This window comes from Caulobacter endophyticus (assembly GCF_003116815.1).
GTDB classification, from domain to species: Bacteria; Pseudomonadota; Alphaproteobacteria; order Caulobacterales; family Caulobacteraceae; genus Caulobacter; species Caulobacter endophyticus.
In genome coordinates, this window is the sequence record NZ_QDKQ01000035.1 from 1 (window position 1) to 57,671 (window position 57,671).

At 69.2% G+C, this 57,671-nt stretch carries 41 protein-coding genes and 2 pseudogenes (1 of these 43 running past the window's edge); 26 read left to right on the plus strand and 17 right to left on the minus strand.

Features of this window, described 5'->3' with window-relative positions:
- Positions 1-264: 264 nt before the first annotated feature.
- Positions 265-2,418 (minus strand): multimodular transpeptidase-transglycosylase PbpC, encoded by a 2,154-nt coding sequence (gene pbpC / locus DDF67_RS10185; RefSeq protein ID WP_233247609.1) that lies wholly within the window; start codon positions 2,416-2,418, stop codon positions 265-267.
- Positions 2,419-2,471: 53 nt separating this feature from the next.
- Between pbpC and DDF67_RS10190 the strand changes: the two genes are divergently transcribed.
- The 3 genes from DDF67_RS10190 (at position 2,472) to DDF67_RS10200 (ending at position 4,471) form a co-directional block, all read left to right on the plus strand.
- On the plus strand, positions 2,472-2,960 hold the full coding sequence (locus DDF67_RS10190) for a YcgN family cysteine cluster protein (RefSeq protein WP_109100791.1): 489 nt from the start codon (positions 2,472-2,474) through the stop codon (positions 2,958-2,960).
- 189 nt (positions 2,961-3,149) lie between these two features.
- Complete coding sequence (locus DDF67_RS10195; protein WP_109100792.1) at positions 3,150-3,551, plus strand: hypothetical protein; 402 nt, start codon at positions 3,150-3,152, stop codon at positions 3,549-3,551.
- Between the two features lie 203 nt (positions 3,552-3,754).
- Positions 3,755-4,471 (plus strand): DUF6250 domain-containing protein, encoded by a 717-nt coding sequence (locus DDF67_RS10200; protein WP_109100793.1) that lies wholly within the window; start codon positions 3,755-3,757, stop codon positions 4,469-4,471.
- Positions 4,472-4,499: 28 nt separating this feature from the next.
- Here the strand turns inward: DDF67_RS10200 and DDF67_RS10205 are convergent, their stop codons facing one another.
- Positions 4,500-4,883, minus strand: coding sequence for a hypothetical protein (locus DDF67_RS10205; protein WP_109100794.1), 384 nt, complete (start codon positions 4,881-4,883; stop codon positions 4,500-4,502).
- A 270-nt stretch (positions 4,884-5,153) separates the two neighbouring features.
- Between DDF67_RS10205 and DDF67_RS10210 the strand changes: the two genes are divergently transcribed.
- Complete coding sequence (locus DDF67_RS10210) at positions 5,154-6,983, plus strand: ABC-F family ATP-binding cassette domain-containing protein (RefSeq protein ID WP_109100795.1); 1,830 nt, start codon at positions 5,154-5,156, stop codon at positions 6,981-6,983.
- Between the two features lie 181 nt (positions 6,984-7,164).
- Positions 7,165-7,815 (plus strand): outer membrane protein, encoded by a 651-nt coding sequence (locus tag DDF67_RS10215; protein WP_109100796.1) that lies wholly within the window; start codon positions 7,165-7,167, stop codon positions 7,813-7,815.
- A gap of 79 nt (positions 7,816-7,894) precedes the next feature.
- Here the strand turns inward: DDF67_RS10215 and DDF67_RS10220 are convergent, their stop codons facing one another.
- Entirely contained in the window at positions 7,895-10,090 is a 2,196-nt protein-coding gene (locus DDF67_RS10220) for a hypothetical protein (RefSeq protein WP_109100797.1), read from the minus strand.
- A gap of 141 nt (positions 10,091-10,231) precedes the next feature.
- Here DDF67_RS10220 and DDF67_RS10225 point away from each other — a divergent pair, with 141 nt between their 5' ends.
- Positions 10,232-11,266, plus strand: a complete 1,035-nt coding sequence (locus DDF67_RS10225) for a patatin-like phospholipase family protein (protein ID WP_109100798.1) — start codon at positions 10,232-10,234, stop codon at positions 11,264-11,266.
- A 5-nt stretch (positions 11,267-11,271) separates the two neighbouring features.
- Here DDF67_RS10225 and DDF67_RS10230 read toward each other — a convergent pair whose 3' ends face one another.
- From DDF67_RS10230 to DDF67_RS10265, 8 genes and pseudogenes are all read right to left on the minus strand, one after another.
- On the minus strand, positions 11,272-11,898 hold the full coding sequence (locus DDF67_RS10230; RefSeq protein WP_109100799.1) for a thermonuclease family protein: 627 nt from the start codon (positions 11,896-11,898) through the stop codon (positions 11,272-11,274).
- Positions 11,898-12,323 (minus strand): DUF5991 domain-containing protein, encoded by a 426-nt coding sequence (locus tag DDF67_RS10235; RefSeq protein ID WP_109100800.1) that lies wholly within the window; start codon positions 12,321-12,323, stop codon positions 11,898-11,900. The genes DDF67_RS10230 and DDF67_RS10235 overlap by 1 nt, the downstream gene beginning before the upstream one ends.
- Positions 12,324-12,425: 102 nt before the next feature.
- A complete protein-coding gene (locus DDF67_RS10240) occupies positions 12,426-13,187 on the minus strand; it encodes a FadR/GntR family transcriptional regulator (RefSeq protein ID WP_109100801.1) in 762 nt (253 codons plus the stop codon).
- 202 nt (positions 13,188-13,389) lie between these two features.
- Positions 13,390-16,245: a TonB-dependent receptor gene (locus tag DDF67_RS10245; RefSeq protein ID WP_109100802.1), complete on the minus strand. Its 2,856-nt coding sequence runs from the start codon at positions 16,243-16,245 to the stop codon at positions 13,390-13,392.
- 397 nt (positions 16,246-16,642) lie between these two features.
- Positions 16,643-17,530 (minus strand): rhamnogalacturonan acetylesterase, encoded by an 888-nt coding sequence (locus tag DDF67_RS10250; protein ID WP_109100803.1) that lies wholly within the window; start codon positions 17,528-17,530, stop codon positions 16,643-16,645.
- Between the two features lie 40 nt (positions 17,531-17,570).
- The gene (locus DDF67_RS10255; protein WP_109100804.1) at positions 17,571-18,320 is read right to left on the minus strand and encodes an SDR family NAD(P)-dependent oxidoreductase; all 750 of its coding nucleotides are present in this window, start codon (positions 18,318-18,320) and stop codon (positions 17,571-17,573) included.
- Positions 18,321-18,333: 13 nt separating this feature from the next.
- On the minus strand, positions 18,334-19,602 hold the full coding sequence (locus DDF67_RS10260; protein WP_109100805.1) for an MFS transporter: 1,269 nt from the start codon (positions 19,600-19,602) through the stop codon (positions 18,334-18,336).
- A 296-nt stretch (positions 19,603-19,898) separates the two neighbouring features.
- Positions 19,899-21,680, minus strand: a pseudogene (locus DDF67_RS10265) (alginate lyase family protein); the annotation flags it as partial.
- Between the two features lie 393 nt (positions 21,681-22,073).
- Here DDF67_RS10265 and DDF67_RS10270 point away from each other — a divergent pair.
- The 4 genes and pseudogenes from DDF67_RS10270 (at position 22,074) to DDF67_RS10285 (ending at position 25,589) form a co-directional block, all read left to right on the plus strand.
- Positions 22,074-23,027 (plus strand): bifunctional helix-turn-helix transcriptional regulator/GNAT family N-acetyltransferase, encoded by a 954-nt coding sequence (locus tag DDF67_RS10270; protein ID WP_109100840.1) that lies wholly within the window; start codon positions 22,074-22,076, stop codon positions 23,025-23,027.
- Positions 23,028-23,409: 382 nt separating this feature from the next.
- Positions 23,410-23,595, plus strand: a pseudogene (locus DDF67_RS10275) (type II toxin-antitoxin system Y4mF family antitoxin); the annotation flags it as partial.
- Positions 23,592-24,926, plus strand: a complete 1,335-nt coding sequence (locus tag DDF67_RS10280; protein WP_109100806.1) for a type II toxin-antitoxin system HipA family toxin — start codon at positions 23,592-23,594, stop codon at positions 24,924-24,926. The pseudogene DDF67_RS10275 and the gene DDF67_RS10280, both read left to right, overlap by 4 nt.
- Positions 24,927-25,022: 96 nt before the next feature.
- Positions 25,023-25,589 carry a DUF2939 domain-containing protein gene (locus tag DDF67_RS10285; RefSeq protein WP_109100807.1) on the plus strand — a complete coding sequence of 189 codons (567 nt, stop codon included), beginning with the start codon at positions 25,023-25,025 and terminating at the stop codon, positions 25,587-25,589.
- A 24-nt stretch (positions 25,590-25,613) separates the two neighbouring features.
- Here DDF67_RS10285 and DDF67_RS10290 read toward each other — a convergent pair whose 3' ends face one another.
- Positions 25,614-28,826 carry a glycoside hydrolase family 2 TIM barrel-domain containing protein gene (locus DDF67_RS10290; RefSeq protein ID WP_109100808.1) on the minus strand — a complete coding sequence of 1,071 codons (3,213 nt, stop codon included), beginning with the start codon at positions 28,824-28,826 and terminating at the stop codon, positions 25,614-25,616.
- Between the two features lie 203 nt (positions 28,827-29,029).
- Here DDF67_RS10290 and DDF67_RS10295 point away from each other — a divergent pair, with 203 nt between their 5' ends.
- Positions 29,030-29,992: a hypothetical protein gene (locus DDF67_RS10295; protein WP_146198004.1), complete on the plus strand. Its 963-nt coding sequence runs from the start codon at positions 29,030-29,032 to the stop codon at positions 29,990-29,992.
- A complete protein-coding gene (locus DDF67_RS10300; RefSeq protein ID WP_109100810.1) occupies positions 29,989-31,776 on the plus strand; it encodes a hypothetical protein in 1,788 nt (595 codons plus the stop codon). The genes DDF67_RS10295 and DDF67_RS10300 overlap by 4 nt, the downstream gene beginning before the upstream one ends.
- On the opposite strand, the gene DDF67_RS10305 is transcribed toward DDF67_RS10300, so the two are convergent.
- Entirely contained in the window at positions 31,773-32,345 is a 573-nt protein-coding gene (locus DDF67_RS10305; RefSeq protein ID WP_109100811.1) for a TetR/AcrR family transcriptional regulator, read from the minus strand. The genes DDF67_RS10300 and DDF67_RS10305 overlap by 4 nt on opposite strands.
- A 105-nt stretch (positions 32,346-32,450) precedes the next feature.
- On the opposite strand from DDF67_RS10305, the gene DDF67_RS10310 reads away from it, so the two are divergent.
- A complete protein-coding gene (locus DDF67_RS10310) occupies positions 32,451-33,188 on the plus strand; it encodes an SDR family NAD(P)-dependent oxidoreductase (RefSeq protein ID WP_109100812.1) in 738 nt (245 codons plus the stop codon).
- Positions 33,189-33,197: 9 nt separating this feature from the next.
- Here the strand turns inward: DDF67_RS10310 and DDF67_RS10315 are convergent.
- Positions 33,198-33,955, minus strand: a protein-coding gene (locus tag DDF67_RS10315) for an IS5 family transposase (protein ID WP_408608603.1) whose coding sequence is annotated in 2 segments (ribosomal slippage) — positions 33,198-33,617 and positions 33,620-33,955 — 756 coding nt in all. Because the reading frame shifts where the segments join, the coding sequence is not laid out codon by codon here.
- Positions 33,956-34,160: 205 nt separating this feature from the next.
- Between DDF67_RS10315 and DDF67_RS10320 the strand changes: the two genes are divergently transcribed.
- From DDF67_RS10320 to DDF67_RS10330, 3 genes are all read left to right on the plus strand, one after another.
- Entirely contained in the window at positions 34,161-38,354 is a 4,194-nt protein-coding gene (locus DDF67_RS10320) for an RHS repeat domain-containing protein (protein WP_109100814.1), read from the plus strand.
- 535 nt (positions 38,355-38,889) lie between these two features.
- A complete protein-coding gene (locus DDF67_RS10325) occupies positions 38,890-39,309 on the plus strand; it encodes a hypothetical protein (RefSeq protein ID WP_109100815.1) in 420 nt (139 codons plus the stop codon).
- Positions 39,310-39,387: 78 nt separating this feature from the next.
- On the plus strand, positions 39,388-39,870 hold the full coding sequence (locus tag DDF67_RS10330) for a hypothetical protein (protein ID WP_146198005.1): 483 nt from the start codon (positions 39,388-39,390) through the stop codon (positions 39,868-39,870).
- Here the strand turns inward: DDF67_RS10330 and DDF67_RS10335 are convergent.
- Positions 39,867-41,195: a sensor histidine kinase gene (locus DDF67_RS10335; RefSeq protein ID WP_109100817.1), complete on the minus strand. Its 1,329-nt coding sequence runs from the start codon at positions 41,193-41,195 to the stop codon at positions 39,867-39,869. The two genes, DDF67_RS10330 and DDF67_RS10335, sit on opposite strands and share 4 nt — an antisense overlap.
- Before the next feature lie 263 nt (positions 41,196-41,458).
- On the opposite strand from DDF67_RS10335, the gene DDF67_RS10340 reads away from it, so the two are divergent.
- Complete coding sequence (locus DDF67_RS10340; protein WP_199229206.1) at positions 41,459-43,054, plus strand: methyl-accepting chemotaxis protein; 1,596 nt, start codon at positions 41,459-41,461, stop codon at positions 43,052-43,054.
- Positions 43,054-43,323 (plus strand): hypothetical protein, encoded by a 270-nt coding sequence (locus DDF67_RS10345; RefSeq protein WP_146198006.1) that lies wholly within the window; start codon positions 43,054-43,056, stop codon positions 43,321-43,323. Before DDF67_RS10340 ends, DDF67_RS10345 begins: the two co-directional genes overlap by 1 nt.
- 85 nt (positions 43,324-43,408) lie before the next feature.
- Here the strand turns inward: DDF67_RS10345 and DDF67_RS10350 are convergent, their stop codons facing one another.
- Positions 43,409-43,669, minus strand: a complete 261-nt coding sequence (locus DDF67_RS10350) for a hypothetical protein (protein WP_109100820.1) — start codon at positions 43,667-43,669, stop codon at positions 43,409-43,411.
- Between the two features lie 144 nt (positions 43,670-43,813).
- On the opposite strand from DDF67_RS10350, the gene DDF67_RS10355 reads away from it, so the two are divergent.
- The 3 genes from DDF67_RS10355 (at position 43,814) to DDF67_RS10365 (ending at position 45,527) form a co-directional block, all read left to right on the plus strand.
- Positions 43,814-44,215 (plus strand): helix-turn-helix domain-containing protein, encoded by a 402-nt coding sequence (locus tag DDF67_RS10355; protein WP_146198007.1) that lies wholly within the window; start codon positions 43,814-43,816, stop codon positions 44,213-44,215.
- A 65-nt stretch (positions 44,216-44,280) separates the two neighbouring features.
- Complete coding sequence (locus tag DDF67_RS10360) at positions 44,281-44,967, plus strand: hypothetical protein (protein ID WP_109100822.1); 687 nt, start codon at positions 44,281-44,283, stop codon at positions 44,965-44,967.
- Between the two features lie 266 nt (positions 44,968-45,233).
- Complete coding sequence (locus DDF67_RS10365) at positions 45,234-45,527, plus strand: hypothetical protein (RefSeq protein WP_109100823.1); 294 nt, start codon at positions 45,234-45,236, stop codon at positions 45,525-45,527.
- Positions 45,528-45,603: 76 nt separating this feature from the next.
- Here DDF67_RS10365 and DDF67_RS10370 read toward each other — a convergent pair whose 3' ends face one another.
- Positions 45,604-47,997 carry a beta-L-arabinofuranosidase domain-containing protein gene (locus tag DDF67_RS10370; RefSeq protein WP_109100824.1) on the minus strand — a complete coding sequence of 798 codons (2,394 nt, stop codon included), beginning with the start codon at positions 47,995-47,997 and terminating at the stop codon, positions 45,604-45,606.
- Between the two features lie 171 nt (positions 47,998-48,168).
- On the opposite strand from DDF67_RS10370, the gene DDF67_RS10375 reads away from it, so the two are divergent.
- The 5 genes from DDF67_RS10375 to DDF67_RS10395 all read left to right on the plus strand — a co-directional run.
- Positions 48,169-49,053: a hypothetical protein gene (locus DDF67_RS10375; protein ID WP_146198008.1), complete on the plus strand. Its 885-nt coding sequence runs from the start codon at positions 48,169-48,171 to the stop codon at positions 49,051-49,053.
- Between the two features lie 90 nt (positions 49,054-49,143).
- Positions 49,144-51,273, plus strand: coding sequence for an ATP-binding protein (locus tag DDF67_RS10380; RefSeq protein ID WP_233247610.1), 2,130 nt, complete (start codon positions 49,144-49,146; stop codon positions 51,271-51,273).
- 67 nt (positions 51,274-51,340) lie between these two features.
- Entirely contained in the window at positions 51,341-53,422 is a 2,082-nt protein-coding gene (locus tag DDF67_RS10385; RefSeq protein ID WP_158278028.1) for an ATP-binding protein, read from the plus strand.
- A gap of 334 nt (positions 53,423-53,756) precedes the next feature.
- A complete protein-coding gene (locus DDF67_RS10390; protein WP_109100827.1) occupies positions 53,757-55,817 on the plus strand; it encodes an ATP-binding protein in 2,061 nt (686 codons plus the stop codon).
- 146 nt (positions 55,818-55,963) lie between these two features.
- On the plus strand, positions 55,964-57,671 hold the beginning of the coding sequence (locus DDF67_RS10395) for an RHS repeat domain-containing protein (RefSeq protein WP_109100828.1). The gene runs 2,498 nt beyond the window's last position; the window shows 1,708 of its 4,206 coding nt (coding positions 1-1,708); it begins with the start codon at positions 55,964-55,966; the stop codon falls past the right edge of the window.

Consider the following 57,671-nt stretch of genomic DNA (forward strand, 5'->3'; position numbering starts at 1 on the left):
TCATCCGCTATGTCGGCCTGACAAAGGCCCGCGCCCAAGTCCTGATGGCCGCCATCGCCTTCAACCTGCGCCGCTGGACCGCACTCACCGCGACCTGAGCGGAGGCTTCCAGGGGCTCACTGCGTCTGCAGTCTGGAAAAAAGCCCCCTCCGCCCGGCCAAAGAGCCTCCAGAGTGGCTCATCAGCCTCTCGGCCGCCCGTCCGCCACCTCAACCTCGACGATCCGCCGTTTTAAGCAACACGCCCGCAAGGGGAGAGGGAAGCCTAATAGGGCAGCTCCTCGGGCGCCGGGACCGGCCCGCGCCCGTCGTCGGCCGGCTCGTCTTGCGCCGCCTCGCTCTCCAGCTCCGAGGCCGTGCGGGCGAACTCCGAGGCCAGGGTCTCGTAGAAGCCGTTCCTCGGATCGGGCGAGGTGCGGGGCGAAGGATCGGCCAGCAGCCACGGGAAGTCGCGGATCGCCAGATTTTGGTGCGCGGCCAGCATGTAGCGCCGCCAGATGCTGGCCGGCATGTCGCCGCCCACGACCTTGTTCATCGGCTTGTCGTTGTCGTTGCCCACCCACACGCCGGTGGCGAAGTCGGGGGTGAAGCCCACGAACCAGGCGTCGCGCCAGTTCTGGCTGGTGCCGGTCTTGCCCGCCGCCGGCCAGCCGAACGACGCCCGCTTGGCCGTGCCCTGGTCCACCACCTTCTTCATCATCTTGACCATCATGCTGGCCTTGGCGATGTCGTAGACTTGAGCGGGAGCGAGCGGGCCGCGGGCATAGATCGGCCGGCCGTCCTGGGCGGTGATGCTCTCGATGACGTAGGGCTCCACCCGCTGGCCGCCCAGCTGGAAGACCTGGAAGCCCGAGGTCATCTGCAGCAGGTTCACCTCATAGGCTCCCAGCGCCACCGACAGGTCGGGCCGGTCGGGCAGGCTGGTGATCCCGAAGCGGCGGGCCAGGTTCCCCACCTGCGCGCCGCCGGCCTCCTGGGCCAGCTTGACGGCGATGGTGTTGGTCGAATTGACCAGGGCCTGCTCGACGGTCATCGGCCCGCGATAGTCGCCGCCGTAGTTCTCCGGCTTCCAGTCGCCGAACTGCACCGGGCCGTCGACCCGGATATCGCTGGGCAGCACGCCCTTCTCCAGGGCCGCGGCATAGACGAACGGCTTGAAGGTCGAGCCCGGCTGTCGCCTGGCCTGAACCGCACGGTTGAAGGGGCTGGCGATGTAGTCCGTGCCGCCCACCATCGCCCGGATCGCCCCGTCGGCCGACAGCGACAGCAGGGCGGCCTGGCTGGCGCCGGCGTGCTGGCCGCCCAGCGCGATGGCCTGGCGCACGATGTCGGCCCCGGCCTTCTGCAGGCGGGTGTCTATGGTCAGGCGCACGACCAGATCCGGCGCGTTCTGGCCGGCGATGCGGATGGCCTCGGTGGTGGCGTAGTCCAGCACCCAGCCGTAGTCGCCCTCGTCGCTGACCGCGTCGGGCGACAGTTTCGGGGTGTCGTCCAGGGCCGCGGCGTGCTCGGCCGCGGTAATCCAGCCCTCTTTCTCCATATTGGCCAGGACCAGGCGCGAGCGGGCCAGCGCCCCTTCCATGTCGCGGGTCAAGGCCAGGCGCGAGGGCGCCTTGGGCAGCGAGGCCAGCAGCGCCGCCTCCGACAGCGTCAGCTGGCTGGCCGGCTTGGCGAAATAGGTCCGCGCCGCGCCATCGACGCCATAGGTGTTGGCCCCGAAGAACACCCGGTTCAGATACAGCTCCAGCACCTCGTCCTTGGTCAGCACCTGCTCCAGGCGCCAGGCCATCAGCATTTCCTGCAGCTTGCGCTCGACCGTGCGGTCCGGCGTCAGGAACAGGCCCTTGGCCAGTTGCTGGGAAAGGGTCGAGGCGCCCTGCACCGTGCGGCCGGCGCGCCAGTTGACCCAAGCCGCCCGGGCGATGCCGTAGAGGTCGATCGGGCCGTGCTTGTAGAAGCGCTTGTCCTCGGCCGCCAGGAAGGCCAGCGGCACATAGCCCGGCACCGTCCTGACCGTCACCCGCTGGCCATAGCGCGGGCCGCGTGTGGCGATCACCTGGCCGCTGCGGTCCTCGAACCGCACGCCCGGCGCGCGGTTGACCGCGAACAGCGCCTCGCGCGAGGGCAGCTCCGGCGTGTCCTTCAGGTACTTGAACCAGACATAGGCCCCCGCCCCGCCGACGGCGAGGAAGCCGACCAGGGCGCTGACCAGCAGGGTGATCCACACCCAGCCCCAGCCGCCCTTCTTGCGCGGCGTCTTCAGGTCGGCGCGAAAAGGCTCTCCAGGCGGACGCTGCGGCGGGCCTTTCGGCGGCTCGGGCGGCGGCGGCGGCGCGGGCGCGAAACCGCCTCCCGCCGGCGGCGTCGGGCGCGCGGGCGGGTCGTCGAACCTGTAGGGCGGCAGCGTCCAGTCGTTCACGTGCGGTGTTGCGTCCAGTTGGTCTTCGTCGCGATTGGGTTTAGGACGCCGCGATGATGGCGCGCAAACCTTTCTGGGAGACGAAATCCCTTCACCAGATGACCGTCCCCGAGTGGGAGAGCCTATGCGACGGCTGCGGCCTTTGCTGCCTGGTTCGCTTCGAAGACGAAGACACCGGCGAGGTGATCCCCACCCGCGTGCACTGTCAGCTGCTCGACGCCCATCTTTGCCGCTGCAGCGACTATCCCAATCGCCGCAAGACCGTGCCCGACTGCATCAAGCTGACGCCGCACAACATCGAGGACCTGGAGTGGATGCCCCCCTCCTGCGCCTACCGCCGCCTGCACGAGGGCAAGACGCTGCCGCAATGGCACCCGCTGATCACCGGCGACCCCGACAGCCCCCACAAGGCCGGCGTCTCGGTCCGCGACCAGACCATCAGCGAAGCCAGCCTCGACGACCCCGAAGACGCCATGGACTTCGTGGCTACCGACCTGATGGTCGACAAGGGCGACTGGCCCTACGAGCCGGAAGACGCCTGAGGGGCGGCAAAGAGATCCTCCCCCTCTGGGGGAGGTGGCCCGGAGGGCCGGAGGGGGGCCGTTCTCAGCTTCCGATACGCTAGCCGACCTAGCCCCCACCGATCGCTCCGCGATCGCCTCCCCCACGGGGCGAGGTCCCTTGATCTCGCCCGACGAACCACCACCTCAAGCTGCGCCTTGAGGAACCCCATGCTCCTGACCGTCCTGCTGATCTGCCTGTTCGCCGCCGCCCGCCACGACGGCCCCGTCCGCCGCTGGCTGGTCGAGCTCCCCGCGCAGCGGCTGGCCGCCATGACCCCGCGCAACGCCGTCGCCCTGGTGCTGCTCTTGGCCATCATGCCCTTCGCCGGCCAGATCCTGCTGCCCGAGATGGCCTGGATCCTGGCTCTCGACCTTGCCGCCTGGGTCGAGGTCGGGCTCGCCGTCACGGTCATGGCGCGCCTCGCCCCCGCCTGGAAGGGCCTGAAAGCCAGCGCCGCCCGCCTGGTCCGCCAGATCCCCCGCTTCGCCAGCCGCGCCCGCCGCGCTCCAACCGCCCGCCGCCGCCCCGCCAAGTCCCCCGCCCCCGAAGACGGATGGGCCTTCGCTTAGCCAAGATCCTCCCCCTGAAGGGGGAGGTGGCCCGGAGGGCCGGAGGGGGAAGTGTCCGATGAGGTCAGTTCACCCACCAGCGCCGCAGTAACTTCCCCCTCAGTCGCTTGGCGACAGCTCCCCCTTCAGGGGGAGCATCTAGAGCGCCTCCCCCACGGGGGGGGAGGTTCCTCCAGAACGGCGCACACGCTAAGGCTTCCCCCATGCTCACCCGCCGGTCCCTCGCCATCTCCGCCCTCGCCCTGCCGCTGGCCGGGGGCGCCCACGCCCAGTCTCCCGAACCCTGGCGCAAGGCAGATCGTCTCTATACGGACGATTTCACTCAAGGCCTGTCCGACTGGGTCATCGAAGCCGAGCAGCCCTCCAAGGCCAGCGCCCTGAACGGCGTGCTGGAGCTAGACGCCCCCGCCGGCCTCACCGCCTGGTTCAAGCCGCGCCTGAGCGGGCCCGTGCTGATCGAATACCAGGCCCTGGCCGTCTACGAAGGCGGCCGCAACGACCGGATCAGCGACCTCAACGCCTTCTGGATGGCGACCGACGTCCGCTCCCCTGACGACCTCTTCGCCAGCCCCCGCACCGGCGCCTTCGCCGGCTACGACCTGCTCAAGACCTACTATGTGGGCCAGGGCGGCAACTACAATTCCAGCACCCGCCTGCGCCGCTATGTCGGCCGTCCCGGCGACCGGCCGATGCTGCCCCAGCACGACCTCAAGGACGCCCGGGCCCTGCTCCAGCCCAACCGCTGGGTCGCCATCCAGCTGGTCGCCTATGACGGCCTCGTCCAGTACTGGGCCGACGGGCGCAAGCTCTTCGAACTGCGCGACCAGGCCCCCTACGCCTCCGGCTGGTTCGGCCTGCGCACCACCTGGAGCCGCCTGCGGTTCAAGGATTTCTCGGTGTGGAAGCTGGCGGCCGCCTGAAGATTCTCCCCCCCCTGAAGGGGAGGTTTTATGGGCGCGGCGCCTTGCGCAGGTAGCCGAAGACCACGCCCCAGACGATCAGGATCGGCCCGAACGCCAGAGCCGCGCTGGTCAGCCACGCGCCGTGCGCCCCGGCCGCACGCAGCACCCAGGTGCTGAAGACCAGCCAGGCGGCCGAGAAAACGGTGAGATAGGCCGCGACGGCGGCCTGCCCCTTCAGTCGCCTGTCGATCAGCGTCAGCAAGCCCAGCGTCAAGAAGCCGGCGACCGTCCACCCGAGCACGCCGGCCAGCAAGCCCGCCTCCTCGCGGCCGCCGCTGGCCACGAACCGCGTGATCCGGTCGCCGAGCGCCCACCACAGGAAGACCAGGCCCAGCAGGCCTTCGGCCGCCCGCCACAGGCGCGTTCGCAACGCAGGTTTTGTCAGCTCACCCATGCCCGCCATGGTAGAGATCGAGCGCAAGGGTGGCAACCGACAAGACCCCCTCCGCCCCTCCGGCCTGCCTCGCCCCGGAGGGGGAGGATCCGAGGCGCCAAGATGCTCCCCTTCCGGGGAGCTGCCGCGGAGCGACCGAGGCGGCTCGTCGCAGACGAGACAACTTTCCGCCTTCCCCCTCCCGCCGCCCTGCTATAGGCCCCATCTCCTCGCATTCTCCGCCCTATCAGACGCAAAGACCGCTTCATGGCCGCCCCCGCCCGCGCCCCCGTGCTCGCCCTCAAGGACGTCCGTCTCGCCGACGGCGCCAAGCCTCTGTTCGACGGCGTGGACCTGGCCCTGGAGCCGCGCGTGCGCGCCTGCCTCGTCGGCCGCAACGGCGCGGGCAAGTCGACCCTGCTCAAGGTGCTGGCCGCCCAGGGCGCCGAGCCCGACAGCGGCGAGCGCGCCGTGCAGCCGGGCGCCAAGGTGGTGTTCGTCAGCCAGGAGCCGGAGATCACCGGCGAGACCCTGCTCGACTACTGCACGGCCGGCGGCGCCCAGGACTACGAGGCCCACGCCACCCTGGCCGACTTCGGCCTGGACTTCGCCCAGGGCACGCAAGGCCTGTCGGGCGGCGAGCGTCGCCGCGCCGCCCTTGCCCGCGCGTTCGCCGAGCAGCCCGACGTGCTGCTGCTGGACGAGCCCACCAACCACCTCGACATCTTCGCCATCCAGACGCTGGAAGAGGAGCTGGCCAATTCCAAGTGCGCGGCCCTGATCGTCAGCCACGACCGCGCCTTCCTCAACCGCGTCACCCAGCGCACCTTCTGGCTGGAGCACCGCAAGGTGCGCCGCCTCGACAAGGGCTTTTCCGAATTCGAGACCTGGAGCGAGCAGGTGCTGGCCGCCGAGGCGGAAGAAGAGCGCCGCCTCAACAAGAAGCTGGAAGTCGAGAACGCCTGGCTGGCCCGCGGCGTCCAGGGCCGCCGGGCCCGCAACGAGGGCCGCCGCCGCGCCCTGCTGGACCTGCGCGCCCAGAAGAAGGACATCCAGTCCGAAAAGCGCGGCTCCATGTCCATGGCCGTCGAAAGCTCGGGCACGTCGGGCAAGCGCGTGGTCGAGGCCAAGGGCCTGACCAAGAAATTCGGCGAGCGCACCATCGTCGAGAACTTCTCGACCCGCATCCTGCGCGGCGACCGCGTGGCGCTGGTGGGTCCCAACGGCGCGGGCAAGACCACCCTGGTGCGGATGCTGCTGGGCGAGATCGAGGCCGACGCCGGGACCGTGCAGCTGGGCACCAATCTCGAGATCGCCTATGTCGACCAGAACCGCCTGGCCCTGTCGGAAAAGATCACCGTCTGGGACTTCCTGACCCCGTCGGGCGGCGACTCCATCCTGGTGCGCGGCGTCTCCAAGCACGTGGCCGGCTACGCCAAGGAGTTCCTGTTCACCGAGGCCCAGCTGCGCCAGCCGGTCACCAGCCTGTCGGGCGGCGAGCGCAACCGCCTGCTGCTGGCCCGGGCGCTGGCCTCGCCGATGAACCTAATGGTGCTCGACGAACCGACCAACGACCTCGACATGGACACGCTCGACCTGCTGGAAGAGCTGCTGGCCGATTTCGAGGGAACCCTCATTCTCGTCAGCCACGACCGCGACTTCATCGACCGCCTGGCCACCTCGACCATCGCCATGAACGGCCATGGCGACGTGCTGGAGACCCCCGGCGGCTGGACCGACCTGATCGACCAGTCCCCGGACTTCTTCAAGGGCGCGCGCGGCGCGGCCGGCGACTTCGCCACCGGGACCGGCTCGCACAAGGCCGTCGTCACCCCTGCGGCCGCCCCGCCCAAGAAAGCCACCAAGCTGTCCTACAAGGACCAGCGTCGCCTGGAGGAGTGCGAGGCCCTGATCGCCGGCTCGCCCAGGATCCTGGCCGACCTGGAGAAGAAGCTGGACGACCCCAACCTCTACGCCCGCGACCCGGCCGGCTTCGACAAGATCATGAAGGCCCTCGACAAGGCCCGCGCCGATCTCGCCCAGGCCGAGGAGGACTGGCTGATGCTGGAAGAAAAGCGCGAGGCCATGGCCGGCTGATCCAGCCGGCCCGCCAGCGGTGGTTGACCGCGTGACCGCCTGGCAACCAGATGTTGCGTCGCTGCAATAGTCGGGAACAAACGGTCAAGCTTTCGACAATGCCAGTTTACGCCTGTCACCAGACCCCCTAATCGCAAGCGCCGCCCAACTCGGGCGTGCACCTTTTGGGGGATTTCTCTTCATGCGTTTGTTCATCGGCGCCGCCGTCGCGGCCCTCGCCTTCGCCGGCGCCGCCTCGGCCCAGGACGCCAAGCCGGCCATCGCCAAGCCCGCCGCCACCCAGTACGTCTCGATCGCCGGCGGCTACATCGGCAAGAGCGACTATGACTACAACTTCGCCGGCGGCAGCGTCGAAGGCGAGGCCGACGCCGGCGTCCAGGTCGCCGTGGCCTGGGGCTCGGCCCTGCAAGGCAACTGGCGCGTCGAACTGGCCGGCGGCTACCGCACCCAGGACGCCGGCTCGACGATCCGCGTCGGCTCCACCACCATGGCCGCCGAGGGCGACAAGGCCCAGATTCTCAGCGCCGACATCAACGCCTATTACGACTTCCCGGTCGCGGGCCCGGTGAAGCCCTATCTGGGCGCCGGCATCGGCGCGGCCTCGGTCAAGCTCGACGACGGCCTCATCGACGACACCGGCTCGGCCCTGACCCTGCAGGCCATCGCCGGCGCCAGCGTCGCGGTCTCGCCGACCGTCTCGCTGTTCGCCGAAGCCCGCTACCAGCGCGTCGGCCCGATCCGCGTCGAGACCACCACCCTCCTTGGCGAGCGCAAGTCGAAGTTCGACCTGTCCAGCGCCGGCGCCCTGGTCGGCGTCCGCTTCGGCTTCTAGGGCCGGGCTGGAACTTGAAGACGGGGCGCGCCGGGCGAGAGCCAGGCGCGCCTTTTCTTTCGACTCAAGGCCGGCGCGCTCAGTCCTTCTTGCCGGCGCCGCTCGCGAGGATCCAGACCGTCTGGGGCTTGTCGACAGCCTTGCCCTTGTCGTTGACGAGGCCCAGCTGAAGCGTGCGGCCAGGCGCCAGATTATGCAGCGAAAGGCTGGCGGAGCCCGCGGCGCTGATCTGCCAGCGCCCGTCCGTCGACGCCAATGGCGCCCCGACCATGTTGCTCACGGCGGCGATATCGCCTCCCGACACCGACAGGAACACCGGCCCGTCCTTGCCGTCCGTCTTGGCGGCTCGGACCACGAGCCGCCCCTGGCCATCCTGAGCCGCCAGCACCATGTCGGTCGACAGGGCCAGGCTGAAAGGCGGCGAGGGATCCTTCTCCGGCGGCGGCGCGGTGAACTTGACCTGCCTGTAGACGACAGGGCAGCCCGGGGTCGAAGCCAGCAGGTTTCTTCCGTTCTCCACCTTCAGGCAATTGGGGTCCGCGCCGGCGCCGGCCACGCCGTTGCGCACGTCGAAGGCGATCCCGTTCTCGAGTGCGAAAAGCCGGACCTCGCCTGGAGACGAGTCCGTGAGCCCGTACTCCGTAAGGGCCGGAAAACTGGCCTCGACAGTCGCGCCGCCCGACGAGGTCGTCACCGATGAAGCCGGGATGACCGTCGCGCCGGACACCAGTTGCGCGCCGAGCTTGCGGTTGGCCAGGCCGCCGCCTTGCTGCAGCCGCGCCGTCGCCCCCGCCTTGCCGACACTCAGCAGGACCGTCTGGTCGGTTGGCGGCAGAACCCCGACCGGAGTCGTCATGTCGAACTTGAGCAAGGTATGGCTGAAACGATTGACGCGCTTCCAGGCGGCGAAGTCGGAATAGAGCCCGACCAGACGCGGTGTGACGTCCAGCTTACTGTTGCTGTAGAACGCCTGGGCGGCGTCGGCGCGGAACGTCTCCCACTTGCCGTCGGTCGCGGCGATGACAAGATGCTCAAGCACGCCTGCGCGCGCGGTCTCCAGTTCACGCGCTTTGGTGAAGGTTCCATTCACGGCGATCTCTTCTTCGCTCAGGCCGTAGTCGCCGAGCACCTGCTTGCGCCACGCCGCGTACTGGACCGCCGGCCGCTGGGGCAGCGGCTTGCCGCTGATGGCGTTGATGTAGTCGGTGCGCGCAACCGCGGTGATCGCGCGCGTATCCTCGCTCTGGCCGCAAGGCATGGCGACGACCACGAGCGAGACGTTCTGGGTGCGCGGCGCCATCGACCACTTCGAGGTGGTGTTGGAGGACGCCCCAAAGCGTACCCGTACGGTGTCGTTCGAGAGCTTGCCGACGGTGAAAAGGCTGTTGAGGTCCTTGCCCAGCCGCTGTTCGAGATCGTCCGCGGTCTTGCGCGCGCCGACCGACAGGCCCGTCGCATTGAGCATGGCCAGGAGCGACAATCCCAGCTGGCGCACGTTCTGGGTGCTGTCGGAACTGAGAATGCCCTCCAGGTTGTCGGTGACCAGCAGCGGCATGACGCCGAGATTGCGACAGCCCGTACCCGTGTCGACGAAGCCGTTCTTGTCGGGCTGCGGCGGGGTGAGGTCACCGTCTAGAAACGAGATATTGGTGTAGACGTCGTAGGGCAGGTTTCGACGCAGGGGCAGGTTGGACACCTGCAGGCGAACCACGAAGGCCCGGCCGCCCTTGGCGATCGCCGCGTCCTCGATGTAGCGGCTGATCAGCGCCGCCTCCTGCTTCAGCGCCGCGGCGGCGAGATAGGTCAGCATGGGGTCTGACCCCGTCGCGACCCAGCCGTCCGGCGCGCCGGCGAGGCCAGAGGCCGTGCCCGCTATGAGGTCGGGCTTTGCGACCTGCGACAGGTCGCCAGACGCGCGCGTGGTGTCGGTCTGGCTGTTGGTGGTCGTGACCCCATCGGTGTCGGTCTTGCTGGTGGCGACGGTCGTCTGGGCCACCGTGGGCGCGGCCGCCTGGAGGGTCAGCGCGACCACGTCCAGCGCGCGCTTCTGGGACAGCGCCGTCGAAGGGATGACCTTTGCCAGCGCCTCGGCTTCAGTGAGCGGGAATTTCGGTTGCAGATCCGCCCTGACGGCCTCCCAGGGCGTTATCGACATGATCGTGACGTGGGTCGATCCGGCTTCGTCGGCATAGCGCACCGACGCTGGCCCCGCCGCGACAGGGCTGGCCGTGGCGGCCACGCCAGCGGCGACGATCGAAGTAAAAACGCGCGCCATGACCCCACCCCAGAAAAGAACGTCGTTCTTTTAGCCAATTAACGCTATAGTTGCGAGCGCTCAAGCTTGTAAAGTTTTTCATCCACCCCAGGTTGATTTCGACATGGGCGCTCAGCGCCCTTTGGCGCGGGAGGCCGGTCGATGGCGGACGCGAACACGAAACTGCGCAAGGCTGGACTTGTCTTCCAGGGCGGCGGCGCCCTGGGCGCCTTCGAACTGGGGGTGGCCCGCGCGATCTATGGACCGCATAGCAGGTTCGAGCCCGACGTCATCTCAGGCGTTTCGATCGGCTCGATCAACGCCGTGCTGCTGGCGCGTCCGGCGCGATCCATGACCGGATTGCAGGCCCTCGAAAGCTTCTGGCGCGACGTGGCGGTCAATCATTGGCTATCGATCTGGCTGGGCGCCTCGGCGTCGTCCTTGGGCGTTCCAGGCTTCTACAGCCCCGACCTGCCCTGGCTTCCGTCGCGCACGAGCCTCTACGACATCAGGCCGCTCATTCGAACCCTGCAAGCGCTGGTGGACTTCGATGGCCTGGCCGACCCCAGCGCCCAACCACAGCTGATGCTCGGGACCATAAACATCGAAACCGGCAAGTCGGTGATCTTCGACAGCCGGGAAAAGGGCCTGGAGCTGAAGCACATCCTGGCCAGCGCCAGCTTGCCGCCGAGCTTTCCTGGCGTATCCATCGACGGCAAGATCCATTGGGACGGCGGCATATTCGACAACACGCCGCTGGGGGCGGTCATCGAGCATCTCGACGCCCCGGACCCCGAAATCCTGGTGGTCAATCTGTTCCCCAACGAGAACCCGCCGCCGACCACCCTGGCGGAGGTGTCCCAGGTCCTGACCAACATCCTCTTCGCCAACAAGACCGATGCGGACCTGCGCTTGATGGAGAAGTTCAATGCGGTCGCCGATCTCTTGGATTTCATCGACCGCACATTTCCCGACTCCGAAATTCACAAGACGCGCGAGTACGCCTTGCTGCGCCGCTATCGCCGTGTCCCAAAGGTGCTGAACGTCAATCGCACCGCCACGAACAAGGCTTCGGAATCGTCGGACTTTTCACGCGACGGCATCCAGGGCCGGGCGCGCGAAGGCGAAAGACTGACCCGCATCGCGCTCAGGGACGCCGGACTGATGGAGGCGTCTTTCGCGAATACCGAAGGCTGACCGCCCTATCGCGCGGCCCGCGCCCGCCACGCCTCCGGTTCGTCGAAGCGACCGGCCCAGAGGCCGGCCCTGTCTTCCTCGGCGTCGGACTCCGGTTCCGAATACTGGCCCTCGCGGTCGAGCGCCCAGCCCTGGCGGACCATGGCCAGGTTCAGGGAACTGAGGTCCGAGGCGCATGGCGCGGCGGCGTCCGCGCAGGGGGCGTCGGCGATGAAGCACAGGCCCTGCCAGCCGTCGCCGTCCGAGGGCGGGCCTTCGGGGCGGCAGGCGACCTTGCGGCCGGCGATCAGCTTTTCCAGGTGCTCGCGCGAGGCCTGGCCGCAGGCGAAGGACGCCCCGTCCCTGTCGAGGCAGGTCTGGTCCAGTTCCGGGGCGTCGATGGTCCACAGCCTGGCCCGCATGCCCTGGATCTCCAGGGTGTCGCCCTCGACGACGCGGGCGGGGCCGAACAGCTCGGCGCGGCCTTCGGCGTCCCTGGCGAACCGCGGCTGGGGGGCGTCAAGGTCGTGCTCGCGGGCGTCGGCGGCCTTGATCGGATGGACCCGAGGACGGGCGGCGTCGTAGGCGTAGACCGCCGCGCCGGCCAGGCCGACCACGACCAGCAGGCCGATCAGGATCCTGGACCGGCGCATCACTTCACCTTCTTCAGATAGGGCGCGGGCGAGCGGGCGACGCCCTCGTCGGGCACGAACCCCGTCCAGCGGGTCAGCACCCGGCCCTCCAGCTTCGACAGGGTGAAGAGGGGCGCGCCGGGCCTGTAGACCTCGACGCCGAAGCGGTTGGCCTTGGCCGGCGGCGGATAGCGCAGGAACCGCACCTCCAGCCCGTCGGGCGTGGCGTGGGTGCTGCACTGGAAGGTCTCCAGCGTCTGGAAGCCCTCGCCGTGGAATTCGCAGGCGCCGTTCTTCAGGGTCAGCCGCCAGGTCACCAGGATCGGCGAGCCGCCGGCCGTGCGGCCGCCGTCGTGGGTGTAGGCGTAAACGCCGTCCCAGCCCTTGGCCGGGCTCGCCGAAAGCAGGGCGAGCGCAAGGGCGCTGGTCAGAAGGGATGACAGCATCGGGCCGGCTCCTCGCAGGGCGGGACGGCCGACCGACCGATGGCGGCGCTTGCCCCGTCGGAGAGAAAAGCCGTCGGGGCGGCGGGGTTCCGCTGCGAGCCCCTACCCCATCCGCGCAGTCATCAGGAAGCGCTGGCGGCTCTCGGCGGCCTTGCGTTCCAGTTCCAGGCGTTCCTGCTGCTCGGTGGCGTCGAGCATGGATTCCAGCAGGCGCGAGAAGTGCAGGCGCATGGCCTGGCGGGCGGCCTTGGGATCGCGGCGGCGCAGGGCTTCGACCACGGCCACGTGCTCGGCCTGGCGGGCGTCGCCGTCGTGGTGGCATATCGACTGGTGGGTGCGGCGGACCTCCGGATCCTCCATGCGGAACTTCCAGAGGGTCTTGATCGTGTGGATGATCACCCGGTTTCCCGAGGCGGCCGCGATGGTCATGTGGAACTCGCGGTCGACGGCCGTGGAGCGGGCGTCGTCCTCGCCGGCCGCGACCATCTGGGCCAGCAGGTCGTCGAGCTTGGCGAGATCCGCGTCGGAGATGATCGGGGCGGCCAGGGCGGCGGCCTCGCTCTCGAACAGCGAGCGGGCCTCGGTCAGTTCGAAGGCGCTGACCGTGGGCAGCCCCCCCTCGGCGCCGCCAGCGCTGTCGGCGCCGGCCGGTCCGCAGACATAGACCCCCGAGCCGGCGCGGATGCGCAGGGTTCCACGGGCCTGGAGAGCGATCTCGGCCTCGCGGACGGTGACGCGGCTGACACCCAGCCGCTCGGACATTTCGCGCTCTCCGGGCAGCCGCGAGCCTGGCGGGAACTCGCCCGCGCGAACCATGTCCGCGATCTTGTCGGCGATTTCCTCGAACAGGCGGCGGTCGGCCATGGCGCCCCTCTACTGTGGTGTTGCCCTTCAAGCCATGCCCGAACCGGCCTGGAATTGGAATAGCAAACTGGTAGGCGCCGGGGTGGCGGTCATCATCAGCAGCCTGGCCAGTCGATTTCGAACCTCTTCAACCACTTAAACCCCTCGTCATCCCGGCCGCAGCGAAGCGGAGAGCCGGGATGACGAAGGAAGGGAGCCCTCCCTACAGCCGCGCCCGGATCGAGATGAAGAACTGCTGGCCGAAATATTGATAGTTGCGGGTGCTGCCCGGGACCGGCATCGAGTCGATCTTGACCTCGTTGAAGAGGTTCAGGCCCTGCAGGCGGATATCGACCTTCTTGTTCAGCTTGTACTGGACGTTGAAGTCGAAGACGTCGCCGCCGTCGATGTAGCGCAGCTGGGCGTTGCCGCCGACGAAGTCCTGGTAGTAGCGCGAGCGATAGCGATAGATGCCCTGCACGCTGAGCGGGCCGTGCTCGTAATAGAGCTGGGCCGACAGCACGTGCTTGGAATAGCCGTTCAGGCCCGCGGCCGGGATCATGCCGCCGGTCACCGCGCCGGTGTCGGCGTCGATGACGTCGCCCAGCCGGATGTCGTGGTTCCTGAAGTTGGTGATGGCGTAGTTGTAGCTCAGCTTGCCGCCGAACCCGTCCAGGGGCTTGGGCAGCCAGCTGAACTTGTTGGAAAGCGTGAACTCCGCGCCGTAGACGTGGCTCTTGTCGTCGCTATTCTGGGTCTGGGTGACCGGCACGGTGACGTTCTGGCCGTCGATGACGAACGCCTCGTCGATGGTCACCGGGATGAAGCCGCCGGTGAACTGCTTGTAGTAGAGGGTGGTGGCCAGGATGGTGTCGCGGTTGGCGTAGTATTCCAGCGCCACGTCGGCGTTCCACGACATGATCGGCTTCAGCCGCGGGCTGCCGCTGGCGACGATCTCGCCGATGGCGTCCTGGATCGAGGTGAAGTCGGTCCCGTCCTGCAGGGTGATGGTGCGGCCGGCGGCCAGGCTGCTGGGAGCCGGGCGCGACATGGCGCGATAGAGGGCGATGCGGCCCACGGTCTTGGGCGTCAGGTCGAAATTGGCGTTGACGCTGGGCAGCACGCGGAAGCTGGAGGCCTTGATCCGGGTGTCGTCGAAGGCGCCGGTCTCCACCAGCCGGATCGAGCCGTCGCTGTTGTTGACCACGTCCAGCTCGGCCCGCAGCCCCTTGGAGACGACGCTGGTGTCGACCACCCGCACCCCGAAATTGCCGCGCACCGGCATGCCGGCCGCCTCGCCCTTGTAGGAGGCCATGACGTAGCCCGACCAGACCGTCTCGGTAACGTCGGCATTGGCCACCGAGCGGGTGTCGCCGCTGCCGCCGGGATCTTCCGAGCCCAGATAGTTGCGGAACTGGCAGAGGGTGTCGAAGGTCGCCCAGCTGCGCACCGAGTGGGTGGGCGCGTCGGAGAGATAGTCCGACTGCGGGAAATTGGTGCGGCAGGCGAGGTTGACGGCCCGGTCGACCGCCAGGCTGGCCTGGTCGATGGTGACCAGGTCGTCATAGGTGGTGTAGCGGCGGCGCGAATAGCGGGCGCCGGCGTCGATGCGGCTGATGAAGCCGTCCAGGTCGTAGGCGGCATCGAAGCGGGCCGCGAAGATGCGGTCCTTCTTCTCCTCCTCCTCGCGGGTCAGGCGGGCGTCGTCGCTGTAGAGCGACCAGTCGTCGAGGTTGAAGCGCGGATCGACCGTCAGGGTCGGCGCAAAGCCGCCCCGGGCGTCGTAGGTGAAGGGGATGCGCTGGTTGTTGATGGCCGTGCGCACGCCGTAGATGTCCAGCGGATCGGTGCGCAGGCGGGTCGAGCGGGTCAGGTCGGTGCGGGTCGTCTGGCTGTAGGAGATGTCGGCGCTGAGGGTCAGGCGATCGGTGGCCCGGAACTCGAAGTCGCCGCCGCCGCCGACATATTCCTCTTCCCGCTGGAACAGGGTCGAGACCGACTGCAGGGTGCTGTTCCCGGTCGCGTACAGCAGGCGGTGCTCGTCGTCGTACTGCACGTTGCGCAGGGCGTAGCGGGTCTCGGCGAAGCCCAGGTCGTGGCGGTCTTCCTGGTAGTTCCGCTTGGAGTATTCGACGTCGAGATTGACGTCCCAGCGGTCGTTGGGCTGCCACTGCAGGGCGCCGAAGATCGCGTCGCGCTTTTCCCTGGCGGTCAGCTGGCGGAAGGTGATCGAATTGGGCGCCAGGTAGAAGGGCGTGCCGGCCGCGGCCTGGGCGCGGGTCACTTCGGTGCAGTTGCCGGTGGCGTTGATGTTGGCGTTGCAGGCCAGCCAGGTGTTGGAGGCGACATAGCTTTCGGCCGGGTCGTCGACCTGGTTGCGCTGGACGCCCAGCGACACCCCGACCTCGCCCAGCCTGCCCAGCTCGTACTGGTCGACATAGCTGGCCGTGCCGCGCCAGCCCCAGGGATCCGAACCCGTGATCCGCTTCTGGTAGGGATTGTAGTTGCCCTTCAGTTCGCCCTGCAGGAGCCGCTTGCCGTAGTCGAGCGGCTTCTTGGTTTCCATCTCGATGGCGCCGGCGACGCCGCCCTCGATCAGGTCGGCCTGCTGGGACTTGTAGATCTTGATGCCGTTGAACAGCTCGGACGGGAACTGGCCGAAATTGACGGCGCGGTCGCCGCTGCCGTTGGAGGCCTCGCGGCCGTTGAAGGTCGTGGCCGACAGGAACGAGCCCAGGCCCCGCAGCGATACCTCCGTCGGGCCGTAGTTGCCGCGGTCGGCGGTGGCGCCGGTGATGGTCATGATCGCTTCGCCGATCGACTGGCCCGGCAGGTCGCCGATCTCGTTGGCCGACAGGGCGTCGACGATGGCCGTGGTGTCGCGCTTGACCGCGATCGAGTTCTGCATGGTCTGGCGGACGGCGCTGACCACCACCTCGTCGACGGCGTTGTCGGTGATCGGCTGGTCGGTCTTGGCTTCCTGAGCGGCGGCCTGGGCGGCCATGGCGACGACCGAGGCGGCCGCGCCGCAGCTCAGGATCGTCCGCAGCCGGACGGCGATGGTGTTCGTGGCGCGCATTTCCGCTCCCTCCCCCTTGTCTTTTCTTATGCCGGGACCCTGCGACCTGGCCGGCGCCGCGTCAAGGCGGATTCTTATACCAATTATGAGAATTCTCAGGCCAATTTTCCGAAGATCGAATTAGACCGGATTGCAGACCAATTCAGACCGGTTGCACGGAGGCGGCCACGGCCAGGGCCGCGACGTGCGGCCGCCTCCGCGCGGTTTCCCCTTTGGGCTCGGGGAACACTCCACCTCGTCATCCCGGCCGTAGCGCGCAGCGCGAAGAGCCGGGACCCAGGGGCCGCCGCCATGCGCCGGCGACCGCCGGGCGGCGAACCTTGGCGCGCGGCCCAGTCCCCTGGGTCCCGGATAGCCGCTGCGCGGCTTCCGGGATGACGGTGTGAGAGGGCCGGGCCTAAGGCGTCAGCTGGCTGCGCAGGCCCGGCACGGCGGCGGCCAGGTCGTCGGCGACCAGCTTGGAGAACACCCGCGCGCCGGCGTCGCCCACGTGGGTATAGTCGAACTTGCGCACCTGCTGGCCGCGCGGGCCGGTCTGCGTGGTGACCACGTCCGGCAGGCGGGCCTCCTCGGCGGCGCGGGGCAGCAGGGTCGTGCCGGTCCTGGCGGCCTCGACCTCGCTCTCGATCGGCTCGGCCTGGGCCAGCTTCATGGAGTCGACGGGACCCAGCTTCTGGACGATGCGGGCGCTGGACGTGTTGAGATCGACCAGCGGCGTCTTGGTCTCCGTCGCGACCTTGCGCACCTCCTCGGACCAGACGTCCAGCGTGTTCTTCAGCTGGCCCTTGGCGAACTCGCGGCGGGTCAGCGGGGTCAGCAGCACCGGCTGGGCGCCGGCCGCACGGACGTCCTCGACGAAGCGCTTGAGGTTGGCCGGGAACTCGGTGGCGAGGTCGGTCCAGCGCTCGCCCTTGGACGACTGGTCGTTGTGGGCGAACTGGATCAGCACGTAGATGGCGGCGTAGCCGGGGACCCTGGCCTCGGAGAGCGCGATGTCCCACGAGCCCTCGGCGCGGTAGCTGCGGGTCGAGCGCCCGCCCCGGCCCAGGTTCAGGCAGGCCACCGACGACTTGACGTGATGGTCGCAGAAGGCGCCGCCCCAGCCGCTGCCGACGGCCGTGGTGGAGTCGCCGACCAGGATCACCTTGTAGGGCTTGATCGGCGCGGCGTTCGTGCGCGGCTCGCGCTCCTTCACAGGGCCCGGCGGCTGGGCCAGGGCGGCGGCCGGAGCCGCCGTCGCCAGCAGGGCCAGGGTCGCGAGCATCGCGGTCGTCTTGTGGTTCATCGGATCCTCCCTCTTGTTCTCGTTGTGCTCGCGGCCGGCCCTACGAGAAGGCCAGCCCCCCGTTGATGTCGAGGTTGACGCCGGCCAGGAACGAGGCGTCGGACGAGGCCAGGAAGGCCACCGCGGCGGCCACCTCTTCCGGCGCGCCCTCGCGGCGCAGCGGGGTGTTTCCGGCCACGGCCGCGCGGCCTTCGGGCTTGGAGAAAATGTCGTGGAAGCTGGTGCCGATCAGGCCCGGGCACAGGGCGTTGACGCGGATGCCGCGCGGCCCCAGCTCCTTGGCCCAGCCGCGGGTCAGGGTCATCAGCGCGCCCTTGGAGGCGGCGTAGACGCTGGCGCCCGGACCGCCGCCGTCGCGGCCGGCCTGGGAGGCGATGTTGACGATGGCCGCGCCGTCCGGGATGTGCGGCAGGGCCGCCTTGGTGACCAGGAAGGCCGACTTCAGGTTCAGGGTCATGACCTGGTCGAAGAAGGCCTCGTCCATGTCGGCCAGGGTCTTGCGGGCCACCATGCCGCCGGCGAGGTTGACGAGAATATCGATCCTGCCGGTGATCGCCGAGGCGGCGGCCACCAGCCCTTCGACCTCGCCTGCGTCGGTGACGTCGGCGCGGTGCAGCACGGCCTTGCCGCCGGCCGCCTCGATCCGCGCGGCGGTCTCCTTGGCCGAGGCTTCGTCGCCGCGATAGTTGACGACGACCGTGGCGCCCTCGGCGGCCAGGCGCAGCGAAACCTCGCGGCCGATGTCGCGGCCGCCGCCGGTGACCAGCGCGACCTTGCCTTTGAACCTCATGCGGGTCCCCTTTTTACTGACTGTCGGATTGCGGCGGCGGCACGGGCGATGCGCGCCCGCCCAGCAGCCAGAGAGAGATGACCCCCAGCGGCACGATGACCGCCGCCAGGACGAAGATCGGGGCGTAGCCGTGCCGGGTCATCACCGGCACCAGCCAGGTGGTGACCAGGGTGCCGGCCACGGCCGCCGTGCCGCCCACCCCCGCGATCGTGCCGACGGCGCCGCCGCCGTAGTAGTCGCTGGGCAGGGTCTGGATGTTGTTGATGGCCACCTGGAAACCGAACAGGATCACCGCGATCAGCAGCACGGCCGAGAGGGGCGTGGCGGCCTTGGCCGTCAGCAGCAGGGCGGGCAGCATGATCGCCCCGCCAAGCGTGACGGCGAAGCGGCGGGCCGAGAGCGTCTTCCAGCCGCGCCGGATCAGCGCCCCCGAAAGCCAGCCGCCGCCCAGGCTGCCCAGCATGGCGCCGACGAACGGCACCCAGGCGAACAGGCCGATCTGGCGCACGTCGAAGCCGAAGGTCTCGGCCAGGTAGATCGGCAGCCACGAGACGAACAGCCACCAGACCGGATCGAGGAAGAAGCGCGAGACGATGATCGCCCAGCTCTGCTTCTGCTTCAGCAGCTGCGAGAGGTTCGGCGACCAGCCGGCCTTGCCCGAAGCGTCGCCGCGATCGGCGATGTGGGCGCGCTCGGCCTGGCTCAGCCAGGGATGGGCGCCGGGATCGGCGCGGTAGACGAAGAGCCAGGGCAGGAGCCACAGGAAGCCCAGCACGCCGACCACCAGGAAGGTCGCCCGCCAGCCCAGAAGCTCGAACAGCAGGGCCACCAGCGGCGCCGAGACGATGGCCCCGATGGCCGCGCCGGAATTGAAGATGCCTTGCGCCAGAGCCCGCTCGCGCGGCGGGAACCACAGGGCGTTGGCCTTGACCGCGCCGGGCCAGTTGCCGGCCTCGCTGATCCCCAGGGTGACGCGCAGCAGGGCCAGCAGGCCAAGCGAGCGCACGACGCTGTGGGCGGCGATCGACACCGACCACACCAGGATCGACACGGCGAAGCCCATCCGCGTGCCGATGACGTCGAACACCTTGCCAAACAGCGACTGGCCGCAGGCGTAGGCGACCATGAAGATGGTCACCAGCAGGGCGTAGTCGGCCTTGTCGGCGCCGATATCCTTGGACACCGCCGGCCACATGACGGCCAGGGCGTTGCGATCGATGTAGTTGATGACCGTGGCCAGGCCGACCAGGCTGACGATCAGCCAGCGAAGCCCGCCCTTCATTGCGCGCCGCCCTTGCCGTCGAAGCGGGCGAAGTGGCCCTTCCAGGCGATGGCCTTGCCGTCGACGGCGGCCTTGTGGGCAAGGCCCGCCTCGGCGCTGTCGGCGATGGCCAGGGTGATGGTGCGGCCGCCGGCCAGGACGATGGTGACGATATCGGCGCCCTCGACGCGCTCGTGGCGCAGGGCCTCGATGCGGCTGGTGCTGCCCTCGGTGGTCTCGGCCGAAGGATCGTAGGCGCCGTGCGGCTCGAGCACGCCGACGAAGGTGGTCTCGCCCGGGCTCTTCACGCGCTGGATCAGCACGGGCTCGCGGCGCAGGTTGAACTTGGGATCGTTGGCGCCGCTCTGCGCGATGATCACCTGGGCGCCGGCCGGCGGCAGCATGCGCCAGGTGTAGAACCGCTCGCCGTTGATCCAGGTCAGGCGGGCGTTGGAGGCGTCGGGCGTGCCCGTCGCATCGACCCACAGGTGCTGGTAGCCGTCGTCCTTGCCCAGCACTGGCCGCGTGGCGAGGTTCTGCTGCAGCGGGAAGCCGGCGTCGATGATGTGGCCGGCAAAGTGCAGCGGCAGGTCGTACTGGGCCGGCTTGTCGCCCTTCACCTTCAGCAGGTCGAGCACCAGCGGCGGGCCCTTGCCGGCGTCGACCTGGACGATCGAGCGGCGGAAGGTCACGCCCGGCCAGGCCCCGGCCATCTCGGCGGTGCTGATCTTCGCCGAGCCCTCGGCCGAGAAGAAGATTTGCCTGGGCGCCATGGTGTTGGCGACCTTGACCTTGCCGTCGAACTGGCTGGTCTCGTTCACCACCAGCGTGTTGTGGGCCACGGTCTGCTTGGCCCAGGTCTCGTTTTCCTTGAGATAGCGGCCGCCGTCCTTGGCCTCAATGTTGAGGAAGCGGGCCGCGCCGTAGTCGGTCACGATGGGCCGGCCGGCGTCGTAGAGGATCCAGTTCAGCTTGTCGTAGTGGCCATGGCCCATGCCCTGGGCGGTGTTCTTGACGGCCACGACCTCGTCGTCGTCGCCCGGCCCCGAGCGCATCACGGCGATGGCGCCCTGGTCGCCGTCGGGGCCGTCGCGGAACAGCATCGAGGCGTAGGGGAACGGCTTTTCCCTGCCGGCCGCCAGGTCGCGCGCCACGGCCAGGCCGTCGGGCGTGAGCGTGGTGCGGTCCTGCCAGCGGGCGATGGACAGCAGCGCCGGATCCCTGGTGGCCCCGTAGGCGATGGCGATCGACTGGTAGAGCTCGTCGGTCTTGAGGCTCTTTTCCAGGAGGGCGTCGTTGAACGGGAAGAAGTAGCCGTCATAGGTCAGCTGCACGGCGGCCTTGACCGCCTTGGTCAGCACGCCGTCGCGATACTGGAAGATCTTGCGGCCCGGCTCGTTCTCCTCGATCGCGTGGGCGAAGACGACGAACGGCTGCAGGGCGTAGCGCTGGTAGTAGGGCCCCTCGGCATAGTAGCCGTCGGGCGAGAACAGCTGGTCGATCTGCTTGAGGAAGCCGACCTTGCCCGAGCGGTCCGTGCCCTTCAGGGCCTTCTCCACCATCACCGGATCGCGCAGCACGTAGCCGGTCATGCCGACGGCGGCGCAGGCCCAGGTGGCGTGGTTGTGGATGATGTCGAAGACCTGCGGCTGGTCGTCGGCGATGAATTTCGCCATCGGCCGGAAGACGCCGTCGTCGATGGCCTTGCGGTCGGCCTCGCTCAGGGTGTCGCGGATCGCGTCGTAGCCCTGGATCGAATAGACCACCCAGACCGCGTCGTTCAGGCTCTGCCAGAACAGCTTGCCGGCGGCGTTGTTCTTGGCGGCCGGATGCAGGCCGAGCGTCGGATAGAGCCTGGCGTATTCCAGCAGCAGTCGCTTGGCGTAGTCGGCATAGGCCTGATCGCCGGTGGCGCGGTACAGCATGCCCGCGCCATAGATGGCCATGTAGTTGCGCTTGTGCTGCTCGTGGGTGCGGCCGCCGCCGGGATCCTTCGGGACCGGCACGTCGATCCCGGCCTTCATGGCCGCGTCGACCTCCTTGCGCACCCGCTTCAGCTCGGCGGCGAACATCGGATAGCGCGCGCCGTCGGTGCGCATGGCCGCCAGGTCGGCCCCGCCGACCAGCACGGGCGCGAGGCCGGGCTGCACCTGAACCGGGCCCTGAGCGGCGCCGGCCTGCGCGAAGGCGCCCCCGGCCGGCAGCGCCGCCGAGACCAGCAGCACCAGGGCCAGACGCCCAACCTGTCGCCGAATGTTTCCCACGCTTCACTCCCTCGCGGCTCTCTGGCCGCTGCTCCGACTGACGCCCAGACGGCATACATCGATGCAGACCATTTGTCCTAGCAAAATTCGATCCGGTCCAGAAAAATTGGTCCTATAATTTTGCTATACCAATTTTCAGACCGGTCTAGGTGACTGCAAGGCCCGCTTGCCAAGCCCACGGAAACAACATAGCGAGACATATAGCATGCTATGCATATGGATCACGCCATGACCGATATCGTCTCCGACCGCGCCGCCCTGTTCCTGGGCAGCCGCCTCAAGCGCCTGGCCGAACGGATGCAGTCGCAGGTGACCCGGTTGGTCGAGAAGGCCGACCTGCCGCTGCAGCCCAGCCACATGCCGGTGCTGGGCACGCTGGACCGCGACGGGCCGCAGACCATCGGCGCCCTGACCGAGGCCATGCAGGTGGCCCAGCCCACGGTCACCCGCGCGGTGGCCCGGCTCACGGAGCTCGGCCTCGTCGAGACCAACCGCGAGCACCGCGACCAGCGCCACAAGACCATCCGCCTGACGCCGGAAGGCCGCGCCGCGCTCGACCGCGCCAAGATGCTGGTCTGGAACCGGGCCGAGGCCGCGGTGGAAGAGGTGCTGGCGAAGCTGGATCCGTCGTTCCTCGACCAGCTGACGGCGCTGGAGGCCCTGCTGGCGCAGGAGCCGCTGGACGTCCGCGCCGCCCGTCACGTCGAGGCCGGCGTCACGGTGGCGCAGTTCACCGACGCCCTGGCCCCGGCCTTCAAGGCCATCAACATGGAGTGGCTGGAGGACATGTACGAAGTCGAGCCCGTCGACCTGAAGGTGCTGGATCACCCCCGCGAGGCCATACTCGACCACGGCGGCGCCATCCTGTTCGCGATCGTCGAGGGCGTCGGCCCGGTCGGGACCTGCGCGCTGAAGCCCTCGGGCGGCGGCGCCGTCGAGCTGACCAAGATGGGCGTGCTGAAGTCCTCCCGCGGCGCCAAGATCGGCGAACACCTGCTGGCCGCCGCCATCGCCCGCGCCAAGGCCATGGACGCCGCGCCCCTCTACCTGCTCAGCAACAAGAAGTCGGCCGCCGCCGTGCACCTCTACGAGAAGCTCGGCTTCGTCCACGACGAGGCGATCATGGCCAGCTACGGCGCGGCGTACGAGCGCTGCGACGTGGCGATGGTGTATCGAGGGTAGGGACGCGATCCCGCTCGGGAGCATATGAGCGATTGGAGGTCTTTGAAGACCTTCTCGCTCCCGTTCGGGAACTTTCTGAAGCTCCCGAACGGGAGCATGAATTGACTTTCGGCGCCAGAATGCTATTTTTGCTCCCGATCGGGAGCACGTCATGGCCAAGCCCCCCAAGAAACCGCTCACCGCGACCGACCTGACGGCCCAGGCGCTGCGGCAGGCCAGTTCGGCCTACGACGAACTGCGCCGGTTCACCGCCTCCGATCGGATCTCCGAGGCGGTCAGGCAGGCCAAGGCCGTCACCGCCGCGGAAGTCGCCGCCGGCGCCGCGGCGCTCTCGCCGGCGCCGCCCTCCCGCATACTCAAGACCATCGCAACAACGGCGGACCTCGGCCGCCTGGTCCGCCAGGCCCGCGAGGCCATGAACCTCACCCAAACCGAGTTCGCCGACATGGCCGGGGTCGGGCGGCGGTTCGTGTCCGAGCTGGAGAACGGCAAGGCGACGCTGGAGTTGGGCAAGGTCATGGCCGCCTGCGCCGCGGCCGGCATCGACCTGCTGGCCGCCCAACGATGAGCCGTCCGACCCAGCTGGCCGTCCACATGGACGGCGCCGACCGTCCCGCCGGCTTCCTGGTGTCGGCCGAGGACCAGGCGATCGGCTTCGTGTACGACCAGGCCTACATCGCCGAGGGCGGGCCGCCGCTGTCGCTGTCGATGCCGCTGGGGCAGTTGGCCTTCGGCGACGTCGCCACACGGGCGTTCTTCGGCAACCTGCTGCCCGAGAACGACCAGATGCAGCGGGTGATGGACCGTGAGGGCCTGGCGCGTGACGACGTAGTCGGCCTGCTGGCCCATCTGGGCGCCGACTGTTCGGGCGCGATCTCGTGCCTGCCGCTGGACGCGCCGCCGGTGAAGGTTCCCGGCGTGCTGGCCGAAGACTATGAACCGATCCCCGCCGAGGAACTGGCCAAGATCGTCCGCAGCCTCGCCGATCACCGACGCCTGCCCGACTTGGCCGGCGATCCCTCGCCGGTGGCGGGGGTGCAGCGCAAGATCGCCCTGGTGCACACCACCGCCGGCTATGCGCGCCCCAAGCCCGGGCTCAAGGTTCCGACCACCCACATCCTGAAGGTTCCCGAACGCCTGCTCGGTCGTGACGCGAAGATCGAGGAACAGGCGGCCAGGCTGGCCCAGGCGGTCGGCCTGGAGGTGTCGATCCCCGAAGCCGTGCGCATCGACGGCGTCGACGCCCTGCTGATCACCCGCTTCGACCGGTGGGAGCAGGAGGGCGTGATCTATCGCATCCACCAGGAGGACTTCGCCCAGGCCTTGGGCCTGCCCTCGACACTGAAGTACCAGCGCAACGGCGATCCCGGCCGCCGGTTCGACGCCCAGGCGATCGCCCGCGTGCTGGACCAGACCGAGCGCCCTGCCCTCGCCCGCCAGGCGTTCCTGGCCGCGACGCTGTTCAACCTGCTGATCGGCAACACCGACAACCACGCCAAGAACCACGGCCTGCTCTACGCCTCGGGCCGCGCACCGGCCCTCGCGCCGCTGTACGACCTGCTGCCCAGCCAGCTGAACCCCGGCTTCACCGACCAGCTGTCGTTCGACATCGGCCAGGCCGAGCACCCCGACGCCATCACCCGCGACGATCTCCTGGCGTTCCTGGCGGCCTTCGGGATGACGAAGGCCGCCGCTTCGCGCGTCCTCGAACGGGTCGCCAAGCCGATGGTCCAAGCCCTGGAAGACGCCACGCGAGACCTCGCGCCACGGGGCTTCAAGGACCTGGACGACCTGATCGGCCGCGAGACCGAGCAACTGGTCGAGACCCTGGGCCTCGACGTGAAGGTGCGTCCGCGCGACTACGTTCCCAAGGGCCGCTACGCGCTGGGGGCCAGCTAGCCCCCTCCCCGCCAGAAGGATCAGCGAGCCAGGAACACCGCCAAGGTTGACCACGGTCAAACTGTCGCGCCTCTATGCGGCCTTTCGGAGGGGTCCATGAAACGAAACTCGAAGATCGCCATCGCCGCCGGCGTCGCGGGCGCGCTGTTCGCCGCCGCCTATTTCGGCTCGCCGTTCGTGGCGCTGATGAGCCTGAAGACCGCCGCCAAGACCGGCGATCGCGACCGCCTGGAACAGGTCGTGGACTTCCCGCAGGTCCGCGAGGGCATGAAGAGCCAGCTCACCGCCATGCTGACCAAGCGGATGGCCGAGGACCCCGCCATGAAGGACAACCCCTTCGCGGCGCTGGGTCTGTTGATGGCGCCGGCCATCATCGACCGGGCCATCGAGACCTATGTCACGCCGGACTCGATCAGCACCATGATCACGACGGCCAGGAAGCCGAGCCAGACCCTGGCCCAGGACCCCGGCGCGGCCTCGACCTCTTCGACCGGCAAGGTCCGCACCCGCTACGACTATGTCGGCCTGGACCGCTTTCGCGCCACCCTGACCAACCCCGACAGCGACGACAAGCTGAGCCTCGTCCTCGACCGCAAGGGCCTGTTCGGCTGGCGGCTGGTCCGGGTGGACCTGCCGCTGGACGAGGCGGGAAGCCCCGTCTAGCGCGCACGTCGGCCGGGGCGAAGACTACTCCACCTCCGTCGCCCGCGCCGGCCGCGCCTTTTCCGGCGTGGTCCCCTCGCCCGCGAACGGCGACAGGCGGAAGCTCACCCGCGTGGGCTCCAGCCTGGTGCGGTACTTGCCGTGGGGCTGGCCGACGTGGTTCCAGGTGGTGTCGCCGCCGACGCCCCATTGGGCGGCGTCGATGATCAGGGTTGCGTCGCCGTGGGGAACGATGTCGGACGACTTCCAGGTTCCGGCCGGGCGGCGGTAGAGGTCGGCGTAGGGGAAGGCCAGGGCCTGCATCATCAGCGGCTTGTCGGCGTCGACGCGAAGGCCGCCGCTCCCCGAGCCCAGCTCCATCCAGCGGACGTCCAGCTTGTTGCCGGTGTCCTGGGGCCGCATGTAGTCGTGGTTCTGGTCGGCCAGCGCCCCGCGCCACAGGCCGATCGGGGCCGAGGTGAAGCGGTCGACGTAAGACTCGTGCGGGCCGCGGCCCAGCCATTCGACGGTCCTGGGTTGGCCGGGCAGGGTGAACCACAGGCCCACGCGCACCGGCGGCGGCAGGTCGTCCTTCAGCGGGACCAGCTCGCCGCTGACCGCCACCGAGCCGTCGCCGGCCATGGTGTAGATCGTGGTGAAGCTGGCCGCCCCCGCGCCGAGCGCATGCTCCACCACCACCCGGGCCGAGCCGTCGTCGACCTTGTGGGCCGCAAAGCCGCGCAGCTGGCGCGCGTCGGTCATCACCCGCCATGGCTTCTGCTGGGCGACCGTGCCGTTGAGGGTGTCGTTGTCGGTCTCGGCCCGGAAGAAGTTGGGCTGACCGCCCTTGGCCAGCACCGCCCCGCCCTTGGCGTAGGCGGTGACCAGGCCCGTGGCGCGGTCGACGGTCAGGCTGGCGCCGGCCGCCTCGAGCACCACCGCGTCCCTGGTCTCCTTCAGGGCCACCACGCCCGGGCGGTCGACGAAGGCCTTGGGCGCGGCGTAGACGGCAAACTGCTCCCAGCCCACCACGTAGCCGGCCGGCGTCAGCGGCACGGCGCCGGCCTTGGCTCGGGCGCGCACGGTGACGAAATATTCCGAGCCCTGCCTGGGGGTCAGCTTGGGCAGCGGCAGGGTGATGCGCTGCTGGCCGCGCGCCTTCAGCGCCAGGGCCGGCAGGTCGCCGCGGGCGATCTCGACGCCGTCCTCTTCCAGCACCCAGTCGAAGTCGAAGCCCGACAGGTCGCGGAAGTCGTGGCGGTTGGTGACGATCAGCGTGTTGTTGAAGGCCGAGAAGGCGCCGAACTGGATCGGCGAGAGCACTTTGCGCACCTCGTAGAAGTGCGGATTGGGCGTGCGGTCGGGCTGGATCATGCCGTCGCCGAACTCGATGTCGCCGCCCGGGTTCTTGCCGTACTCGCCGCCGTCGCCCCAGTAGCGCCTGCCGTCCTTGGCGTAGCGGTACATCGACTGGTCGACCCAGTCCCAGATGAAGCCGCCCTGCAGCTTGTCGTACTTGTAGATGGTGTCCCAGTAGTCCTTGAAGTTGCCGCCGCCGTTGCCCTGCATGTGGGCGTATTCGCACTGGATCATCGGCTGGGTGCGGGTGGGATCCTGGGCCCAGTCGACCATCTTCTCGATGTCGTCGTACATCGGGGCGTAGATGTCGACGTAAGCGTTGGGCTGGTGCTCCCAGTCGAGCGTGCCCCAGCCCAGATAGGAGATCAGGCGCGAGGGATCGCGCTTGCGGGCGGCCGCGGCGGCCTTCTCGAAATTGGGGCCGATGCCGGCCTCGTTGCCCAGCGACCAGAAGATCACCGACGGGTGGTTCTTGTCGCGCTCGACCATGTTCAGCACCCGGTCGACATGCGCGCCCTCCCAGGCCGGGTCGAAGCCCAGCTGCATCTGTTCGCGCAGGGCCGGGACCTTGTTGCCGTAGTCCATGTAGGCGTGGCTCTCGATATTGGCCTCGTCCATCACATAGAGGCCGTACTCGTCGGCCAGGGCGTAGAAGCGCTCGTCGTTGGGATAGTGCGAGGTGCGCACGGCGTTGATGTTGGCCCGCTTCATCAGCTCGATGTCGCGGCGCATGCTCTCCTCGGAGATGACGTGGAAGGTCTCCGGGTCGTGCTCGTGGCGGTTGACGCCGCGGATGACGATGGGCTTGCCGTTGACCATCACCCGGCCGTTCTTGATCTCGACGGTGCGGAAGCCGATGCGCTGGGGCGTGGCCTGGACCACCTTGCCCTGGGCGTCGATCAGCTCGACCAGCAGGATGTAGAGGCTGGGGGTCTCGGCGGACCACGGCTTGACGCCCGGGACGGTCGCGTCGAGGAAAACCGTGCGCGCCGCGCCGGGGGCGACCTTGGTTTCCCTGGTCAGCACCGCCTGGTCGCCGTCCAGCAGCGTCATGCGGGCCGTCAGCGCAGCCTTGCGGGCGGTCAGCGAGAGCTCGGTCGACAGGACGCCGTCGCGATAGGCCTTGTCGAGCCCGGCCTTGACGAAGAGGTCGCTCGCCCGGGCCTGGGGGACGGCCTTGAGATACACCGAGCGCTCGATGCCCGAGACCCGCCAGAAGTCCTGGTCCTCCAGGTAGGAGCCGTCGGCCCAGCGGTGCACCTGGATGGCCACCAGGTTCTGGCCCGGCCGCACATACTTGGTGACGTCGAACTCGGCCGGCAGCTTGGAGTCCTCGTAGTAGCCGACCTCCACGCCGTTGACCCAGACGCGGTAGGCCGCCCCGGCCGCGCCGATGTGAAGGATCACGTCCTGGCCGCTCCAGCCGGCCGGAACCTCGAAGGTGCGGCGGTAGGAGCCGACCGGGTTGGTCGCGTGCGGGATCAGCGGCCGGTTGGCCGGGAACGGATAGGTGATGTTGTTGTAGCGGGCCTGGTCGTAGCCCTGCGCCTGCCACATGGCCGGGACCTTGATGTCCTTCCAGGACGAGGCGTCGTAGTCGGGCTTTTCGAAACCGGCGGGCGTGTCGTCCGACGACGGCGAGAAGTGGAAGGCCCACTGGCCGTCGAGGCTCAGATAGCGGGCCGACTTGCCCATGTCGCCGGCCAAGGCCAGCTCCCGGCTCTCGAACGGAAAGTGGGTGGCGACGGCCGGCAGCTTGCCGCGGGCGTTGACGGCGGGGTTTTCCCAGTCGGGGCGGGATGGATCCACCTGCACCGGATCGACCTTGGGCTGGGCGCTCGACGCCCCCGCCAGCACCATGACCGACATGGCCACGCCGGCCGCCAGGATCTTCCGCATGCAACGCCTCCCAGAACGCTCGCCCGTTGGATCGGGCGGTCATGACTTAGCATGGCGGATTCATTTGTCAGACAAAAGTGACAAATGGTGAGCGCACGGGACCAGATCATAGCGAACCGGCAGGCTTGCCTGAAGATCGGCGTTCGCCGTACATCTGGCGCGATCCGTCGAGAATTCGGCCGGACGGGTTTGGGGGAATGACGATGCTGGCTCGCGCCGCGCTTTCGATGGCGGTAGTCCTGAGCGGACTTGGCGCGGCCGCGCCGCCGTCGCTGGCCCAGCCGACCGCGGAAAAGCCCGTCTTCCTGGCCTGCTTCGCCTTCAACCCGAGCGGCGATCGCCTGGCCATCGCCTTCATGCCTCACCAGATCACGGCGGGCGCGCTGAAGGGCGTTGATCCCGAGGCCAAGATCAGGACCTCGGGCATCCAGGCCATCAGCAAGTATCCCGCCGCGCGGTGCGGCCGGTTCGACACCGCCGACCAGGCGCTGCAGTGGTACCGCGAAAGCGGCTACGCCATGATCAACCGGCTGGGCTATCCCAAGGGTTTCTGGCCGGAGCCCCCGCCCGCCGGCCCGCCCAAGTGGGCCGTCTGTACGCTCGAGACCTCCGGCGGGGTCGGCACGAAGCTGGCGATGTTCGTGTTCGAGCCCTTCCAGGTGGCGGCGGCCAAGGCGCCGATCCCCCGCGATGTGGGCATGCTGTTCCACCACGAGGTCGGGGCCGGCACGGTGGTGAGCGGCTATCAGCCGTTCAACGGCAACGGCTCGGGTTCGTGCAACTACTATGACGACGAAGCTTCGGCCCGCGCCCGGCGCGACCGGTGGCTGCAGAACCGGGACTACGGGATCGTGAAATTCGTCGCCTGGCGTCCGTCGGCCGACCTGACCGGGCTGGGCGCGGCGAGCGGGCCGGCGAAGGTGACCGGAACGGCCGGCGGCCCCGGCGATCCCAAGAGCACCAGCGGCGTCACCGTGACCAAGGCCGACACCTCGCTGCGCGAGGCCGGCAAGGCCTGGGACGAGCAGGTCAGGAAGACCCTCGCCGAAGAGGCCAGGAAGAAGGTTGAACTGGCGGCCAGGAGCGTCCAGGCCGACACTAAGGGCAGGCAGGAACTGGAAGCCTTCTTCAAGGCCCGTCGCGGCAACCGGGGCAACGCCCAATGAGCCGCCTCGTCCTGTTCGCCGCCGCCGTGATGGCCCTGGCCGCCCCGGCCCACGCCCAGGTCCTGACCGTCGACCTCAAGCCGCTTGCCGCCGCGCCGGCCGAGCGGCAGGCGACCGCGGTACTGAAGGGCGGCGCGATCTGCGCCAAACAGGGCCCGCTGACCGGGGCCGAGATCGGCCGCGCCTTCACCACGGGCCAGGCCGACGCCAGCCTGCGCGAGGAATTGAGCAAGGCCGGGGTGATGGTCAACGGCGCAGGCTTCGCGGCCGTCGGGGTGGCGGGGGCGGCCCGCATATCCCAGCTCGACGCCTGCCTGCCCAACTACGGCTTCGCCTCGATGGACGCCATCAGCGGCAAGGTCGAGGTCGCGGTCGACTGGACCCTGACCGATCGCGCGACCGGGGCCGAGATCGGCCAGCTGTCAACCCGCGAACTGGTCGAGCGCAAGGGCGGATCAGGCGGCCTCGCCGGCCTGGTCAACGAGGCTCTCGCCGCCAACGCCAGAAGCCTGGCGGCCAACCCGGCGCTGCGGGCGGCCGCGGCTCGGCCGCTGCTGGCCTCGGCCAGGCCGGAGCCGTCGCCGCCGCGCGATCCGGCGCTGCTCGTCCTGCCGCCCTGGCGCCAGTCGACCCAGAAGGCGCCCCTGGCGGTCGCCGCGCCGCTGATCGTCGAGAGCGATCTGGACATGATCGACAACCTCGACCAGTCCGAGCACTTCGCCGTGCCGCTGGAGGCGGGCGAGACGCTGCGGCTGGAGGTGCTGGAGACCGGATCCAAGATCGCCATGGTCGTCGCCAATCCCGGCAACCGATACATCGCCGGAACCCACCCGAGGAACCCGGAACGGCAGTTGTCGGCGACGGCCAAGACGGCGGGAACCTATGTCGTCTCGGCCTGGACCAGCGGCGATCCGCCGGTCACGCCATACAGGCTCAAGATCGACACCGACCGGCGGCCGTACCAGGCCTGGACGCCCCCGCCTCGCCCGCCGGCGCCCGCGACCGGGCCCAGCGTTCTGGCGACCCAGGAGCAGGTCGCGTCCAAGCCGCCCGTGACCGCCCCCGCCAAGCCGGTCCAGCCCGCGCCCCAGCCGCAGCCGCATGCCAGGCCCCAGCCGCCCGCCCCGCTTGCGCCCCTGCCCAAGCTGGTCCCGCCGCCGGGCGTGCTGGCGGCCGAGATCGGCAAGCCGGTGAACCGCCCGGCGGGCAAGGTGGGCGCGGCCGTCGACCTCTTCGCCTTCATCGGCGAGGCCGGCTCGGTGCTGCAGGTCACGAGCGGGGCCGCCGGCGCGGGCGGGCTGTCGGTCACGCTCTACACGCCCGAAGGCGATCGGATGCTGGACGCCGACGGCGTCGACAACACCGGGCTGAGCGCCATCCTGCCCAAGGACGGCGTCTACCTGCTGTCGGTCGGGCGACAGAACGCGGCCCGGCCCTACCGGCTGAACCTGGCGGCCGAGAGACCCGACATCTTCCAGTGGAGCTTCCGTGAGAACGCCGGCTACGAGATCCTCGGGCCGGACGGCAAGCCCGCGTACTGGACCTGCTGGGCCGCGCCTGGCTCGGCCCTGACCTATGTCAGGCCTGGCGGCCGGGAGGCGACCCTGCGGGTGTCGGCCGGCGGCGACGGCCACTGGGACCTCGCCGACGCGCCCGACTACAGCTTCACGACGGCGCTGACGGGCGGAGTTTTCATCAGGACCTCCAGCACCGGCAAGCTGGAGACGTGGTCGATCCGCGACGAGAAGACGACGGGCGCCTATCGCGGCTATTTCTGTCCCTAGAGCCCTCGCAGCGCCAGTCGCGCGGCCTCGCGCAATTCGTCCTGCCCCGCCCCGCCGCGCGCGGCGACCTTGAGGCCCGAGCGCAGGGTCAGAAGCATGCGGCCGGCGGCGTGCGGGTCGAGGGCGGGAGCAAACTCGCCCGCCGCGATCCCGTCCTGCACCCGCGCGGCGAAGGCGGCGACCACCAGGGCGGCGGCGGCGTCGTTGAGGGCGTTGACCTCGGGATCGCCCCGGCTGAACTCGACGATCGAGCCGACGCCGAGGCACCCGGTCTCCAGGTCGTCCGACGAACCCAGGCCGACCAGCAGCGCCGCCTCGATGGCCTCGCGCGCCGGGCCGCCGCCGGCCAGGGCCTCGCTCATCTGGGCCAGCGAGCCGTCCGAATAGCGGCGCAGGGCCTCCAGGAACAGCCGGCGCTTGTCGCCGAACGCGCCGTACAGGCTCTGGCGGCCGATGCCCATGCCCTCGATCAGGTCGCTGGTCGAGGCGGCCTCGTAGCCGTGGCGGGCGAACACCCTGATCGCGCTGGCGATCGCCTCGTCGCGATCGAATTCCGAAGGTCTGGCCATGGTCGCATCCTAGCGATCTTGATCGATTGGTCCAGAATTATTCTTGACCGATCGATCTAGAACGCTCAGGTTATGGACTGATCAGTCCATAACGAGGCTCCCGACATGACCGACACCTTCACTCCCTACGCTCCGGCCCTGGTGCTGGGCGGCTCGCGCGGCATGGGCGCCGCCATCGTCCGCCGCCTGGCCGCCGAGGGCCGCCCCGTCGCCTTCACCTACGCCGCCTCGCCCGGCCCCGCCGCCGCCCTGGCGGGCGAGGTCGAGGCGGCCGGCGGAACGGCCCTGGCCATGAAGGCCGACAGCGCCGACGCAGAAGCCGTGCGCGCGGCGGTCGAGGCCGCCGTGGCGCGGTTCGGCAAGCTGGGCGTGCTGGTGGTCAACGCCGGGGTGCTGAAGGCCGGGACCATCGACCAGTTCCCCCTGGCCGACTTCGACCACATGCTGGCGGTCAATGTGCGCGGGGTGTTCGCGGCCATCCACTATGCCGCCCCGCACCTCGTCGACGGCGGCCGCGTGGTCGTCATCGGCAGCAACACGGCCGAGCGGATCGGCGGCCCCGGCTCCAGCGTCTACGCGATGACCAAGGCAGCCGTCGCCCAGCTGGCGCGCGGCGCGGCCCTCGACTTCGCGCCCCGCAAGATCACCGTCAACACCATCCAGCCCGGCCCCATCGCCACCGACATGACCGCCGACCTGATGGACTACATCACTCCCCGCCTGCCGCTGGGCCGCATCGGCGAGGCGGGCGAGGTGGCGGGGCTGGTCGCCTGGCTGGCGGGGCCTGACGCGGGCTACATGACGGGCGCGGCCCTGACGATCGACGGGGGATGGAGCGCCTAGGGTCTGGACTCAATTGAGCCAGTAGGCGCAGAGGGCGGCGATGAGGACGCCGGAGAGGTAGTTCCTGGCCAGTTTGTCGTAGCGAGTGGCCACGCGTCGGAAGTCCTTGAGCCTGCACCACATGCGCTCGACGCGGTTTCGATCCTTGTAGGCCTGGGCGTCGTAGGGGATGGGGACCTTGCGCGAGGTGGTCGAGGGGATGACCGCCTCGGCGCCGCGCTCGGCCAGTCTCTGGCGGAAGTGGTTGGCGTCGTAGGCGCGGTCGGCGAGCAGACGACGGAATGGCCCAGCGGCCTGGATCAGGGCGGCCGCCATGCTGATATCGTTGATGTTCCCCGCGCTGAGCAGCAGCACCCGCGGCTTACCGCGCTCATCGACCAGGCCGTGAACCTTGGTGGTGCGGCCACCGCGTGAACGGCCTATGGCTTGGAGGAAGGCCCCCCTTTTGCGCCGGCCGCCGAGCGGTGAGCCTTGATGTGGGTGGCGTCGATCGCCGCCCCGTAGATGCCCGTGTGCCCTGTCAGGGCCTCAAACATCTGCAGCCACAGGCCCTGGCGGCTCCAGCGGTTGAAGCGGTTGTAGACCGTCGTGTAGGGGCCGAACTCCGGCGGGCAGTCGCGCCAGCGCGCCCCGCTCTTGAGCATGTGGACTATGCCCGAGACCACGCGGCGATCGTCCACGCGATGCGCGCCCTTGCGTCCGCGCGGAAGCAGCGGCTCGATCCGAGCCCACTCCTCGTCGCTAAGCCACTGAACCTGCCTGGCCATCTCAAGGCTCCTTTTCAGAAGCCTTGAATCAGCAACCTCGGACTACCGCCAGCGCTTATTAAGTACGGACCCTAGGGAACAGGCGGGTCGGGGGAAGCTTCACTTATCCACAGATCGATCATCGCCCAGAGATTGCTGAAGCTTAGCAGCAACCACATAAGATTGCGCTCGCATAAGGCGAGTGGTCAGTGGGGGCGTCTGTTCGATGAGGGTGAAGTATCTCGCGGGTCTGGCCGCGCTGCTGTGCGGCACGACCTGCCTGACCGGTCTGGCCCATGCCCAGGTCGAAGCGCCGGTCCACTCGGTCGTCGACGAGCGGGGCGTCGACCTGCTCACCGGCCACCTGCTTTACAAGCCGGTCGGCTTCACCGTGGGCGATCCGGCCGCCGGCGGCCTGACCTACGCGATCCAGGGCGGATCGGCCTCAGCGGCCAAAACCGACACCAGCGCTGGGGGCATCAAATCGAAGCTCGGGATCATCTCGGTCATTATCGGAGCAAGAACCGAAAGGTTCTCCAGCAATTTCACGCCGCAAGAGGCGCGCGGGTCGTCGCTGTCCTACAATGCGTCCACGCAGACCTTCACCTATCGCTCGGCGGACGGGCTGCTCGCCTACTTTACGGGAGGGGTGGGCACGGGCGGCAACTACTGGGGCAGACTGACCTCCATCGTCCATCCCAACGGCATCATCCACACCTATTCCTGGAAGACGATTCCGTCCTGCTGGCAGAACGACGCAGGCGGCACAAGCTGCACCGACATGTTCCGCCTGCGGTCGATCAACAGCAGCGGCGGCTACCAGCTGCGGTTCGACTACGCCGACGGCGCCACGCTCATACCGTCGATGGTCTACGGGCTGAACCGCGCCAGCACCTATTGCGACCCCGACGCCGACAGCTGCGCAAGCATCCCAGTCAACGCGCCGCGGGTGATATTCACCGAGGCCGCCGACTGGTCGTCGGCCACGGTCACTGACGAGACGGGCGCCTGGCGGACCACGAACTTCAACAGCATACGCCAGGTCACCAGCGTCCAATCCTCGGCCGGCGACACCACCAGCTACACCTACAATTCGAGCGCGCCCGTCGCTTCGATCACCACCAACGACGGCACGTGGACCTACAACCGCAACGTCACGACCGGCGCAATCGTCCTGACCGACCCGCTGCAGCGCCAGACCACGATCGTTCCGGGCAGCGCCGGCCTGCTGAGCTACACGGACGCCAACGGCCAGACCACAAGCCAGACCTATGACGCCTCCGGGCGGCTGGAGACGATCACCGCGCCGGAGCAGAACTCCTGGCGCTTCAGCTACGACGGCCGGGGCAATGTCACCCAGACCATCGTCAAGGCAAAGCCCGGCTCGGGCCTGGCCGACATCGTCACCACGGCCAACTATGACGCCAGCTGCTCCAATCCCCTGACCTGCAATCAGCCCAACTGGACGAAGGACGCCCTGGGCCGTCAAACGGACTATACCTACGACGCCAACCACGGCGGCGTGCTGACGGTCACCAAGCCCGCCCCGACCGCGGGCGCGGCTCGCCCGCAGATCCGCTACAGCTACACCCAGACGCCGACCTATGGCCTCAATGCGGCCGGCGCGCAGGTGCAGATCGGCTCGGTCTGGGCGCTGAGCGGCGTGTCGTCCTGCGTCACGGGCGCGTCGTGCACGGGCTCGGCCAACGAGACGAAAGTCACGATCGCGCGGTCGAGCGCGACCAACCTGCAGCCCGCCTCGATCACGCGCGGCTCGGGCGACAACACGCTGCAGGCGACCACCGCCTATACTTACGACAGCATCGGCTCGCTGCTGACCGTCGACGGGCCGCTGGCCGGAACCGCCGACACGCTGCGCTATCGCTATGACGCGGTCGGCCGCCTGGCCGGCGTCGTCGGCCCCGATCCGGACGCCGGCGGCGGGTTGAAGCACCGCGCGCTGCGCTACACCTATGACGCAGCCAACCGGCCGGTGACCGTCGAGCAGGGCACGGTGGCCAGCCAGTCGGACGCCGACTGGGCCGCCTTCGCATCGCTGCAGACCAGCACGACGACCTACGACGCCATGAGCCGCCCGATCAGGCAGGCGCTCAGCGTCGGCGGATCGACGGTCTCGGTGGGGCAGTACGGCTACAACGCCGTCGGCCTTCTGCAGTGCAGCGCACTGCGCATGAACCCGGCGACCTTCGGGGCGCTTCCGGCCTCGGCCTGCACGCCCGCCACGGAGGGCGTCGATGGCCCCGACCGCATCACCTACAACGTCTACAACTCCGTGGACCGGCTTATCGAGGCCTGGTCCGGCTGGAATACGCCGACGCCGGTGCGCGAGGCCAAGTACACCTACCGCCCCAACGGCACGCTGAGCTTCGTCATCGACGCCAAGGACAACACCACCTTCCTGGTCGCCGACGGCTTCGACCGGATCGCCACGACGCATTTCCCGCCCTCGGCGGTCGGCCAGCTGCAGCCCAACGGCTCGGACTTCGAGATCCTGACCTTCGACGCCGCCAGCCGGGTGACCAAGAAGCGCCTGCGCGACGGCCAGGAGATCAACTTCACCTATGACGACAACGACAACCTGATCCTCAAGGACCTGCCGTCGACCTGGGCCGACACGACCTACACCTATGACAACCTGGGACGCCTGACCTCGACTTCGTTCCCGGGCTACTCGGTGGGCCTGACCTACGACGCCCTGGGCCGGACCACCGCCCAGTCGACGCCGCAAGGCACGATGAGCTACCAGTACGACCTGGCCGGCAACCGCACGCGGGTGACCTGGCCCGACGGCTTCTGGGTCGGCTACGAATACTACACGACCGGCGAGATGCTGGTGGCCCGCGAGCAGGGCGCCGTCACGGGGCCCGGCGTGCTGGCCACCTACTTCTATGACGATCTTGGCCGGCGCTCCTCGCTGTGGCGCGGCAACGGCGTGTCGACCACCTACGGCTATGACGGCGCTTCGCGTCTGACCAGCATGAACCACGACCTGGCCGGGACGGCGCAGGACCAGGCCTACACCTACGGCTACAACGCCGCCGGCCAGGTCGTCTCGCGCTCGGCCAGCAACGACGCCTATCGCTATGTCGGCGGCGGCGCCGGAACCAAGGCCTACGCCAGCAACGGCCTCAATCAATACACCACGGTCGGGGGCCTTGGCCTCAGCTACGATGGCCGCGGCAACCTGCAATCGGACGGTGCGGTCACCTTCGGCCACGACGCCGAAAACCAGCTGCGCCACAACTCCGCGGGCGGATCGCTGGGCTATGATCCGGCCGGCCGCCTGAACAACGCCTCGCTGGGCGGAACCACCACCCAGTTCCTCTATGACGGCGTCAGCCTGTCAGCCGAGTACAACGCCAGCGGCGGTCTGCTGCGGCGCTACATTCCCGGCCCCGGCACGGACGAACCGCTGGCCTGGTACGAAGGCGCTGGCACGAGCGACCGCCGCTGGTACGCCGCCGACGAGCGCGGCTCGGTGGTCGGCGTGATCAACGGCGCGGGCGCGGCCGCGGGCATCAACACCTACGACGAATACGGCGTGCCGGGCGCAGGCAACCTTGGCCGCTACCAGTACACCGGCCAGACCTGGGTTCCGGAGATCGGCGCCTACAACTACAAGGCCCGCATATACTCGCCGTCGCTCGGCCGCTTCATGCAGACCGATCCGATCGGTTATTCGGATGGGATCAACTGGCAGGCTTATGTCGGCAACGATCCGATCAACAAGATCGACCCCACAGGCACCGACTACTCCTATCCGGTGAAAGGTGGCGGCAGGCGCTACTGCATGGAAGGCGATGGCAAGCCCTCAGGCCCAGGCGAAGTCCTGGACATGGACTGCTACCACGCCCAAGAATCCTGGGTAGGCATTTCAAGGATCGGCCGCTTCCTTCTGATGTCTGCGTTTGGGGGAAGCGCCGCCCCGACAGGTAAAAATCCGAAAGGGCAGGCCTGCTCGAATGGGATGATGAACGCGATTATTGGCCTGAACGCTCCCCCTGGAACGCCGGATGGATACTATACATTTAGCGGAGAATATGGATTTGTTGCCGGCATGGGCGGAATATTGTCTTATAATGCCGGTTACGAAGTGAGAGATCGAAAAATCGTCCACTCAGTCACAGCCCTCAACTTATCCGGAGCCGTTGGAGCCTATGTTTCCGCAGGCATAGGCGAAGGATGGTCAAATTCAAATCCAATGAACAACAAGGGTGAACATTCATTTTCTGTTGTTGGAGGAATGGGCCCCGCCTCAGGCAGCGCCGGATACAACGCCAGGTCCATTCTTCGACCGGAGTCGGCAGCGATCTCGGGTCAATTTGGCCTCATAGGTCCAAAAGCTTCCGGCGGCATTGCCGCGACTGCGGGCAACACGCTATCCGGCTGCTATCAATGACTTATTGGCGCGCCTTTTTTCTGGGATACGCCATATCGGCCATCCTTATTATACCTTCCATTTACGTATTGGCCCGTTTCGGGCCAATTTTTGGAATCCCCTGCTTGATTGCAGCAGCTCTAGCGAGAGGAGAAATTCTCTGGAGGATCAAAGTTGATGGCGGAAAAACTTCTTGGTGGGGAAAAAGCCGACTTGAAACCTATTTCACACACCACTTCCCAGATAGAAATTAGGATCTTGAAGCGAAGTGTGGATCGCTAAACACTCTACAATCCGCCCCTTGGCGCTCATGACAAAACCTTGCATCTAAGGGCGCCTCAGCGCTGGCGGATCGCTGCGAGCATGGACCGCCAACACCTACCCCTCGCCGGCCAGCGGCCAGGCGCGGGCGGTGACGCCGCCGCCGTCGCGGCCGGCGATTTCGAGGCGGCCGCCGAAGCGTCCAAGAAGGCCGCCGCTAAGGACGCAGCCATGGAAGGTCTGGGGTTTGGCACGGCAAGGCCATCGACAAGACGACAGGAAACGGGAAGACGCCATGTTCCAAATAGCGGCCACATGGATCGCGATGGCGGCGATGGCGACGGGCTTCTCCTCGCTTTACTACATCGCCTACGCCAGCCGGTACGACATTCCCGCCGACCTCTATACGAGGTCCGGCGCCGCCATGGTCATCGTCCTTTCAGGAGTGGTGTTCACGTGGGGACTGAAGACGCTCGGCAAGGCGTTTCCGGGCGTCACGTTCAAGTCCTACGCACCCATTCTGCTCATCGGCGCCGTCGTGGCCGGCTTGAGCTTCCCGGTCGTCAAGCGGCAAGCCTTCACCCTCCTGGGCCTGGGATATTTCGAAACGGCGCTGGCGCTGCTCGCGGCCGGGACGTTCATCATGGGCGCGTGGTTTCACCTGGAAATCCTTCACTTCAGGAAGACCCGCCAGGATCACGGCCGCACGTCCTAACGATCCCGACGCCTCCTACCCCTCGCCCGCCGGCGGCCAGACGCTGGCCGTCACTCCGCCGCCGCTAAGGACGCAGCCATGGAAGGTCTGGGCTTGGCGCGGCAAGGCCATCGACAAGACGACAGGAAACGGAAAGACGACATGCTCGCAATAGCGGCTGGATGGATTGCGATGGCGGCGATGTCGGCCAGCGTCTCCGCGCTGTATTACATCGCCTACGCCGATCGCTATGGCGTTCCAGCCAATCTCTACACCAAGCTCGGCGCAGTCGGCGTCATCGCCCTCTCAGTCGCTGCGTTTGTGTGGGGCATGACAACCCTGGGGAAGAAGTTTCCAGGGCAGACCTTCAAAGCCTACTGGGGGCTGGGCGCCGTCGGCTTCGTCATTTTCGGCACAAGCTGGACGGCCGTTAGACGGCAAGCCTTCACGGTTCTCGGCCTAGGTTATTTCGAAACCGCCCTGGCAATGCTCACCACCGGGCTGTTCGTTGCCGGACTCTGGATCCACCTGGAAATACTTCACTTTCGAAAGAACAACCCCGATTACGATCCTTCCGCCTAATCCTCGCCCGCCGGCGGCCAGACGCTGGCGGTGACGCCGCCGCCGTCGCGGTTGGCGATGGTCAGGCGGCCGCCGAAGCGCTTGAGGAGGCGCTCGGCGGTGGGGATGCCGAGGCCGAAGCCCCCGGTGTCGCGGGCGCGGGCGGCGTCGCCGCGGAAGAAGGGCTCGTAGATGCGGGCCAGCACCTCGTCGGTGAGGCCCGGTCCCTGGTCGAGCACCTCGATGCGCGGGCCTTCGGGGTCGTCGACCACCAGCCGCACCTTGGCCTTGCCGCCGAAGCGCACGGCGTTGTCGACCAGGCGGATCAGGGCCTGCTCCAGCGGGTCGCGGTGGGTGCTGAGGGTCAGGGTCCTGGGACCTTCGTAGCGGACCAGCCTGGGCCAGCGGGCGATGACGGCGCGGATCAGGGCCGGCAGGTCGACGGGCTCGGCGGTGCTGGCTGCGTGCTGGGCGCGCAGCCAGGCCGACAGCGAGCGCAGCATCTCCTCCAGCTCGTCGACATTGCCGCCGACCATGGCGCGGATGTCTTCGGGCTCGACATAGTCGGAGGCCAGCTTCAGGCGGGCCAGGGGCGTGCGCAGGTCGTGGCTGAGCGCCTCCATGGCCCGGGCCTGGTCCTCGATCAGGCCGGTGATGCGCTGCTGCATGTCGTTGAAGGCGCGGCCCAGTTCGGCCAGGTCCGGCGGCCCCTCGACGGCGACCGGCTGGGGCGGACCCTCGCCCACGCGGCCGGCGACCTCGGCCAGGCGCCGCAGCGGCTCGCCCAGCTGGCGCAGGGCGTAGGCGCCCAGAGCCACGCAGGCCAGGGAGAAGGCCAGGGTCGTGGCCACCGCCCGCAGGGCGATCGGCCAGGGACGCGGGAAATGGCGCGAGCGAAACGACAGCCAGCGGCCGTCCGAGAGCCCCATGGCGCCGACGAGGTCGCGGCCGCCGTCCGACTGGTCCTCCGACCACAGGCGCAGGGGCCGCCTGGCCAGGCCCGGCTCCCACTGGCGGACATAGCGGACGATGGCGTCGGCCTCGCCGGTCTGGGCGCGGGCCTGGGACGGGGCCTGCGGCGGGGCGGCGACGACCTCGGCCTCGAGGTAGCGCGAGGTCATCACCTGGTCGAGATCGGCCTGGGACAGGCGGCTGACGCGGTCGCCCACCACCAGCAGTTCGGCGATGCGGCGGGCGTGGTCCTCGCGCAGGGACTGGCGGTCGATCGCCTGGTAGAAGGCGACGCTGGCCGCCAGCTGCACGAACACGATCGCCGCCACCACCAGGATGGAGCGACCGATCAGGCCCCGGGGCCGCTGTAGGATGTCTCGCACCTTCGAAGCCATGGCCAAGGCTTACACAGGCGCGCGCCCCGGGGCCACTACAGGTTGACGTCCTCCGTCGCCGGACGTTCGGCAGACGCGCGCCGGGCGGTCGCGCGCGACCGGAAAGTCGCCCCGGCATGTCGTCGCTATCTCATTTTGAGAATATAGGCGCGCGATCTACGTATTGGTACGTAGTAACCATGGCCTTTGTTTCGAGGGTTTTGTCACGACCGATTAACGCTCATCCAGCATCCTGCCCGCGAATTCGGGAGGCGGGCGTGCGTTTGATCCAGTTCGACAGTATTGAGGCCCAGCGCCGCGTCGGCGGCCAGCTGGTGATCGGCTGCGTGGCGGCCAGCGCCGTTGTGGTTCCGGTCGCCGGCCTGCTGACCGGCGCGCCGCTGCTGGTTCCGGCGGCCGGCTCGATCGCCCTGGCGGTGCTGGTGCTGGCCGCCTACGGCCTGTGGCGCGACCGCCTGGCCCAGCAGCTGTGCACGGCCCTGGCCCTGGTCGGCCAGGTCGCCCTGTTCGTGCTGGCCTTCCAGGGGCATGGCCAGCAGGACGAGGCCCGCATGGCCTTCCTGGCGGCGCTTGCCTTGCTGGTGGCCTATGGCGACTGGCGCGTGGTGGCCGCGGGGGCGGCCGCCGTGATCGGCGTCGACCTCCTCGCCGCCGGCCTCCTTCCCCATCGCCTGGCGGCCGACGAGAGCCTGCTGGCGCTTGGCCTGCGGGCGGCCATGACCCTGACCACCGCCTGGTCGCTGATCTGGCTGACGGCCGGGGTCTCGCGCCTGTTCGTCACCGTTAGCGCCCGCACGCAGGCCTCCGAGCGGGCCGCCCGCGCCGCCGACGAGGCCAACGCCGCGGCCCTGGCCGAGCGCGCCGCCGCCGACCGCGCCAACGCCGAGCGCGCCCGCCTGAAGGCAGCCATGGAAGCCGAGCAGACGGAGGTCGTCGAGCATCTGGCCCAGGCCCTGCGCCTGCTGGCCGGGGGCGACCTGACCTCGCGCCTGGAGACCCGCTTTTCCGCCCAGTACGAGCCGCTGCGCCAGGACTTCAACGACGCCGTGGCCAAGCTGCGCGCGGCCCTGGGCGAGATCAGCGGCAACGCCGCCAGCATGAGCGCGGGCGTGGCCGAGATGAGCCGCGCCTCCGACGAACTGGCCAACCGCACCGAGGACCAGGCCGCCAGCCTGGTGGAGACCTCCACGGCGCTGAGCCAGATCACCGCCACCGTCGCCGAGACCGCCGACAACGCCCGCAAGGCCAACGCCGCCGCCGCCCGCGCCCGCGAGGAGGCCCAGCGCTCGGACCCCGTGGTCACCGAGGCGGTCGAGGCCATGACCCTGATCGAGACCTCGTCGGGCCAGATCGGCCAGATCATCGGGGTGATCGACGAGATCGCCTTCCAGACCAACCTCCTGGCCCTGAACGCCGGCGTCGAGGCCGCGCGCGCGGGCGATGCGGGCAAGGGCTTCGCCGTGGTGGCGCAGGAAGTGCGGGCCCTGGCCCAGCGCAGCGCCGACGCCGCCCGCGAGATCAAGAGCCTGGTGGCCGTCTCGGGCGACCAGGTCGCCGCCGGGGTGGAGCGCGTGGGCAAGACCCGGCAGGCCCTGCAGCGCATCGTCGCCCGCGTGGCCGAGATCGACGTCCAGATCGACGCCATCGCCCGCTCGGCCGCCGACCAGGCCTCCAACCTCGGCGAGGTCAACACCACCATGGGCGCGATGGACCGCGTGGTGCAGCAGAACGCGGCCATGGTCGAGGAGACCACGGCGGCGGCCCACGCCCTGAAGAGCGAAGCCGCCGAGCTGGCCGACCGCATCGGCCTGTTCCGCACCCGCGAGGAAACGGCCCCATCCAGCCAGTGGGCCGCCTGATGCAGGCGGAGGTCGCCGACTTCACCGCCACCGACCTGATCAAGCTGTTCGCGGCCACCTACCTGCCGCTGTGCGACCGGCTGGAGTCCGCCGGCGTTCTCGACCGCGCCGCCCTGGCCGACGCCATGGGCCTGTACGTGGCGCCGGGCGAAGAGACCGCCAGCGCGGCCATGGTCGAGGCCCTGCAGATCGTGCTGCGCCGGCCAAGGCGCCAGCCGGGACCGCGACGCGAGCCGGCGCTGCGGGTGATCGCGGGAGGATTGGGGTAGCCCCAAGGCGGCCGAAGCGAGCAGGCCAAGCGTCGGATATCGGCCTGCCCACATAGTGTCGGCAGCCCGGCGAACGGGATCGCCCCTACCCCGTCTCGCCCAGCACCTTGCACAGGGCCGCGGCCAGGATCTCCCAGGGCTCGCCGGGCTCGGGGTCGAGGCGGGCGCGGATGTCGCGGGCCAGGGCCTGGGGGTCGAGGGCGCCGGCCGCCTCCAGCGAGCGGCACAGCGGCAGGTAGGTGGCGGCGAACAGGCGCACGATGTCCTCGCCCGAGAAAGCCGGCACGTCGGGGCTGGGGATGGCGCTGGGCGCGCCTGGGGGATCTTCGGGACCGGCGGGGGACATGGCGATGGGGGCTCCGGGAACTGATCGGGGCTCCTGCCGCGAAATCGTCGTTCGCGCCTTGATCCGGATCAAGGCCGCCCGCCGCGCGACATGGGACCTCGCCCTTCCCTCCCGCGCGGGAGGGGAGGAGGAGAGACACGCCCCATGCCCATGGACGTTCGATCGACGCTCGCCCGCCATCACCTCGACGTCGGCGCCGACTACGTGCTGCGCAGCGCGGGCCTGCTGTCGTCGGTGTTCGACGGCGATATCCTGCGGGGCCTGGTGTTCCTGACCGCGCTGCGGCTGTCGGAACACGCGCCGCAGGACGCTTGCGGGGAACGCCCCGTCCGGCTGACGGCCATCGCCCGGTCGCTGGGCCTGCCCATCGAGACCACCCGCCGCCACCTGCTGAAGCTGCAGCGCGACGGCTTCACCCTGCGCGCCGCCGGCGGCGGGGTGATCGCGCGCATTCCCGAGCGGCCCGACATCGCCGAGGCCATGGCCGCCAACAGCGCCAACCTCGCCCGCCTGTCCGCGACGCTGGAACTCGCGCCGGCGGGCTGAGGCCGGCCGCAACCTCGGCGCAGCCCGGCCGTTCCGACCCCGACCACGGACGGCGCGAGGCAGGGATGAGCGACGGCAGGGACCTTTCGCGCGGCTGGGCCTTGGCGCTGGCGCTGCTGCTGGCGGCCTGCGCGCCCAGCCCGCAGGAGCAGGCCCGGCGCTCGATCGAAAGCGGCCAGGCCGTGGCCGAGATCCAGGCCTTCTTCGACGCCCGCGCCCAGGGCCTGCCGCTGGGCCAGTGCGCGGCCGTGCTGACGGGGATCTCGCCGGTCGAGATCAGCCAGCGGACGGCGCAACTCGACACCGTCCGCGCCCTGGTCGAGGCGGGGCTGATGGAAGAGGTTCCCGGCGCCCCGGCCGGCGAGGTGCGGCTGGCGCCGACCGCCAAGGCCGCCCACTGGTTTCGCCAGCGCACGCGCAACCCGGCCCTGCCGCCCAGCATCGAGCTCTGCTACGCCCGCCGCAAGATCACCCGCGCCTGGCTGGTCGGCGAGGACGGCAAGACCCTGAACTTCGCCTACCGCCTGGAGGGCGCCCCGGCCTGGACCGGCGACCCGCGCATGCGGGCGGCCTTCCCGTTCCTGGAGCCGGCCCTCAGCCAGGAGATGGTCGCCACCGGCATCGCCCCCTGGCGCGACGGCCGCTGGTACCTCGACCTCGCCGACGAGGGCATCACCCTCCCCGGCCAGGACGAAGGCTTCTACGCCTGCCCGGACGGGCGGGAACGGCCGGATCCGGGGTGTGGGGATTAGGGGGCGGCCGCGCCGCCGGAGCGACGCACCGGGCCTCGCCTCCCCTGCTGGTCTCGGACAAGCGTCCAGCCAGGAAAACAATATTAGAGAGCTTTACTTGGCGCGCCGCCGGCGACGGGAATTTATGCGCACGAATAAAGTATTAATTGAAAAAAGACTTCGGAATGAGGTATTGTTGGTAAATGGAGATAGAGATCTCCGTGGCCCGTGTCAGCTTACAGCCAACACAGGAGAGCAACCCATGACGCAATAAGGAGCATCAGATCATGGAAAACCACCTTCAGCTAACCGCCATCATCCTCGCGACCGGATTCTTCGTGATCTGCGTCGCCGTTGCCGCCTTCCTCATCCCCGCTTGGGCCAAGAGCTTCGATCGCACCGCGGTTAAGGCCATGCTCAAGACCCCCGACATCGAAATGCGGATGAACACGACACCCCCGGCGCCCAGCACGCCGCCCGTCGTCGCGCCCTCGCCCGCGCCCGCGCCGAAGGCCATCACTCATCAGCCCCCGAGCCACGACGCGCTCAGTTGCGAGAAGACTGACAAGCGCGCCGCCTGATCCCCACGCGCCCACAGGCGCCCGGTGGAAGGCAAACAACAGGCCGCCGCTCGAAAGAGCGGCGGCCTTTGTCGTTTCAGGCGCTCCGCAGCCCCCTATCGCCCGCCATCACCCGCAGCTCGTAGATCACCACCGGCTTGTCGCCGGCCTCGATCCGCACGCGGGTCGGGGTCGCGCCGGGCGGCAGGGGGATCTCGGCGGTGAAGAAGCCGTCGCGCTTGCCCGGCGGGGTCGTGAACGTGCCGACCGGCGTCCCGTCGACCAGCACCCTGGCCGATTGGCCGGCGTCGGCGCCCCAATAGACCAGCTGCAGGGTCAGCGGACCGGCGCGGCGGGCCAGCGTCGCCTCCAGCCAGCCGCCGCCGGGATTGAGCTTGCGGCCGCTGCGGCCGTTCAGCTGGATGATCTCGCCGTTTGCGGCCGCGACCCTGTGGTCGACCTCGGGCTGCTGCTCGCCCAGATAGACAGTGTCGACGGTGCGGGCGACGGTGTCGATGCGGGCCTGCTCGGCGGCCAGGAAGGCCTGGCCCTCGGCCGCCCAGCGGGCGTTGGTGAACACCGGTGCGTAGACGGCCGTGCGGTTGTCGTACTGGGCGAAGAACGGGCTGAAGGTGGCGCTGCCGCCGTCGGCCAGGTCGGCGGTGAAGACATGCGGGGCGGCCCTGGACGGCTTCAGCAGCGTCTCGGGCGGACCATCGCCGCGCAGGGCCGGGGCGGCGCGCTCGAAGGGCCGGTCGGCCGGACCCAGGCTCGCGGCCAGCACCAGCGGCCCGGAGACGAAGGCCACGAGGTTTGGATCGTCCGGCGTCGGCTCGGCCCGCAGCGACATGGGCAGGACCAGGCGGATGCTGTCGCCGACCGCCCAGCCGCGCCTGATCCGCAGATAGCCGTCGTCGCCGCGCCGTCCGGCGGCCTTGCCGTTGACCGTGACCTGGGGCGCCGCGCACCAGCCGGGCAGGCGCAGGGCGATCTCGCGCTCGCCCTTGGGGGCGCGCAGGAGGCTGAGGGTCACGGTTCCGTCGGCGGGATAGGCCGTGACGAGGTCGATGGCGAAGTCGCCGTCCGGCAGGTCGAGCCGCGAGGGGATGAAGAGGTTGAGATAGAGCGCGCCGTCGCCGCCCCGCCACCAGATGCTGTCGGCGTGCTTGGCGTGGCTCTCCATGCCCGAGCCGACGCAGCACCAGAAGCTGTCCTCATAGGTGGAGTAGCTGCGCCGCCCGCCCGCAGCCATCGGCATGAAGTAGACGAAGCGGCCATCGCTGGGCCGCTGGTGGGCCATGATGTGATTGAGCTGGGCGCGCTCGTAATAGTCGAACAGGGCGCCGTCGGGCTTCCAGCTCCACAGGTGGCGGGTCAGCTTCAGCATGTTGTAGCTGTTGCAGGCCTCGCAGGTGGTCTCGGCCATGCGGCGGGCGATCTGGCGCGGCTTGCCGAAGTGCTCGCGGTCGGAATTGCCGCCGATGACGTAGCTGTGGTCGCGGGTCACGGCCTGGTGGAAGAAGCGCGCGGCGACGGCCTCGCCGGGATCGTCGCCGGCCGTTTCGTAGAGGCGCGCCAGGCCGATGACCTTGGGGATCTGGGTGTTGGCGTGCAGGCCGGCCAGCTCGTCGCGCTGGGCGGCGATGGGATCGAGCACCGCCTTGTGGCGCAGGCGCCGGGCGACCTTCAGCCAGCGCGCGTCGCCGGTCAGGGCGTAGGTCTGCGCATAGGCCTCGTTGATCCCGCCGTGCTCGGCGACCAGGATCTTCTGCACCTGCTCGTCGGACAGGCCGTCGATGACGCCCGCGAAATAGCCGGCCACGCCCACGGCCACCTCCAGCGCGCCGGGCGTTGCGGCCAGGCGGTGGGCGTCCAGCAGCCCCGCATGCACCTTGTGCCAGGTGTAGACCGGCACCCAGCCGTCGTTGAGGCTGAAGCGCGAGGACCGGATGTCGCCCCGCCGCAGTTCCTCGAACACCTGCTTGCCGCCGGCCGGATCGTCCTGGTTCCAGCGCGTGGTCGCGCCCACATAGCCGTCGCCGTGGGCGGCCTGGACGCGGGCCAGCTCGGCGACCGTGTAGGCCAGTCGCTCGCGCAACACCGGATCGCCAGTGTTGGCGACCTGCAGCGAACAGGCCGTCAGCCAGTGGCCCAGGGTATGGCCGGCGATGCTCTGGGCCTCCCACCCGCCATAGACCGGCGCCTTGACCGGCAGGCCCGCGCCCTTGTGGAAGTTGTGCAGCAGCCGGTCGGGCGACAGCGAGACCAGATAGGCGCGGTTGGCCTCCTGGGCCTTGCTGAAGATCGACGGCTTCAGCGTCACGTGACGGGCGGCCACCGGGTGGGCGACGACGCGGGCGGAGGCGACGGGCGGAGGCGCGGCGGCGGCGGCGCCGCCAGGGAAGGCCCCTCCAGCAAAAGCAAGGGCGGTCGAGGCCAGCAGGAAACCCCGGCGGGTCGACGTCGCCCTGGTCGCTTCGTTCCCCGCCATGCTCCACCCCACGCTATTTGTCAGACAATTAGGCTGAAGAGAGCACGGGGTGCAGCGCGGCTCAAGGGCGGACCTCTGGCCGCGTGCACCGTCCGACGCGCTCGATTTTATAGAACGCTGTTTTTTAGAATCGAAAATCAACCTATGGTTAAAATCTCTAGGGAGGGCGCCATGAGATCACTGCTGATCCTGCTTTTCGGGCTTAGCCTTTCGGCATGCGCGACAGTCCCACTCAACGAGCCCATCTCGCTTGGTGAAAAGAACGCCGCGTACTCGTACATCCCGCTCGATCCGCTTCCCGTCTCCGTTCAGAACGACAAGGGGTGCGCGACCACGGTTCGCACTCTGCTGGACAATCTGCCGGACAATGCCGTTCGGATCGCTATCCAGCAAATCAGCGGCAAAACCGACGCTACCCTCGGCCCGGCCGTGTTGGGCGCCAGCGGCAACCAGTACCAAGTCACGCTCGACTACATAAATGCCGATACGGCCAACATCAGATTTTTAGTGGGCTACCGTCATCCGGGAGACAAGGAAAGCGTGCCCCTGCCGATCACGCGAGACTTTCCGCAAGATGCGGAGGTCGTTGCGATCCGGTTAGCTGGCGACAAGGAACTCGCCAATGGCAACGAAGTCGTCATTCCCGTCTATGTCGGCGTCGGATTGCGTCTCACGGCCACCGTCCAAGTGATCAAAGGCAAGATCAATCTCTCGAGCTTGGGCGCGATCGCGGCCAGCGTCGAAGGCGAGAAAGCCGCAGGCTCCCTAGTCGTGCAGACACTGGGGATCAACGGCAAGCAGGTGGCCGCGAGCATGCCATTGCCCAGCGAATTGAATTCCACAACCGTAGCCAACGCCATCCAGAGCCTGGGCGCCGTCAAGGCCATCCTCTACGATTCAGCCAACACTCGCGTCGTGCCTCGCGTCACCGGTATCTATAATCCGCTGCCGTCCAGCGACCCGCGAGTGATCAACGCTATCGTCTCGCAGTTGGCCAAGTCTCATATTCCGTGGTCACCGCCATGCTCGGGGGTCGGCACGACACAGACGCCGTAGCTGGCCCCCACTTAACCAAAAACCGACGTTTCGTGGTCATGGTGGAACCCGACAGCTGCCGGCCGCCTTCGGTCGGGAGCCTGGGGGTTTGTGGACTTGGGTCTCGGCGGTTCCGACATCGCGAGCGATCGCGCGGCGCTGTGGCGTCGCTGGCGGCGGCCGGCGGGGCTGACGGTCGCCTACGTGGCGTCGATGGCCTACAGCCTGTTCCTGACCGGGGCGGCGCAGGAGATCGCCACCATCTGGACGGCCAACGCCGTCATCATCGCCGGCCTGATGACCCTGGATCGACGGCGCGGCGCGGCGCTGCTGGCGGTGACCAGCGTGCTGCACCTGCTGCTGAGCCTGGCGACCAGCAGCAGCACCGCCTTCGCCCTGGCCGTGACCGTCCTGGACGCCGTGCAGATCGCCGCCACGGCCTTTGCCCTGCGCCTGCTGCGGCTGCCGGGCAAGGTGCGCAACATGCGCGGCCTGCTGGTGCTGACGGCGGTGTCGGCGGTGTTCACGGCGGCGACCTCGATCGCCGTCAACGGCGTGGCCTCGCTGGCCGAGGGCGGCGGCTTCTGGACCGGCTGGAGCGGCTGGACCACCAGCAACGTGCTGGGCGTGGCCATCGCCCTGCCGACCATACTGATCCTGCTGGACCGCCGCCACGCCGAGGCCTTCCCCGTGCGCGGCTGGCTGGAGCCGGCCGCCGGCCTGGCGATCATCGCCGCGGTGTCGTGGAGCGTGTTCACCGGCCCGCCGCAGATGCGGGTGCTGGTGTTCGCGCCGGTGCTGCTGGCGGCCTTCCGCGGCGGCCCGCGGGCGGCGGCGCTGTCGGTGATGGCGGCGCTGGCCTTCGCCATCCCCGCCGTGCTGTCGATCGTGGGGCTGGACCCCAAGGCCGCCGCCGAGCCGATGCGCCACCTGCTGCTGTTCCACATCGTGCTCTACGCGGTGAGCATGGCCGCGGCCCTGGCGCTGAGCCGCCAGACGCGACTGTCGGCCCTGCTGGTGCGCCGCCAGGCCGCCGCCCGCGCCGCGCAAGGCCGGGCCCAGGCCGCCAACGCCGCCAAGTCGGACTTCCTGGCCACGATCAGCCACGAGATCCGCACCCCGCTCAACAGCATCCTCGGGTTCGCCGCCCTGGTGGCCGAGGACGCAGACCTTTCACCCGAGAACCGCCGCCGCCTCGACCTGGTCGGCCGCGCCGGACGGTCGCTGGCCGAGATCGTCAGCGACCTGCTCGACTTCGCCAAGGTCGAAGCCGGCCGCCTGGAGCTTGTCCTGTCCCCCGCCTCCCCCGCCGCCCTGCTGCGCGACGCCGCCGCCATCATCGCTCCAGAAGCGCAAGGCAAGGGACTGAGCGTGACCGTCGAGGTCGAGGGGCGCGGCGGCCAGGACCCCGAGGCCGTGTTCGCCCTGGACGAGACGCGCCTGCGCCAGGTGCTGCTGAACCTGCTGAACAACGCCGTGAAGTTCACGACCCATGGCGGGGTGACCGCACGCCTGTCGGTCGGTCCCGATGCAGGCCTGCTGCGCTTTTCCGTGGCCGACACCGGCATCGGCATCGCGCCCCAGGTGCAGGCGCGCCTGTTCCAGCGCTTTTCCCAGGCCGACAGCTCGATCAGCCGCGCCTATGGCGGCACGGGCCTGGGCCTGGCCATCAGCAAGGCGCTGGTCACCCAGATGGGCGGGACGATCTGGGTCGAGAGCGCCCTGGGGGTCGGGGCCGTGTTCCACATCGCCCTGGAGGCCCAGGCCGCAGAGGCCCCCGCCCCCGCGCAGGAGACCGGCCCCGAGCGCGCCGCGGCCCGGGTGCTGCTGGTCGACGACCACCCGATGAACCGCGAACTGGGCGACGCCTTGCTGACCCTGGCCGGCTGCCAGGTGTTCACCGCCGAGGACGGCTTCCAGGCCGTGGAGGCCGCCCGCACCGGCAATTTCGACCTGATCCTGATGGACGTGCACATGCCGGGCATGGACGGCCTGGCGGCCGCCCGCGCCATCCGCGCCCTCGACGGACCGATGGCCGACGCGCCGATCCTGGCGCTGAGCGCCGACGTGCTGCCCGAACAGGTGGCCCGTTGCCGGGCGGCGGGAATGGACGGCCACGTGGCCAAGCCGATCCGCCGCGACGAGCTGCTGGCGGCGGTCTCGCGGGCCCTGACCGATCCGCCCAGGCGCGACCGAACGTCGCATGAGGGCGCGACACACGGAAAAAGCGTCTCGCCTTAACCCTTTTTCGGGCCGGGCGTGATGGTTGAGGTTTCCGGCGGCGCAAGCCCCGGCTGGGGGTAGGGGCTTGAACGCACGCGCCGATCGACGAGCCGAGCAGGCTGGCGTCCGCTGGGGACTGCTGGCGGCCCTGATCTGCGCCTATGTCGGCTCGTTCCTGTTCAGCGACCTTCTGACCCGCGACAGCAACGGCATGCCCTCGCTGTGGCCGATGAACGCCATACTGGCGGCCGGCCTGCTGCGGATGGATCCGATCGGCCGGCGCATGCTGCTGGGCATCGCGCTGGCGACCAACCTGACGGTGCACGCCATGGCCGGCGATCCGTGGATCGTCATCGCCGTCTACACCGCCTGCGACATGGCCGAGAGCCTGGCGGCCGCGGCGCTGACCCGCCGGCTGCGCGGCCCGCGCCCGTCGATCCGCAGCGTGCGCCACGCCCTGGTGCTGGTGGCGGCCATGCTGCCGATCACCGTCACCGTGGCGGCCATCGGCGCCAGCGTCGCCGCCCCGGCCGCCGGTGCGGACCTCCTGCCGTTCTTCGCCGCCTGGGCGGCCTGCAACAGCATGGGGATGGTGATCGCCCTGCCCGCGGCCCTGGTGATCCTGGACCCCGCCAACGCGGCGCCCTTCAGGCGGCCGCTGCCGATGCAGGCGGCGCTCTACGCCCTGGTGGCGGGGGCGACGGTCTTCGGCTTCCTCAAGCCCAGCATGCCGATGCCGTTCCTGATCTTCCCGGCGGCGATGCTGGCGGCCTTCCAGATGGGGCCGCGCGGCGCGGCCTGGAGCGCGGTGATCGTCATCGCCGTCACCGCTCCCATGACCGTCGCCGGCGACGGCCTGGCGCGACTGGCCCCGCGCTGGGCCGAGATCGACCGCATCCGCCTGATCCAGGCCTTCGTCACGACGATCTTCTTCACCTGCCTGGCGGCGGCCCTGTCGCTCTACAAGGAGCAGCGGCTGAAGGGGCTGATGGCCCGCCGCAGCGCCGCGGCCCGCGCCGCCCGCGCCCGCGCCCAGGCCGCCGGCCGGGCCCGCACCGACTTCCTGGCGACCATGAGCCACGAGATCCGCACGCCGCTCAACAGCGTGCTGGGCTTTGCGAACCTGCTGGCCGAGACCGAGGACGGGCTCAGCCCCGCGGGCCGCAGAAAGCTGGAGCTGATCGCCCAGGCCGGCGGCTCGCTGGCCACCATCGTCGACGACATTCTGGATTTCTCGCGGCTGGAGGCCGGGCGCGTGGAGCTGCGGCCCGAGGCGGTGGATCCCGCCGCGCTGCTGGCCGACGCCGCCTCGATCATCGCGCTGGACGCCCAGGCCAAGGGGCTTTCCCTGTCGGTGCAGGCCGACCTTCCGGACGGCCTGGACTACGCCCTGGATCCGGCCCGCCTGCGCCAGGTGCTGCTGAACCTGCTCAACAACGCCGTGAAGTTCACCGCCAGCGGCGCGGTGCGGGCCAGCGTGCGGCTGGAGACGAGCTATCCCGGCGGGCCCGAGCGCCTGCGCTTCACCGTCGCCGACACCGGCATCGGCATCGCGCCCGAGGTGCAGGGACGGCTGTTCCAGCGCTTCAGCCAGGCCGACGGCTCGATCAGCCGGGCGTTCGGGGGCGCAGGGCTGGGCCTGGCGATCAGCAGGACCCTGGTCACCCGCATGGGCGGCGAGATCGGCGTCGTCAGCACGCCGGGCCAGGGCGCGACCTTCTGGTTCACCGCCCCCGCCGAGCCGGTCTGCGCCGCCGACGGCCCCGCGCCCGAACAGGAGGCCGCCGCCCGGGTGCTGCTGGTCGACGACCATCCGATGAACCGCGAGCTGGGGGCGGCGATGCTGACCCTGGCCGGCTGCGCGGTCGAGACGGCCGACGACGGCGACGAGGCCGTGCGCGCCGCCGCCGCCGGCGACTTCGACATCATCCTGATGGACATCCACATGCCGCGCATGGACGGCCTGGCCGCCGCCCGCGCCATCAAGGCCCTGCCCGGCCCCGCCTCGCGCGCGCCGATCATCGCCCTGTCGGCCGACGTCATGCCCCAGCAGATCGAACGCTGCCGCCAGGCGGGCATGGTCGACCACGTCGCCAAGCCGATCCAGCGCGACGTGCTGATCGCGGCCCTGAACCGCTGGCTGGGCGTGGAGACGGAGGCGGCGTAAGGCGCCTTGATCTGAACGACCGCTTCTCGCCATTCCGGATGCTTCGAACCGCTCGTCGGCGACCGCGCCGCCGCCGGCCTGCGGTCGACCGAAACCAGCGATAATGCAACCTGGAAGATAGTCACCCGCGCGCACTATCGCAGAGGATTGAGAAATCGATCAACCCCGGCGCCCCGTTTCCCTTGCCTGGCAAGGAAGCAGCCCTCTTCGTCGGATAGTCGACACTATCGAAAGCCATTGCGGCAAAGCGTCACAGAAGGCATTGCTCCCGAAACTGAAACCGTTGTTCGGCGTAGAAACCCGCTAGGGAAACCGGGGGGAAACGGGGTCAAGAATGACGCGAAGCGCCGCCCTACAGGAGACCCGCCGTCAGACGGTGCTGCTGCTCGTGCTGGCGTTCGCCTTCGTCGCAACCCAGCTGTTCAGCGACGGCCTGACGCGCGGCCCGACCGGCGTGGCGGCCCTGTGGCCGGGCACGGCCCTGCTGGCCGTGGGCCTGATGGCGCTGGGTCCGCCCCGGCGGATGATCCTGACCATCGTCGTCGGCGTGCTGCATTTCACCGTCTGCCTGGCCTTCGGCGACAGCCTGGCGCGGGCCCTGGTGTTCACCCTCATCGGCCTGGTCGAGGCCTGGGGCGCGCGCGAGGCCGTGCGCAGGGCGTTCGGCGGGCCGGCCAAGGTGCGGACCATGCGCCACCTGGCCCTGCTGGCGACGGTGCTGGCGCCGGTGGTGGCCGTGACCGCCGCCATCGCCGCCGCCCTGCTGGCCCTGCTGGACGGCGCGCCGTTCATGGCCCTGTGGCGCGACTGGTTCGTCAGCGGCGCCCTGGGCATGGCCCTGATCGTGCCGGCCGTGCTGGTGCTGATCGACTCCGAGCACAAGCGCACCTTCCACCGCTCGATCGGCGAGCGGCTGGGGCTGTTCCTGCTGATGGCGGCCCTGACGGCGGCGGTGTTCCACGACACCCGCGCGCCCCTGCCCTTCGTGCTGTTCCCGGCCGCGATCCTGTGCGCCTTCCGGCTGGGGCCGCGCGGGGCGGCGGAAGCCGCGCTGACCATCGCCGTGGTCTCGCTGCCGCTGGGGGTGTGGAACATCTGGCTGGGCCAGCTGCTGGCGCCGTGGAATCCGGCCCAGATGACCCGGCTGATCCAGTGCTTCGTCACCGTGGTGTTCGTCACCGCCCTGGCCGCGGGCCTGGCTCTGGCCCAGCAGGAGCGGCTGCGGCGCCTGCTGGTGCGGCGCGAGCAGCTGACCCGCTCGGCCCGCGCAAGGGCCCTGGCCGCCGCCGAGGCCAAGACCGAGTTCCTGGCCACCATGAGCCACGAGATCCGCACGCCGCTGAACTCGATCCTCGGCTTCGCCCAGCTGCTGGCCAGCCGCCAGGACCTGCCGGCCGACGCCCATCGCCAGGTGGGCATGATCGACACCGCGGGCGCGGCCCTGCTGACCGTGGTCAGCGACATCCTCGACGTCTCGCGCGTCGACTCCGGCCAGGTCGAGCTGATGATGCAGCCGGCCTCGGCCGAGGCGGTGCTGCACGACGCGGTCGGCATCGTGCGGCCCGAGGCGGAGGCCAAGCACCTGGCCATCGAGATCGACGTCGTCGACCCGGTCGGCGGGCTGCACGACCTGGACGCCCTTCGGCTGCGCCAAGTGCTGCTGAACCTGCTCAACAACGCCGTGAAGTTCACCGAGCGCGGCAAGATCGTCGCCCGGCTGATCGTCGATCCCGGCGAGGTCGAGGACCGCCTGCGCTTCGAGATCATCGACACCGGGGTGGGCGTGCCGATCGAGGACCAGGCGCGGCTGTTCCAGCGCTTCGTCCAGCTCGACAGCGGCGCCACCCGCGCCTATGGCGGCGCGGGCCTGGGGCTGGCGATCAGCAAGTCGCTGGTCGAGCTGATGGGCGGGCGGATCGGGGCCGACAGCGCGCCGGGGCATGGCTCGTGCTTCTGGCTGGAGCTGCCGGCCGCCGAGGCCGAGCCCCTGGCCGCGCCGGTCCGCGAGGCCGCCCGCGATCCCAAGGCCGCCCGCATCCTGCTGGTCGACGACCACCCGATGAACCGCGAGATCGGGGTAGGACTGCTGCGGCTGGCCGGATGCCACGTCGAGACCGCCGAGAACGGCCGCCAGGCCCTGGCGGCGGCCGCCCGCGGCCATTTCGACATCATACTGATGGACATCCACATGCCCGAGATGGACGGCCTGGCCGCCACCCGGGCGATCCGCGGCCTGGAGGGCGCGGCCGGCCGCGTGCCGATCATCGCCATGAGCGCCGACGCCCTGCCCCAGCAGGTGGAACGCTGCTTCGCCGCCGGCATGGTCGACCACATCGCCAAGCCCGTGCAGCGCGAGGTGCTGTACGCCAAGGTCGGCCGCTGGTTGGAGGCCTGAGACCGGACGACGGCTGCAACCCAAAAATTATTACTCCGACTTTTCACAGCTAAAAGTTCGCGCCCGGGTTGCGAAGCGTGACCATTTCTGCTCAGCCTGAGCGGGTATCGGGCGCGTCACGCGCCCAATTGGCGTGTGGGGTTTTCATGTACATCGGTCTGAAGCAGGCGGCTCGGCTGAGCGCTCTGCTATGTGCGTCCAGCTGCCTTTCGGGCGTCGCCTTTGCTCAGACAAGTTTCCCGGCCGCCCCGCTGCCGCCGATCCGCACCGAGATCGACGAACGCGGCGTGGACCTGATGAGCGGCACGTTCAACCTGTCGGAGACCCTGCTCTCGATCGGCCAGCCCGAAGCCGGCGGCCTTGCGCTGACGCGCAAGGGCGGCGTTCTGAGCAACGGCTACATCGGCCAGGTACTGCCGGGCGGCAATGGCGTCCGGATCTTCGCCGGTTCCAACGCCGAGACCTTCACCCTGGCCAACGGCGTCTACACGTCGGACCAGGGCACGGGCTCGACCCTGACCCTGGCCAACGGCGTCTATACCTACACCCTGCCCAACGGTCTGGAGATCCGGTACCTGACGTCGATGGCGCACAACATCACCGGCACGCCGACCCTGGCCCTGATGTCGACCATCACCATGCCGGACGGCAACGTGGAGACGATCCACTATCGCGCAGTCAGGACCGTGGTGGGCACCGGCCCTGGAGGGCCCGCCTTCCCGCTGATGTACCGCATCCAGTCGGTGACCAGCAGCGGCGGCTACCAGCTGAAGTACACCTACGGCTTCAACGGCGGCTCGGAGAGCCAGATCGTCTCGGCCCTGGACGCCGGCGCCTGGCGCACGCCGATCGGCTACACCGCGATCAACAACGCCGTCGACTACTGCGCGCCGACCGCCGACGCCTGCAACTTCACCCAGACCTGGCCCAGCGTGACGATCTCGGGCGGCACGGTCACCGACGCCCTGGGCCGCGCGACCACCTACGACCTGAAGACCGCCGCCAACCAGACCTCGACGATCACCGCGCCGTCCGGCGCGGTGACCACGATCGTCAACGACGCCAGCGGCCGCGTCAAAACCTGGTCGAACGGCGTCAGCACCTGGACCTACGGCTACAGCGACCTCAACAACACCAGCAACATCCTGCGCACGACCACCGTCACCAGCCCCACCGGCGAGACTCGGACGGTGGTCTCGGGCCTGGCCACGGTGACCGTGATATCGGACATGAACAACGCCTTCACGGGCATGGCGTACCAGTACGACACCAAGGGGCGGCGGATCAGGGCGACGGCGTCGGAAAGCGACGCGGTGACCTACGAGTACGACGCGCGCGGCAACGTCACCCTGATGACCTTCATCCCCAAGCCCAATTCGGGCCTGGCGTCATCGAGCGTGAGCGCCGGCTACGACGCCAACTGCACCAACCTGAAGATCTGCAACAAGCCGCTCTGGACCAAGGACACGCTGGGCGGCCAGACCGACTACACCTATGATCCGACCCACGGCGGCGTGCTGACGGTGACGGCGCCGGCCGGCGCCAACGGCGTGCGGCCCCAGACGCGCTACACCTACGCCCAGACCCCGACCTATGCGAAGGACGCTTCGGGCGCGACGGTGCAGGTGGGCTCGGTCTGGACCCTGAGCGGCGCCTCGATCTGCGCCACCGGCTCCAGTTGCACCGGCACGGCGGACGAGATCAGGACCACGGTTGGCCGCACCGCCGCGGCCAACCTGCTGCCGACCTCCGTCACCTCGGCGGCCGGCGACGGCTCGCTCAGCGCGACCACGACCTTCAGCTACGACAATGTCGGCAACCCGCTGACCATCGACGGCCCGCTGGCCGGCGCCG

Bases quoted from the DNA above. Each gene is read 5' to 3' on its own strand.
- DDF67_RS10360 (WP_109100822.1), top strand. From the start codon at position 44,281: ATGAGCGACGGCAGGGACCTTTCGCGCGGCTGGGCCTTGGCGCTGGCG.
- DDF67_RS10295 (WP_146198004.1), top strand. From the start codon at position 29,030: ATGCTGGCTCGCGCCGCGCTTTCGATGGCGGTAGTCCTGAGCGGACTT.
- DDF67_RS10195 (WP_109100792.1), top strand. From the start codon at position 3,150: ATGCTCCTGACCGTCCTGCTGATCTGCCTGTTCGCCGCCGCCCGCCAC.
- DDF67_RS10320 (WP_109100814.1), top strand. From the start codon at position 34,161: ATGAGGGTGAAGTATCTCGCGGGTCTGGCCGCGCTGCTGTGCGGCACG.
- DDF67_RS10200 (WP_109100793.1), top strand. From the start codon at position 3,755: ATGCTCACCCGCCGGTCCCTCGCCATCTCCGCCCTCGCCCTGCCGCTG.
- DDF67_RS10240 (WP_109100801.1), bottom strand. From the start codon at position 13,187: ATGGCCGACCGCCGCCTGTTCGAGGAAATCGCCGACAAGATCGCGGAC.
- DDF67_RS10270 (WP_109100840.1), top strand. From the start codon at position 22,074: ATGACCGATATCGTCTCCGACCGCGCCGCCCTGTTCCTGGGCAGCCGC.
- DDF67_RS10210 (WP_109100795.1), top strand. From the start codon at position 5,154: ATGGCCGCCCCCGCCCGCGCCCCCGTGCTCGCCCTCAAGGACGTCCGT.
- DDF67_RS10215 (WP_109100796.1), top strand. From the start codon at position 7,165: ATGCGTTTGTTCATCGGCGCCGCCGTCGCGGCCCTCGCCTTCGCCGGC.
- DDF67_RS10245 (WP_109100802.1), bottom strand. From the start codon at position 16,245: ATGCGCGCCACGAACACCATCGCCGTCCGGCTGCGGACGATCCTGAGC.
- DDF67_RS10310 (WP_109100812.1), top strand. From the start codon at position 32,451: ATGACCGACACCTTCACTCCCTACGCTCCGGCCCTGGTGCTGGGCGGC.
- DDF67_RS10345 (WP_146198006.1), top strand. From the start codon at position 43,054: ATGCAGGCGGAGGTCGCCGACTTCACCGCCACCGACCTGATCAAGCTG.
- DDF67_RS10355 (WP_146198007.1), top strand. From the start codon at position 43,814: ATGCCCATGGACGTTCGATCGACGCTCGCCCGCCATCACCTCGACGTC.
- DDF67_RS10370 (WP_109100824.1), bottom strand. From the start codon at position 47,997: ATGGCGGGGAACGAAGCGACCAGGGCGACGTCGACCCGCCGGGGTTTC.
- DDF67_RS10335 (WP_109100817.1), bottom strand. From the start codon at position 41,195: ATGGCTTCGAAGGTGCGAGACATCCTACAGCGGCCCCGGGGCCTGATC.
- DDF67_RS10375 (WP_146198008.1), top strand. From the start codon at position 48,169: ATGAGATCACTGCTGATCCTGCTTTTCGGGCTTAGCCTTTCGGCATGC.
- DDF67_RS10190 (WP_109100791.1), top strand. From the start codon at position 2,472: ATGATGGCGCGCAAACCTTTCTGGGAGACGAAATCCCTTCACCAGATG.
- DDF67_RS10285 (WP_109100807.1), top strand. From the start codon at position 25,023: ATGAAACGAAACTCGAAGATCGCCATCGCCGCCGGCGTCGCGGGCGCG.
- DDF67_RS10305 (WP_109100811.1), bottom strand. From the start codon at position 32,345: ATGGCCAGACCTTCGGAATTCGATCGCGACGAGGCGATCGCCAGCGCG.
- DDF67_RS10350 (WP_109100820.1), bottom strand. From the start codon at position 43,669: ATGTCCCCCGCCGGTCCCGAAGATCCCCCAGGCGCGCCCAGCGCCATC.
- DDF67_RS10290 (WP_109100808.1), bottom strand. From the start codon at position 28,826: ATGCGGAAGATCCTGGCGGCCGGCGTGGCCATGTCGGTCATGGTGCTG.
- DDF67_RS10280 (WP_109100806.1), top strand. From the start codon at position 23,592: ATGAGCCGTCCGACCCAGCTGGCCGTCCACATGGACGGCGCCGACCGT.
- DDF67_RS10390 (WP_109100827.1), top strand. From the start codon at position 53,757: ATGACGCGAAGCGCCGCCCTACAGGAGACCCGCCGTCAGACGGTGCTG.
- DDF67_RS10365 (WP_109100823.1), top strand. From the start codon at position 45,234: ATGGAAAACCACCTTCAGCTAACCGCCATCATCCTCGCGACCGGATTC.
- DDF67_RS10330 (WP_146198005.1), top strand. From the start codon at position 39,388: ATGGAAGGTCTGGGCTTGGCGCGGCAAGGCCATCGACAAGACGACAGG.
- DDF67_RS10250 (WP_109100803.1), bottom strand. From the start codon at position 17,530: ATGAACCACAAGACGACCGCGATGCTCGCGACCCTGGCCCTGCTGGCG.
- DDF67_RS10300 (WP_109100810.1), top strand. From the start codon at position 29,989: ATGAGCCGCCTCGTCCTGTTCGCCGCCGCCGTGATGGCCCTGGCCGCC.
- DDF67_RS10220 (WP_109100797.1), bottom strand. From the start codon at position 10,090: ATGGCGCGCGTTTTTACTTCGATCGTCGCCGCTGGCGTGGCCGCCACG.
- DDF67_RS10235 (WP_109100800.1), bottom strand. From the start codon at position 12,323: ATGCTGTCATCCCTTCTGACCAGCGCCCTTGCGCTCGCCCTGCTTTCG.
- DDF67_RS10225 (WP_109100798.1), top strand. From the start codon at position 10,232: ATGGCGGACGCGAACACGAAACTGCGCAAGGCTGGACTTGTCTTCCAG.
- DDF67_RS10255 (WP_109100804.1), bottom strand. From the start codon at position 18,320: ATGAGGTTCAAAGGCAAGGTCGCGCTGGTCACCGGCGGCGGCCGCGAC.
- DDF67_RS10230 (WP_109100799.1), bottom strand. From the start codon at position 11,898: ATGCGCCGGTCCAGGATCCTGATCGGCCTGCTGGTCGTGGTCGGCCTG.
- DDF67_RS10260 (WP_109100805.1), bottom strand. From the start codon at position 19,602: ATGAAGGGCGGGCTTCGCTGGCTGATCGTCAGCCTGGTCGGCCTGGCC.
- DDF67_RS10325 (WP_109100815.1), top strand. From the start codon at position 38,890: ATGTTCCAAATAGCGGCCACATGGATCGCGATGGCGGCGATGGCGACG.